This is a genomic window from Pseudidiomarina insulisalsae, assembly GCF_003987065.1.
GTDB classification, from domain to species: domain Bacteria; phylum Pseudomonadota; class Gammaproteobacteria; order Enterobacterales; family Alteromonadaceae; genus Pseudidiomarina; species Pseudidiomarina insulisalsae.
This window is the reverse complement of sequence record NZ_PIPY01000008.1, coordinates 114,456-169,376: the sequence shown is the minus strand read 5'-3', so window position 1 is coordinate 169,376 and position 54,921 is coordinate 114,456. Positions and strand designations below refer to the sequence as shown.

62 protein-coding genes and 1 other RNA gene (1 of these 63 cut by a window edge) are annotated in these 54,921 nt (G+C 53.0%); 20 read left to right on the top strand and 43 right to left on the bottom strand.

From position 1 onward, the window contains the following. Positions 1–93 precede the first annotated feature (93 nt). Genes CWI71_RS09020 through CWI71_RS09010 form a run of 3 tightly spaced genes read left to right on the top strand, consistent with a single transcriptional unit; the run spans position 94 to position 3,095 of the window. Complete coding sequence (locus tag CWI71_RS09020) at positions 94–1,074, top strand: HlyD family secretion protein (protein WP_157981088.1); 981 nt, start codon at positions 94–96, stop codon at positions 1,072–1,074. Next, positions 1,067–2,026, top strand: a complete 960-nt coding sequence (locus CWI71_RS09015; RefSeq protein ID WP_198678769.1) for an ABC transporter ATP-binding protein — start codon at positions 1,067–1,069, stop codon at positions 2,024–2,026. The genes CWI71_RS09020 and CWI71_RS09015 overlap by 8 nt, the downstream gene beginning before the upstream one ends. Beyond that, positions 2,016–3,095: an ABC transporter permease gene (locus CWI71_RS09010; RefSeq protein ID WP_126754933.1), complete on the top strand. Its 1,080-nt coding sequence runs from the start codon at positions 2,016–2,018 to the stop codon at positions 3,093–3,095. Before CWI71_RS09015 ends, CWI71_RS09010 begins: the two co-directional genes overlap by 11 nt. 15 nt (positions 3,096–3,110) lie before the next feature. Here CWI71_RS09010 and CWI71_RS09005 read toward each other — a convergent pair whose 3' ends face one another. Next, the gene (locus CWI71_RS09005) at positions 3,111–4,070 is read right to left on the bottom strand and encodes a calcium/sodium antiporter (RefSeq protein ID WP_126754932.1); all 960 of its coding nucleotides are present in this window, start codon (positions 4,068–4,070) and stop codon (positions 3,111–3,113) included. Positions 4,071–4,265: 195 nt separating this feature from the next. On the opposite strand from CWI71_RS09005, the gene CWI71_RS09000 reads away from it, so the two are divergent. Then, entirely contained in the window at positions 4,266–4,619 is a 354-nt protein-coding gene (locus tag CWI71_RS09000) for a VOC family protein (RefSeq protein WP_126754931.1), read from the top strand. Between the two features lie 20 nt (positions 4,620–4,639). Here CWI71_RS09000 and CWI71_RS08995 read toward each other — a convergent pair whose 3' ends face one another. Then, positions 4,640–5,101, bottom strand: coding sequence for an energy transducer TonB (locus CWI71_RS08995; RefSeq protein WP_126754930.1), 462 nt, complete (start codon positions 5,099–5,101; stop codon positions 4,640–4,642). Positions 5,102–5,288: 187 nt separating this feature from the next. Here CWI71_RS08995 and dbpA point away from each other — a divergent pair, with 187 nt between their 5' ends. After that, positions 5,289–6,704, top strand: coding sequence for an ATP-dependent RNA helicase DbpA (gene dbpA, locus CWI71_RS08990; protein WP_126754929.1), 1,416 nt, complete (start codon positions 5,289–5,291; stop codon positions 6,702–6,704). Between the two features lie 19 nt (positions 6,705–6,723). Here dbpA and rluF read toward each other — a convergent pair whose 3' ends face one another. Beyond that, the gene (gene rluF, locus CWI71_RS08985; RefSeq protein ID WP_126754928.1) at positions 6,724–7,635 is read right to left on the bottom strand and encodes a 23S rRNA pseudouridine(2604) synthase RluF; all 912 of its coding nucleotides are present in this window, start codon (positions 7,633–7,635) and stop codon (positions 6,724–6,726) included. 71 nt (positions 7,636–7,706) lie between these two features. After that, positions 7,707–8,222 (bottom strand): GNAT family N-acetyltransferase, encoded by a 516-nt coding sequence (locus CWI71_RS08980; RefSeq protein WP_157981087.1) that lies wholly within the window; start codon positions 8,220–8,222, stop codon positions 7,707–7,709. A 99-nt stretch (positions 8,223–8,321) separates the two neighbouring features. Here CWI71_RS08980 and CWI71_RS08975 point away from each other — a divergent pair, with 99 nt between their 5' ends. After that, on the top strand, positions 8,322–9,011 hold the full coding sequence (locus CWI71_RS08975; RefSeq protein WP_126754926.1) for an aspartate/glutamate racemase family protein: 690 nt from the start codon (positions 8,322–8,324) through the stop codon (positions 9,009–9,011). Positions 9,012–9,097: 86 nt separating this feature from the next. On the opposite strand, the gene CWI71_RS08970 is transcribed toward CWI71_RS08975, so the two are convergent. Further along, positions 9,098–9,703, bottom strand: coding sequence for a peroxiredoxin (locus CWI71_RS08970; protein WP_126754925.1), 606 nt, complete (start codon positions 9,701–9,703; stop codon positions 9,098–9,100). A 51-nt stretch (positions 9,704–9,754) separates the two neighbouring features. Continuing rightward, complete coding sequence (locus tag CWI71_RS08965) at positions 9,755–10,093, bottom strand: Grx4 family monothiol glutaredoxin (RefSeq protein WP_126754924.1); 339 nt, start codon at positions 10,091–10,093, stop codon at positions 9,755–9,757. Positions 10,094–10,331: 238 nt separating this feature from the next. On the opposite strand from CWI71_RS08965, the gene CWI71_RS08960 reads away from it, so the two are divergent. Beyond that, positions 10,332–10,913 carry a superoxide dismutase gene (locus CWI71_RS08960; RefSeq protein ID WP_126754923.1) on the top strand — a complete coding sequence of 194 codons (582 nt, stop codon included), beginning with the start codon at positions 10,332–10,334 and terminating at the stop codon, positions 10,911–10,913. Positions 10,914–10,988: 75 nt separating this feature from the next. Here CWI71_RS08960 and fadR read toward each other — a convergent pair whose 3' ends face one another. Continuing rightward, the gene (gene fadR / locus CWI71_RS08955; protein WP_126754922.1) at positions 10,989–11,699 is read right to left on the bottom strand and encodes a fatty acid metabolism transcriptional regulator FadR; all 711 of its coding nucleotides are present in this window, start codon (positions 11,697–11,699) and stop codon (positions 10,989–10,991) included. A gap of 213 nt (positions 11,700–11,912) precedes the next feature. On the opposite strand from fadR, the gene dsbB reads away from it, so the two are divergent. Next, positions 11,913–12,431: a disulfide bond formation protein DsbB gene (gene dsbB, locus CWI71_RS08950; RefSeq protein WP_126754921.1), complete on the top strand. Its 519-nt coding sequence runs from the start codon at positions 11,913–11,915 to the stop codon at positions 12,429–12,431. Here the strand turns inward: dsbB and CWI71_RS08945 are convergent, their stop codons facing one another. The 10 genes from CWI71_RS08945 to CWI71_RS08900 all read right to left on the bottom strand — a co-directional run bounded on the left by CWI71_RS08945 (position 12,432) and on the right by CWI71_RS08900 (position 21,840). Further along, positions 12,432–12,893, bottom strand: coding sequence for a YcgN family cysteine cluster protein (locus CWI71_RS08945; RefSeq protein WP_126754920.1), 462 nt, complete (start codon positions 12,891–12,893; stop codon positions 12,432–12,434). It lies immediately after the preceding gene. After that, entirely contained in the window at positions 12,886–13,524 is a 639-nt protein-coding gene (locus CWI71_RS08940) for a fumarylacetoacetate hydrolase family protein (RefSeq protein ID WP_126754919.1), read from the bottom strand. The genes CWI71_RS08945 and CWI71_RS08940 overlap by 8 nt, the downstream gene beginning before the upstream one ends. 14 nt (positions 13,525–13,538) lie before the next feature. Next, positions 13,539–14,489: a lytic murein transglycosylase gene (locus CWI71_RS08935; RefSeq protein ID WP_241967677.1), complete on the bottom strand. Its 951-nt coding sequence runs from the start codon at positions 14,487–14,489 to the stop codon at positions 13,539–13,541. Between the two features lie 26 nt (positions 14,490–14,515). Continuing rightward, a complete protein-coding gene (locus CWI71_RS08930) occupies positions 14,516–14,779 on the bottom strand; it encodes a YcgL domain-containing protein (RefSeq protein ID WP_126754917.1) in 264 nt (87 codons plus the stop codon). 3 nt (positions 14,780–14,782) lie between these two features. Beyond that, complete coding sequence (gene rnd, locus CWI71_RS08925; RefSeq protein ID WP_157981086.1) at positions 14,783–15,940, bottom strand: ribonuclease D; 1,158 nt, start codon at positions 15,938–15,940, stop codon at positions 14,783–14,785. Beyond that, complete coding sequence (fadD, locus tag CWI71_RS08920) at positions 15,937–17,637, bottom strand: long-chain-fatty-acid--CoA ligase FadD (RefSeq protein WP_126754915.1); 1,701 nt, start codon at positions 17,635–17,637, stop codon at positions 15,937–15,939. Before fadD ends, rnd begins: the two co-directional genes overlap by 4 nt. Before the next feature lie 61 nt (positions 17,638–17,698). After that, a complete protein-coding gene (locus CWI71_RS08915) occupies positions 17,699–18,610 on the bottom strand; it encodes an alpha/beta fold hydrolase (RefSeq protein WP_126754914.1) in 912 nt (303 codons plus the stop codon). 2 nt (positions 18,611–18,612) lie between these two features. Then, positions 18,613–19,182: a Slp family lipoprotein gene (locus CWI71_RS08910; protein WP_241967673.1), complete on the bottom strand. Its 570-nt coding sequence runs from the start codon at positions 19,180–19,182 to the stop codon at positions 18,613–18,615. A gap of 28 nt (positions 19,183–19,210) precedes the next feature. Beyond that, entirely contained in the window at positions 19,211–19,912 is a 702-nt protein-coding gene (gene tsaB / locus CWI71_RS08905) for a tRNA (adenosine(37)-N6)-threonylcarbamoyltransferase complex dimerization subunit type 1 TsaB (protein ID WP_126754913.1), read from the bottom strand. Further along, positions 19,909–21,840: a DNA repair helicase YoaA gene (locus tag CWI71_RS08900; RefSeq protein WP_126754912.1), complete on the bottom strand. Its 1,932-nt coding sequence runs from the start codon at positions 21,838–21,840 to the stop codon at positions 19,909–19,911. Before CWI71_RS08900 ends, tsaB begins: the two co-directional genes overlap by 4 nt. Positions 21,841–22,233: 393 nt before the next feature. Between CWI71_RS08900 and hisG the strand changes: the two genes are divergently transcribed. From hisG to hisIE, 8 genes are read left to right on the top strand one after another with little or no spacing between them, the layout of a single operon-like run. Beyond that, entirely contained in the window at positions 22,234–23,142 is a 909-nt protein-coding gene (gene hisG / locus CWI71_RS08895) for an ATP phosphoribosyltransferase (protein WP_126754911.1), read from the top strand. 5 nt (positions 23,143–23,147) lie between these two features. After that, the gene (gene hisD / locus CWI71_RS08890; protein ID WP_126754910.1) at positions 23,148–24,476 is read left to right on the top strand and encodes a histidinol dehydrogenase; all 1,329 of its coding nucleotides are present in this window, start codon (positions 23,148–23,150) and stop codon (positions 24,474–24,476) included. Then, a complete protein-coding gene (hisC, locus tag CWI71_RS08885; RefSeq protein WP_126754909.1) occupies positions 24,473–25,576 on the top strand; it encodes a histidinol-phosphate transaminase in 1,104 nt (367 codons plus the stop codon). The genes hisD and hisC overlap by 4 nt, the downstream gene beginning before the upstream one ends. Continuing rightward, positions 25,573–26,649 (top strand): bifunctional histidinol-phosphatase/imidazoleglycerol-phosphate dehydratase HisB, encoded by a 1,077-nt coding sequence (hisB, locus tag CWI71_RS08880; protein ID WP_126754908.1) that lies wholly within the window; start codon positions 25,573–25,575, stop codon positions 26,647–26,649. The genes hisC and hisB overlap by 4 nt, the downstream gene beginning before the upstream one ends. After that, positions 26,646–27,254, top strand: a complete 609-nt coding sequence (gene hisH / locus CWI71_RS08875; protein WP_126754907.1) for an imidazole glycerol phosphate synthase subunit HisH — start codon at positions 26,646–26,648, stop codon at positions 27,252–27,254. Before hisB ends, hisH begins: the two co-directional genes overlap by 4 nt. Then, positions 27,235–27,972 carry a 1-(5-phosphoribosyl)-5-[(5-phosphoribosylamino)methylideneamino]imidazole-4-carboxamide isomerase gene (gene hisA / locus CWI71_RS08870; protein ID WP_126754906.1) on the top strand — a complete coding sequence of 246 codons (738 nt, stop codon included), beginning with the start codon at positions 27,235–27,237 and terminating at the stop codon, positions 27,970–27,972. The genes hisH and hisA overlap by 20 nt, the downstream gene beginning before the upstream one ends. Then, the gene (hisF, locus tag CWI71_RS08865) at positions 27,954–28,754 is read left to right on the top strand and encodes an imidazole glycerol phosphate synthase subunit HisF (RefSeq protein ID WP_126754905.1); all 801 of its coding nucleotides are present in this window, start codon (positions 27,954–27,956) and stop codon (positions 28,752–28,754) included. Before hisA ends, hisF begins: the two co-directional genes overlap by 19 nt. A 16-nt stretch (positions 28,755–28,770) precedes the next feature. Continuing rightward, complete coding sequence (gene hisIE / locus CWI71_RS08860) at positions 28,771–29,388, top strand: bifunctional phosphoribosyl-AMP cyclohydrolase/phosphoribosyl-ATP diphosphatase HisIE (protein WP_126754904.1); 618 nt, start codon at positions 28,771–28,773, stop codon at positions 29,386–29,388. On the opposite strand, the gene CWI71_RS08855 is transcribed toward hisIE, so the two are convergent. The 21 genes from CWI71_RS08855 to CWI71_RS08760 form a co-directional block, all read right to left on the bottom strand. After that, the gene (locus CWI71_RS08855) at positions 29,385–30,791 is read right to left on the bottom strand and encodes an MATE family efflux transporter (protein WP_126754903.1); all 1,407 of its coding nucleotides are present in this window, start codon (positions 30,789–30,791) and stop codon (positions 29,385–29,387) included. The two genes, hisIE and CWI71_RS08855, sit on opposite strands and share 4 nt — an antisense overlap. 11 nt (positions 30,792–30,802) lie before the next feature. Then, entirely contained in the window at positions 30,803–32,014 is a 1,212-nt protein-coding gene (locus tag CWI71_RS08850; RefSeq protein WP_126754902.1) for an aminotransferase class V-fold PLP-dependent enzyme, read from the bottom strand. After that, on the bottom strand, positions 32,007–32,819 hold the full coding sequence (locus CWI71_RS08845; RefSeq protein WP_126754901.1) for an alpha/beta fold hydrolase: 813 nt from the start codon (positions 32,817–32,819) through the stop codon (positions 32,007–32,009). Before CWI71_RS08845 ends, CWI71_RS08850 begins: the two co-directional genes overlap by 8 nt. Next, a complete protein-coding gene (locus CWI71_RS08840) occupies positions 32,816–33,220 on the bottom strand; it encodes an MAPEG family protein (RefSeq protein ID WP_126754900.1) in 405 nt (134 codons plus the stop codon). Before CWI71_RS08840 ends, CWI71_RS08845 begins: the two co-directional genes overlap by 4 nt. A gap of 80 nt (positions 33,221–33,300) precedes the next feature. Then, entirely contained in the window at positions 33,301–33,945 is a 645-nt protein-coding gene (gene adk, locus CWI71_RS08835; protein ID WP_126754899.1) for an adenylate kinase, read from the bottom strand. Positions 33,946–34,087: 142 nt separating this feature from the next. Then, positions 34,088–35,989 carry a molecular chaperone HtpG gene (gene htpG, locus CWI71_RS08830; protein ID WP_126754898.1) on the bottom strand — a complete coding sequence of 634 codons (1,902 nt, stop codon included), beginning with the start codon at positions 35,987–35,989 and terminating at the stop codon, positions 34,088–34,090. A gap of 76 nt (positions 35,990–36,065) precedes the next feature. Next, positions 36,066–36,674, bottom strand: coding sequence for a recombination mediator RecR (recR, locus tag CWI71_RS08825; RefSeq protein ID WP_126754897.1), 609 nt, complete (start codon positions 36,672–36,674; stop codon positions 36,066–36,068). 11 nt (positions 36,675–36,685) lie between these two features. Next, positions 36,686–37,015, bottom strand: a complete 330-nt coding sequence (locus CWI71_RS08820; RefSeq protein ID WP_126754896.1) for a YbaB/EbfC family nucleoid-associated protein — start codon at positions 37,013–37,015, stop codon at positions 36,686–36,688. A 24-nt stretch (positions 37,016–37,039) separates the two neighbouring features. Further along, the gene (gene dnaX / locus CWI71_RS08815; protein ID WP_126754895.1) at positions 37,040–38,935 is read right to left on the bottom strand and encodes a DNA polymerase III subunit gamma/tau; all 1,896 of its coding nucleotides are present in this window, start codon (positions 38,933–38,935) and stop codon (positions 37,040–37,042) included. Positions 38,936–38,993: 58 nt separating this feature from the next. After that, positions 38,994–39,518: an adenine phosphoribosyltransferase gene (locus tag CWI71_RS08810; protein WP_126754894.1), complete on the bottom strand. Its 525-nt coding sequence runs from the start codon at positions 39,516–39,518 to the stop codon at positions 38,994–38,996. After that, the gene (locus tag CWI71_RS08805; RefSeq protein ID WP_126754893.1) at positions 39,515–39,925 is read right to left on the bottom strand and encodes a response regulator; all 411 of its coding nucleotides are present in this window, start codon (positions 39,923–39,925) and stop codon (positions 39,515–39,517) included. The genes CWI71_RS08810 and CWI71_RS08805 overlap by 4 nt, the downstream gene beginning before the upstream one ends. 23 nt (positions 39,926–39,948) lie before the next feature. Next, a complete protein-coding gene (locus CWI71_RS12150; RefSeq protein WP_275069845.1) occupies positions 39,949–40,077 on the bottom strand; it encodes a hypothetical protein in 129 nt (42 codons plus the stop codon). Positions 40,078–40,129: 52 nt separating this feature from the next. Further along, entirely contained in the window at positions 40,130–40,879 is a 750-nt protein-coding gene (locus tag CWI71_RS08800; protein WP_126754892.1) for an HvfC family RiPP maturation protein, read from the bottom strand. Beyond that, positions 40,848–41,690, bottom strand: coding sequence for an HvfB family MNIO-type RiPP peptide maturase (locus CWI71_RS08795; protein WP_126754891.1), 843 nt, complete (start codon positions 41,688–41,690; stop codon positions 40,848–40,850). The genes CWI71_RS08800 and CWI71_RS08795 overlap by 32 nt, the downstream gene beginning before the upstream one ends. Next, complete coding sequence (locus CWI71_RS08790; RefSeq protein ID WP_126754890.1) at positions 41,675–42,037, bottom strand: HvfA family oxazolone/thioamide-modified RiPP metallophore; 363 nt, start codon at positions 42,035–42,037, stop codon at positions 41,675–41,677. Before CWI71_RS08790 ends, CWI71_RS08795 begins: the two co-directional genes overlap by 16 nt. A 122-nt stretch (positions 42,038–42,159) precedes the next feature. Continuing rightward, positions 42,160–43,458: a tetratricopeptide repeat protein gene (locus CWI71_RS08785; RefSeq protein WP_241967671.1), complete on the bottom strand. Its 1,299-nt coding sequence runs from the start codon at positions 43,456–43,458 to the stop codon at positions 42,160–42,162. 5 nt (positions 43,459–43,463) lie between these two features. Beyond that, entirely contained in the window at positions 43,464–44,075 is a 612-nt protein-coding gene (locus tag CWI71_RS08780; RefSeq protein WP_126754889.1) for an energy transducer TonB, read from the bottom strand. 1 nt (position 44,076) lies between these two features. Beyond that, complete coding sequence (locus CWI71_RS08775) at positions 44,077–44,478, bottom strand: ExbD/TolR family protein (protein ID WP_126754888.1); 402 nt, start codon at positions 44,476–44,478, stop codon at positions 44,077–44,079. A 12-nt stretch (positions 44,479–44,490) separates the two neighbouring features. Then, entirely contained in the window at positions 44,491–45,015 is a 525-nt protein-coding gene (locus tag CWI71_RS08770) for a MotA/TolQ/ExbB proton channel family protein (protein ID WP_126754887.1), read from the bottom strand. Between the two features lie 4 nt (positions 45,016–45,019). Then, the gene (locus tag CWI71_RS08765; RefSeq protein WP_126754886.1) at positions 45,020–46,390 is read right to left on the bottom strand and encodes a MotA/TolQ/ExbB proton channel family protein; all 1,371 of its coding nucleotides are present in this window, start codon (positions 46,388–46,390) and stop codon (positions 45,020–45,022) included. Then, on the bottom strand, positions 46,387–47,169 hold the full coding sequence (locus CWI71_RS08760) for a DUF3450 domain-containing protein (RefSeq protein ID WP_126754885.1): 783 nt from the start codon (positions 47,167–47,169) through the stop codon (positions 46,387–46,389). Before CWI71_RS08760 ends, CWI71_RS08765 begins: the two co-directional genes overlap by 4 nt. A gap of 384 nt (positions 47,170–47,553) precedes the next feature. Between CWI71_RS08760 and priC the strand changes: the two genes are divergently transcribed. After that, positions 47,554–47,841: a primosomal replication protein PriC gene (gene priC, locus CWI71_RS08755; RefSeq protein WP_157981085.1), complete on the top strand. Its 288-nt coding sequence runs from the start codon at positions 47,554–47,556 to the stop codon at positions 47,839–47,841. Here the strand turns inward: priC and CWI71_RS08750 are convergent. From CWI71_RS08750 to CWI71_RS08735, 4 genes are all read right to left on the bottom strand, one after another. Continuing rightward, entirely contained in the window at positions 47,803–48,906 is a 1,104-nt protein-coding gene (locus CWI71_RS08750; RefSeq protein WP_126754883.1) for a tryptophan 2,3-dioxygenase family protein, read from the bottom strand. The genes priC and CWI71_RS08750 overlap by 39 nt on opposite strands. Before the next feature lie 135 nt (positions 48,907–49,041). After that, an RNA gene (gene ffs / locus CWI71_RS08745) (signal recognition particle sRNA small type) lies at positions 49,042–49,138 on the bottom strand. Between the two features lie 85 nt (positions 49,139–49,223). After that, the gene (locus CWI71_RS08740) at positions 49,224–49,979 is read right to left on the bottom strand and encodes an enoyl-CoA hydratase/isomerase family protein (protein ID WP_126754882.1); all 756 of its coding nucleotides are present in this window, start codon (positions 49,977–49,979) and stop codon (positions 49,224–49,226) included. Next, positions 49,972–51,063 (bottom strand): ketoacyl-ACP synthase III, encoded by a 1,092-nt coding sequence (locus CWI71_RS08735; RefSeq protein ID WP_126754881.1) that lies wholly within the window; start codon positions 51,061–51,063, stop codon positions 49,972–49,974. Before CWI71_RS08735 ends, CWI71_RS08740 begins: the two co-directional genes overlap by 8 nt. Before the next feature lie 145 nt (positions 51,064–51,208). Between CWI71_RS08735 and CWI71_RS08730 the strand changes: the two genes are divergently transcribed. Genes CWI71_RS08730 through CWI71_RS08720 form a run of 3 tightly spaced genes read left to right on the top strand, consistent with a single transcriptional unit; the run spans position 51,209 to position 54,035 of the window. Then, positions 51,209–51,802: a peptidylprolyl isomerase gene (locus CWI71_RS08730; protein WP_126754880.1), complete on the top strand. Its 594-nt coding sequence runs from the start codon at positions 51,209–51,211 to the stop codon at positions 51,800–51,802. 12 nt (positions 51,803–51,814) lie between these two features. Further along, positions 51,815–53,164: an AmpG family muropeptide MFS transporter gene (locus tag CWI71_RS08725; RefSeq protein ID WP_126754879.1), complete on the top strand. Its 1,350-nt coding sequence runs from the start codon at positions 51,815–51,817 to the stop codon at positions 53,162–53,164. Then, positions 53,157–54,035: a ketopantoate reductase family protein gene (locus CWI71_RS08720; RefSeq protein ID WP_126754878.1), complete on the top strand. Its 879-nt coding sequence runs from the start codon at positions 53,157–53,159 to the stop codon at positions 54,033–54,035. Before CWI71_RS08725 ends, CWI71_RS08720 begins: the two co-directional genes overlap by 8 nt. On the opposite strand, the gene ribBA is transcribed toward CWI71_RS08720, so the two are convergent. After that, a protein-coding gene (gene ribBA, locus CWI71_RS08715) for a bifunctional 3,4-dihydroxy-2-butanone-4-phosphate synthase/GTP cyclohydrolase II (protein WP_126754877.1) crosses the window boundary here: on the bottom strand, positions 54,016–54,921 show its 3' portion. The gene runs 213 nt beyond the window's last position; the window shows 906 of its 1,119 coding nt (coding positions 214–1,119); the start codon falls outside the window, past its right edge; it ends in the stop codon at positions 54,016–54,018. The two genes, CWI71_RS08720 and ribBA, sit on opposite strands and share 20 nt — an antisense overlap.

Here is a 54,921-nt window from a genome sequence, read left to right as displayed (position 1 = left end):
GTTTGGATTTAGCCCGCGCCTTGCTATCGGCACCTATTTCGTTTATTCGTTAAGGGTATGAACCTACAGAATCAGAAACAAAACAATCACTTCATGGCGGCACGCGGCATCCGCTTCGCCTTTCTTTTGCTCCTGTTAGCGGCCCTTACCGGCTGTGACGACGCGCCGCAGTACCCCGTGGTCGGTACGCTGGAGCGCGATCGCATTGCGCTGAGTGCGGAGCTGACTGAGCCCATCAGCGCCATTCATGTCACCGAAGGGCAGCAGGTCAGCGAAGGTGATTTGTTAATAGAGCAGGATCAGCGCCGCTCGCAAAGCCGTCTGGCACAGCTTGAAGCGGCGCTTGAGCGCAATCAGCGGCGCCTCGATGAACTGGTGCGCGGCCCGCGTCAGGAGCGTATTTACGAGGCCCGGGCACGTCTCGATGCGGCCTACGCCGCATTAGAAACTGCTGAAGAAGAATTCCAGCGGGTCGCCCGCCTGCACGAGCAGAATCTGGCCAGTCAGAGCCAACTTGACGCGCTTCGTAACACTCGCGAGCAGGCAGCCGGTGAGGTTGAGGTGAGTCGCGCCGCACTGGCAGCATTGCTTAACGGCACGACCGTCGAGGAGCTCGAACAGGCGCGCGCCGCGGTGCGTGAGGCCGAGGCGGCAGTGCGCCAGCAGCAACTTACCATTGAACGTTTATCGCACCATGCGCCGCGCGATGCGCAAGTTGAGGCCCTGCCCTTTGAACTTCGCGAGACGCCGCAGCCCGGCGCACCGCTGGTAGTGCTACGCGCGACCGATCAGCGGCCTTATGCGCGGGTCTATATTCCGGCGCCGCTGCACCGTCAGTTGCAGACCGGTGATCGGGTGACCGTGGTGGTCGATGGGCGTGGTGAACGCCAGGGCACAATTCGTTTTCTGGCCAGCGATGCCGCGTTTACCCCCTACTACGCGCTGACCGAGCATGACGCCGACCGGCTCAGTTTCCTGACGGAAATTGATCTGGAGAACGCTGACGAACTGCCCAGTGGCATTCCGGTGCGCATGGCCATTCCGCAAGCGACGGGAAAGCAAAGCAATGAGTGAGGAAGACATTGCGATTAAAGCCTCGGGGCTAACCAAACAGTTCGGCGACCTGACCGCAGTTGACGACGTTGACCTGGAAATACCCGAGGCCAAAATTTATGGCTTTCTGGGGCCCAATGGCTCGGGTAAATCAACCCTAATTCGCATGCTCTGCGGCCTGTTAACACCCAGCGCCGGTGAGGTTGAAGTGCTTGGTTTGCGAGTGCCCGGTCAGGCTGAGGAGCTCAAGCGCTCAATTGGCTATATGACGCAGAAGTTCTCGCTGTATGAAGATCTGACCGTTACCGAGAACCTGCGCTTTTTAGGCACGGTGTACAATATTCCGCGAAGTGAAATCAAACAACGCGTCAACGACGCTCTTGAAGAATACTGGCTTACCGAGCAGCGCTCACAGTTCGCCGGCACCTTAAGTGGCGGTCAGAAGCAACGCCTGGCGCTGGCCGGCGCCACCCTACATCGTCCACGCCTGCTCATTCTTGATGAGCCAACTTCCGCTGTTGACCCGCAAAGTCGTCGCGATTTCTGGGACATTCTGTTCAGTCTCGCCGAGCAGGACACCACGGTTTTAGTCTCGTCACACTACATGGATGAGGCCGAGCGCTGTCACAACCTTGCCATTTTGGACCGGGGTCGCCTGGTGGCGCAAGGTCGTCCGCGCGATCTGGTGCGCGATATTAACGCCGGGGTGATCGAAATCATGACTTCATCGCCGCGGGCGGCGCGCGATTGCCTGGAGGGCACCGATGGCATCCACAGCGTCGCGCAACTGGGTACACGTCTGCATGCTATTGTCGCAAAAGACATTGAGGACCCTGCGAAACTGGTTCGTGAGCAACTTGAAGAAGCCGACGTAGAGGGGGAAGTAGAAAAGGTCACGGCAAACCTTGAGGATGTCTTTGTGGTTGCCACGCGACTCAATTCCGAACAAAGCGAAGAAGACCATGCTGCGTAGATTGCTTGCTATTGCCTTTAAGGAAATTCGCCAGCTAAAACGTGACCGCCTGACTTTCGGCATGATAGTTGGCGTGCCACTGTTACAAATTCTGCTGTTTGGCTATGCCATCGATCTTGACGTCCGTAACGTCAATGCCGCGGTGGCAGACCACGCTAACACCAGCTTATCGCGTCAGGTGGTTGCCGCCGCTGAAGCCAGTCAGGTGGTGAATGTCACCCGCGCCGCTTCGGGCCCAGAAGAGCTTGAACAGTTGCTCAATGAGGGCCGCATTGAGGTGGGTATCTATATTCCCGCAGATTTCGAGCGCCGAGTGATTGACGGGAATCGTCCGGTTGGACAGTTACTGATTAACGGCTCCGACCCCACCGTTGAGGGGATTGCCCGGCGCCTGGCAGAAATGCCCCTGCCCGGCCAAAGCCAGCCGATGCCGTTATTTGCCGCACGTACTTACTACAACCCGGAGAACCGCTCGCCGGTGAATATTGTGCCGGCACTGATTGGCGTCATTTTGCATATGACCATGGTGCTTTTCACCGCTATTGCTATTGTCCGCGAACGCGAGCGTGGCAATCTAGAGCTGCTGATTACCACACCGGTCAGCCCCGCTGAGCTCATGCTGGGTAAAATTATTCCCTACATCATTATCGGGCTGATTCAGGTGACGTTAATTGTCTGGGTCAGCCAATGGCTATTTGATGTGCCGGTGCGTGGTCAGTTGCTCGATCTTTATCTGGTCTCGTGGTTCTTTATCATGGCATCACTGGCGCTGGGGCTGACCGTGTCAACCTTTGCCCAGACGCAGTTTCAGGCCATTCAGCTGACGGTTTTTACCTTTTTGCCGTCCATTTTATTATCCGGGTTTATGTTTCCGTTCGAGGGTATGCCGCGGTTGGCGCAGTGGTTGGGCGAGCTGATACCACTAACGCATTTTGTCAGAATGTCGCGTGGCGTGTTACTGCGTGGCGCAGATATCGTCGAGTTGCATCGCGATATCTGGCCACTTCTGATTTTCTTTTTCGTATTTCTGGTCATTGCCACCCTGCGCTTTAAAAAGCGCCTCGATTAAGCGATCTGCTCCTGTCTAACTAACCGCAGTAAAGCTTAGCGCCACATAGGCAATGTAGCCGAGTAATAATAAACCGCCTTCAATTCTGCTCAGGCGCTTGCCGGTGTACAGGAAGACCATCAGCAGCAGCGCTACGCCCAGCATGACCCACTGGTCAAACTGCAGTATTCGCTCAGACACCGGCAACGGCTGTAATAACGCAGAAATACCCAAAATGCCCAGTACGTTGAAAATATTACTGCCTAAAATATTACCAATGGCGACATCAGCATGACGGCGGAACGCCGCCATAATCGAAACCGACAGTTCCGGTAACGAAGTTCCGACTGCTACCAGTGTCAAACCGATTACAGCTTCTGAGACATTTAATGTTTCGGCAATACCGACCGCGCCCTTTAACAACACCTGAGATCCGGCAATCAGCAAAGCTAAGCCCAACAGAATCGCGCCAGCCATGGTCATCGGCCGCTTCGGCAAGTTTGTCAGCTCCTCTGCTTCAGCTTCATGCAGCTCTGCCGAGCTGGCATGACCATAACGTTCGGTACGGTAGGCCCAGGTCAGATAAGCAGCCAGCGCCAGCAGAAACAGCGCCGCATCAATACGTGACAAGACGCCGCCAATAACGAGCGCTACGAACAGCAAGGTAGCAGCGACCACCACCATGCCGTCACGGCGCAGCACCAAAGGCTTCACGGCCAATGGCGATATAACCGCACACAATCCTAGAATCAGCATAATATTGCCGATGTTACTGCCGACCACGTTACCAACAGCAATGTCCGGCCGCTGATTCATCGCAGCATCAATTGAAACCGCCAGTTCAGGCGATGAAGTACCAAAACCTACAATTAGCAAACCGCACAATAAAGGTGATACGCGCATGCGTTTCGCAGTAGCTAACGAGCCACGGATCAACGCATCACCACCGAACGTTAACAAGACAATGCCAATAATCACAAACAGGAAATTCAACATGACTTTTAGTTCCTTCTCTCAGTTCGCTGAGTCACGATTTATTGCCGCATAAGTTAGGACCTTCCGGGCAAACTTGCAATCGCCCCGATAAGAAATAATTTGCGTAGTTTTTCAGTAGTTAACCGCACCTGACTTTAAAGATAGCGGAATTGACTATACTGACAAACAAACAGACGCAAAACAAAGGCTGCCAGCATGAGTAAAGAGATTATTAACTACGTTGAATTCCCGGTGCGCGATATGGAAGGCACCAAGCGTTTCTTTAATGAGGCTTTTGGCTGGGAATATTATGATCACGGCGACGACTATGCCGCGATTGAAAAGGCCGGTCTGCACGGTGGCTTCTTCCGCTCCGATCTGGTTGCCCACACCGAGAACGGTAGCGCGAAGGTGGTGCTTTACAGTGAAAACCTGGAAGACAGCCTTGAGCGGGTGAAAAAAGCCGGTGGCAAAATCAGTAAAGCTATTTTCGAGTTCCCTGGCGGCCGCCGTTTTCAGTTTACCTGCCCAAGCGGTAATGAGTACGCAGTCTGGGGCGACGCCAAGTAGTACCTGACGTTACCCTCTGCCTACCTGCGCATACCTCTGGAGTAAATAACGTCTTCACCAGGGCATGAATAATCGGCAGCAACGAATGTACACGACTGATTTCCTTTATTAAAACAGAAATCAAATTTCGTTTGGGTTCTCACGGGCTCTGAAATAATGTTCGTAGGTAGGTCTGCCCACTTCCACTTCTGAACCACTTTTGCTGCGGCAATTGCAAATTCCCGGTTCGTCGCGAGTGTTACTCTTATATCTTCAATTTCATTTTCTGGTGTGATGACATATTCAACGGTCGCGCAGCCCTCCGTCCCATTGAGGACCGCCGATTGGGGATACCTGGCCGGGAACCTTACCAGCTCACTCCATTTATCTGCCTGCAACTCGTTTTCCGTGACAGGTAAATCTGAATAGCCATTTTCGACTTCTGCCGCCGCGCGCCCACTGACTAAAAATGTGATCAACAGAACGCCAATTAAGCTTTTCATATAGAAACTTATCCTTGTTTGATTTTTTGTTACAGGGCAAACCTTAAACGAGTTATTTTGCGATGACAACCCTGAGCAACCATCGTGCAGTTACAGCATTGCTCCAGTTAACGTTCTTCGCGGGAGTCTGTTATACTGAGCCCTCACAAAAGCCACCATGCACTCCCCCAATAAGTGAACCCAAATCATGTCTGAATCAACGGTCCCAAATGCGCCAGAAGCGACGCCAGCTGTACGCCATTTTTCTGAGCTTAAGCTAAATGATGCGCTGCTCAGTAGCTTGCATGAGGCAGGCTTTACCCAAATGACGCAGGTACAGGCATTTAGCCTGCCGAAAATTTTGCGCGGCGAAGATGTGGTCGTGCAGGCAGAGACCGGCTCCGGTAAAACAGTGGCTTTTGCGTTGGGCGTACTGTCGAAACTGGACACCAGTTCATTTGCGCCGCAGGCGCTAGTGTTGTGTCCTACCCGTGAGCTCGCTGAGCAGGTCGCAGAGGCCATTCGACAGTTGGCGAAGGTTATGGGCAATGTCAAAGTTCTGACGCTTTGTGGAGGTGTTCCAGCTCGTGTACAAACGGCATCACTCGAGCATGGTGCCCATGTGCTGGTCGGCACGCCCGGACGCGTGTTGGATCACCTGCACGCTGAACGGTTGAATCTGGCACAGTTACAAACACTGGTGCTCGATGAAGCTGACCGGATGCTCGAGATGGGCTTTCAGGACGCGCTGGATGGTATCATCGCGAAGACTCCGTCGGCACGCCAAACCTTGCTGTTTAGTGCGACCTATCCGCAGGGCATCCGCCAACTCACCAAGCAGGTATGCCAGAACCCCGAAATCATTAAAGTTGCAGCAACGCAAACCCAAACCGCGATTGAGCAGCGCTTTTATACTCTCGGTGATACCGCCCCAGCCCTTGCTGTGCGCGCATTATTACTGGAACTGCAACCTGATAACTGCATGGTGTTTTGCAATACCAAAGCGGAAACGCAAAGCATTGCTGACGCATTGACCAATAAAGGCTTCAGTACCCTCGCCTTACACGGCGATATGGAGCAAAAGGACCGAGACCAGGCCATGGTGCAATTTACCAACGGCAGCGCCCGGGTGCTGGTCGCAACCGACGTTGCAGCGCGGGGTCTGGATATTGCCGAGCTCGATCTGGTCATTAGCGTAACTATGGCCCATGATATTGCCACCCACACCCACCGTATAGGCCGTACCGGTCGTGCAGGTGCTGCAGGGCTTGCGGTCACGCTCATCGGCCCGAAAGACGATTACAAAATGCGTTTGCTCGAAGACACCCTCGATGCACCGATTAAACTGCGCGACTTACCTGAGCTGAGCACGGACAAACCGCCCCTCACCGCCGATTACGTCACCTTGCAACTCAATGGTGGTAAGAAGGACAAATTGCGGCCGGGCGATATCGTTGGTGCGCTGACGCGTGATAAGAAGCTTGCAGTAGACGACATTGGAAAAATTAAAGTGCAGGCACAATGGGCATACGTGGCAGTGAAGATCGCAAAAGCGCAGCAGGCACTGGGCTTAATCAACAATGACAAGATGAAAGGTAAACGCTTCCGTGCCTGGGCGTTATAACCCGCCCAGGCGTGAGCGTTTATTTATTAAGTTTTAGCTTGCTGCGCCCCGTCGTCGGGGCCTTACCTGATTTGCCGGAATGACGTGAACGATCCCATATCGACTCAGCGTTTTCACCACGCCGCTTGGATCCTGTGTTAGGTTTCGGACGTGCTGCCGAGCCAGGCTTTTGCGGCGGCTTGCGCCGGCGATGTCCGGCGGGCGCTTCCGAGGACGAATGCTCGATTGATTTCATCAACTCAGCCATCTCTTTATCAGTCAGGTTGCGCCACTGGCCTACCTGCAGCCTGCCTAAGGTAACATTCATGATCCGCACCCGCTCAAGTTTGCGCACCTCGTAACCAAAATGCTCACACATACGTCGGATCTGGCGGTTCATACCCTCAATCAAGGTCATGCGGAAGGTAAATTGCGATTCCTGGCGCACCTTGCACTTTTTCGTCATGGTGCCCAGAATCGGAACGCCATTTGCCATGCCGCGAATAAAGTCTGGAGTGATGGGACGGTCGACGGTGACCACATACTCTTTTTCGTGCCTATTACCGGCGCGTAAGATTTTATTGACCAGATCGCCGTTGCTGGTCAGGAAAATCAGCCCCTGCGAGTCTTTATCAAGTCGTCCGATGGGGAAAATACGCGTCTTATGGCCGACAAAGTCGACCATGTTTTTCGGTTCAGCTGAGTCTGTGGTGCTGACAATTCCCACCGGCTTGTTCAGTGCAATAAAGACAAAGTCTTCTTTGTCGGTAGGTTCAATTCTGCGTCCATTAACAATGACTTCGTCACCCGGAGCCACCTGATCGCCCAGCCCGGCGCGCTTGCCGTTAATTTTAACTAAACCTTGCTCAATGAAACGATCAGCTTCACGCCGTGAGCAAATACCGCTCTCGCTAATGTACTTATTTAATCGTTTCGAGGCCGACTCAGGCATAAACCCTCTTTTGCGTTACAGGTAATAGCTGCAAGTGTACCAACGAATGCCCTCAACCCGCCAGCGCCAAACTAGGATGGCTGCCATTCGTCGGCCAATAAACTCAGGGTGTACCAGCCCAAGTATGCACCATCTTTTTTAATGGTGTCGCGGGCCAGGCCCTCTACCTTGAAGCCCAACGTGCGCCGATAAAACGCCAGTGCCCGCGCGTTCGACTCAAATACATTCAAATCAATGCGATGAAACTTAAGCTCGTTGAAGCCCAGCTCCAGTAAAGCGCTGAACATGGCTCTGCCATGCCCTGTCGAGCGCGCATCGGGAGCGACCATCGCCACACCAATATGGCCAAAGTCATTTTTTCGGTCAATACGGGTAAAATGCGCCATACCCACCGGGCGATCGTCAACACAATATTTGTAGCAAAGGCGCAAGTTCGGGTCGCCTGCCATGTCGACAAAAAAGGCATCGTAAATCTCGCGCTGCAGCGGATAGGCAAAGGCGTTACCGCAGACCTTAAAATGGTCTTCCGGGTCCGCCAGCCAGCCGGCCACCAGCTCAAAATCTTCTTTTTGCAAGGGAACTAACAATCTGCTGCTCTCCTGTAGTGACCTAAATTCATTGAAATGCGATGAAACGCAACCTAATCTGAGGCAATGTAACCGCAACCGGAAGCGAGAGCAAAACAAATGAAAACAATAGGCCTGATTGGCGGTATGAGTTGGGAGTCGACGCAGAGCTACTACCGACAGTTAAATGAACAGATACGTGACCAGTTAGGCGGTCTGCATTCGGCCAAACTAGTGCTGTACAGCGTTGATTTTGCCGAGATTGAGCCGTTACAGCAACAAGGCGACTGGGCCGCAGCCGCTAAGATTCTTAGCCAGGCCGCAACAGCTGTGGAAGCCGCCGGCGCTGATTTTGTGCTGCTTTGCACCAACACCATGCACAAGGTGGCGCCGGAGATTGAGCAAGCCATTAGCATACCCTTGCTGCATATTGTTGACGCAACCGCCGCAGCGCTAAAAGCCGACGGCATTCGCACGGTGGGTTTACTTGGCACCCGCTTTACCATGGAGCAAGCTTTTTACCGGGAACGCCTTGAAGCTTTAGGCATTGACGTCATCGTTCCCAACCAGGAACAGCGCCAGACCATTCACGATAGCATCTTCCAGGAACTTTGCCTGGGCGTCACCAAAACAGAATCCAAAGCCGCATTTCTTGAAACCATTCACGACCTCAGCGAAAAAGGCGCCGAAGCCATCATTCTCGGCTGCACCGAAATCGGCCTACTGGTAACAAGTGACGACACCGCCATCCCGCTCTACGACACCACAAAAATCCACGTCAGCGCCGCCACCACCCTAGCCCTAACATAAAAAAAGGTCGCCCAAGGCGACCTTTCTCACTGTTGTTGTTTTTTCGAATAACGAATAACGAACAACGAATAACGCTCTTGCTTTTTTTACAGCTTGCCTGCGTTTTTCGACAGATAATCAGCTACACCTTTCGGGTCAGCCTTCATACCCTCATCACCTTCTTTCCAGCCAGCTGGACATACATCGCCGTGCTCCTGGTGGAAGTTCAGTGCGTCAACCAGACGAATCATTTCGTCGATGTTACGACCCAGTGGCAGGTCGTTCACGATCTGGTGACGTACTACGCCGTCTTCGTCGATCAGGAATGATGCACGGAAAGCAACGCCCGCTTCTGGGTGCTCAACGTCATAGGCTTTACAGATAGAGTGCTTCACATCTGCAACCAGTGGGTATTTCACTTCACCGATGCCGCCGTCTGCTTCAGCAGTGTTACGCCATGCGTTGTGAGTGAACTGAGAGTCGATAGAAACACCGATGACCTCAACGCCACGCTTTTTAAACTCTTCCAAACGGTGATCAAACGCGATCAGCTCAGATGGGCACACGAAAGTGAAGTCCAGTGGGTAGAAGAAAACGACCGCTTTCTTACCTTTGATCTGCTCGTGCAGGTTAAACTCATCAACAATTTCGCCTGATCCCAAAACTGCTGCTGCAGTGAAATTAGGAGCTTTACGGCCTACTAATACACCCATGTTAACTCTCCATTTTTGTTGCTTTAACGAATAAATTTAACGTACGAGAAATTACTCTTCAGAAGGAGCAGGATGGCGCTCTGCAACTTCTTTAATCAGTTCTTGCAGTTCGCCTTTCTGGAACATTTCCAGAATAATATCACAACCGCCGACTAACTCGCCCTCAACCCACAGCTGCGGGAAGGTTGGCCAGTCAGCATAGTTCGGCAGTTCTGCGCGAATATCCGGGTTCTGTAGAATATCAACATAAGCAAAAGCCTCACCACAGCTCATCAGCGCCTGTGATGCTTGTGCCGAGAAACCACAGCTTGGTAGTTTCGGTGAGCCTTTCATGTACAACAGGATCGGGTTTTCACTAATCTGCTGTTTGATCTTTTCTACAGTTTCCATGCTTTTTCCCTTACTTCATTGAGCGTAACAGACAGCAAGTTTAACATAGCCCACGCTGCGAATGCATTTCGTTAAGCCCGTTATCAGGGCAACTAATGACAATTAAAAAATTGTCTACTACCCTTGAATTAAACTTTTCTGCCTCAACCTAGGTATATTGAGACTGCACGAAGCATTTTCAATGGTAAAATGATGATGCTTCAAATAAATTCACAAGAAAAACGATTGGAGAGTCGACATGGCATTTGAATTACCTGATCTGCCGTATGAAAAAAATGCACTTGAGCCGCACATTTCTGCGGAGACCCTCGAGTATCATTATGGTAAGCACCATGCTGCTTACGTTAGCAAGCTCAATGATGCCGTGAAAGGCACCGACATGGAAAGCAAGTCACTGGAAGATATCATTAAGTCTTCTTCTGGCGGTGTATTTAACAATGCTGCCCAGGTCTGGAACCACACCTTTTACTGGCACTGCTTAAGCCCGAACGGCGGCGGCGAGCCATCTGGCGCATTAGCTGACGCTATCAAGTCAGCGTTTGGCTCGTTTGACAAATTTAAAGAAGAGTTCAACTCACAAGCCGCTGGCAACTTCGGTTCAGGCTGGACCTGGCTGGTGAAAAAAGCTGACGGTTCTGTTGCTATCGTAAATACCAGCAATGCTGAAACCCCATTAACTGACGGTTCAGTCACACCGCTTCTGACCATCGACGTGTGGGAGCATGCCTACTATATCGATTACCGTAACGCGCGCCCGAACTACTTAAGCGCCGTTTGGAATGTGATCAACTGGGACTTCGTTGCGAAAAACTACGCGTAAGTCACGCCCAGCACACTAATAAAAAGCCCCGCAACCGCGGGGCTTTTTTTATGCGCTGCTTGTTACTCTACCTTGTTATTCTACAAGATTAGCCGGGATATCGCCGCGCATGCTGTGCCAAATGCGGCCTGATGCATAACCATAATCACGCACGAGCATGGCTGCTTCGTCCCGTTTCTCTTCGGTTGCTACTGCTTTCAAGTCAGCGTAATACTTGCGGGCAAGCTTGCGGGCTTCTGGGTTTGAGAAGTAGAAGTTACCAATACGCGAATACAAACCTTTAAAGCCGTTGAGTACCAATACGTAAATTGGGTTGCCAGACGCCATCGCCAGGTCGTGGTTCAGGCGGTAGTCATACTCTGCAAAAGCGTCAGCGGAATCTTCCAACTGCTCAGCCTCTTCGAGTAACTCGGCAACACGCTCAGGCGCATTACGCACCGCGCCACGAATATAGATCGCGCTGATATTAGTACGCGCTGAAAGTAACTGGTCGACAAGTTGTGGCATGCCGTCTTCGTCCAGGCGTGCCAGCGTTTCCAGAATATTCAGGCCGGAGGTTTCCCAGAAATTATTCACCCGGGTGGGCTTACCATGCTGAATGGTCAGCCAGCCATCGCGCGCCAGGCGTTGCAAGACTTCACGCAAGGTCGTGCGGGTGACACCAATGAGCTCAGATAATTCGCGTTCCGCAGGCAAAATAGTACCTGGTGCGAAATGCCCATTCCAGATGGACTTCACGATATATTCTTCTGCAAACCCCGCAGGGCTTTGTGCCTTGATGATCATTAACTGGCCTATTCACTTGATAACGACACCGAAATGGCGCGTTCTGAGTCGTGCGATTCGTTAGTACTATTTAGCTATTGATTTTATCAGGGTTTCCAATGGTCGGACAAGTTTTGTGGTCAGAGCTTTACAGAAATCTGTCGACTTATCTCTTCAGCTTAGCTATTTTGTCGCTACCTGTATGTGAACCTAATAAAAATAACGAGTCAACTCATGCGCTTCTTTCAGCAACTTCCCGAACAGCGCGCCGCCTGGGCGCTGTTAGCCGCAACAGCCTTCGGTCTATTCGCCACCGCTCTCTATATGCAGTATGGCATGGGTCTGGAACCTTGCGTGAAATGTATTTATCAGCGCGTGGCGATATTGGCCATTGGCGTCGCCGCGCTGGTGCCACTTATCGCCCCCAAATTGGCTATCGCGCGTTTGCTTGGCTTTGCCGGCTGGCTGGTTGCAGCCATCTGGGGCTTTATTATTGCCAATGAGCACGTGGCAACCCAACAGGCGGCGAACTCATTTTTTGCCGTGTGCGATACCTTCCCGAATTTTCCAAAATGGCTGCCACTGCATCAGTGGTTCCCGGGATTGTTCAGTTCGACGGGTTTATGTGGCGACATTAACTGGCAGTTCGCCGGACTGAGCATGCCACAATGGATGCGGATTATTTTTGCCAGCTACGCTGTAGTAGGTATTCTGGTGTTAGTGTTGCGTCTGCTTGGTGCCCGACGCATTTGATTAATCCTGGTCGTTGAGCGGCCAGGTTACGATACGCAGCTCGAGGTCCTCATGGACCTCGTCTTCGTTCAGCACTCGCCCAGCAGCACTCATGCCGGCCGCGATCATGGCCGCTTTCGAACCACCATGAAGCAGTGGATGCCAGCTTGCCAGCCCCCGACCTTCGGCCAGACGGCGGTAGGCGCAGGACGTCGGCATAAAATCGAGTTCGTAGACATTTTCCGGGGTAATGACCACACAGTCAAGAACATGCTGCGTACGCTCGGCATAATTGCTGCACTGTGCGGTTTCCGTGTTGAGTAACACACAACTGACATCGGTGTAATGCACGGTTTCATCCATATCGTCACTATCAATCAGTTTGTGCAGACAGCATTTACCGCAGCCATCACACAGCGATTCCCACTCTTCGTGAGTCATCTGCGCGAAGCTTTTACGCTGCCAGAACGGTGCGTCAGTCATGGGTTTTCACCTGGCCTTGCCAATGGTGTTCAGTGTTGCCCAACTGCCAGCTAAGCTCCAGCTTATCACCTTCGAGCAAAGGCCCCACACCGGCCGGTGTGCCAGTAAGTACGACGTCACCGGCCTCGAGCGTAAACGTATGACTGATATGCGCGAGCAATTCAGCGATTGGCATTAACATCTGTGTGCCATCGCCCTGCTGCTGCAACTGACCGTTGCGTCGCAGCGTGAAGGTACTGCGTTGCACCGCATCCAGATCAGCTACCGCCACCCATGGCGCCAGCACACAGGCACCATCAAACGCCTTTGCCCGCTCCCACGGATGGCCTTGTTGCTTGAGCTTGTCCTGCAAATCACGCAAGGTCAGATCAAGTGCCAGCGTGGCCGCGTCAACGGCATGAGCAGCTGCGGTAGGACTGACTGCACGTAAGGTTTCCCCCACGCGCACCGCAATTTCGAGTTCATGATGACAACTACCTGACGCGGTCGGAATAGTGACATCAGGCAGTTGCGCCAGACTACTCGGCGGCTTGATAAATAATAAAGGTTCGCTGGGAAGGGGGTTATTCAGTTCGGCAGCATGGGCCGCATAATTGCGGCCCACACAAACAATCTTAGAGGGGCGTTGCATAACTAACGCGTCGCTTAGCGCGGAAAGCGGATACGATCCGACAAATAGCCGACCGCTGCAACAAAGTAATGCGAGCGGTTCCAGCGCATCAGCGCGTCATAATTGGCGTACGCCAGATACACACGGCCTTCTTTGTCATCCGGAATGACCACTGCCGCTTCAATATCGGCGCGCTGTGGTAAATCGCTGCCGTCCATGCGACGCACACCCAATGCCTGCCATTCAGCCAGTGACTTTTTCGTCTTCAGACTTGCTAATGACTCGTCAAAGTCAGCGGGCAATTGTACCTGACGGCCCCAGGTGACGTCGTCACGCCAGCCGGCATTTTTCAGATAATTTGCAGCAGATGCGAAGACATCGCCCATCGAGTTCCAGATGTCCTTGCGGCCGTCACCGTCATAATCGACTGCGTAAGCCATGAACGAACTTGGCATAAACTGCGTTTGTCCCATGGCACCGGCCCACGAGCCTTTCATCTGCTCGACATCAATGTGGCCTTCCTCGATAATGGTCAGGGCCTGCCATAGCTGCTTCTTGAAGAACTCTTCGCGGCGTCCTTCGTACGCCATGGTGGTCAGCGCTGACACCACGTCAAAGCCGCCAGTGTAGCCACCGAAGTTGGTCTCGATACCCCAAAGCGCAACAATAAAGCGCGGCTGCACGCCGTACTTAGCGCCTACTTCTTCCAGCAGCTCTTTATGCTCATTGTATTTTTCCAGCGCCTGCTTGGCTTTCCACTCAGGAACGGCACGCGGCAAATAAGTGTCCAGCGTCAGCTTGAACTCTGGCTGGTTTTTATCGGCGCTGACCGCGCGCTGATAAAACTTGGCGCCGGCAAAGGCCTTATCAAGGGTGGCCTGGCTATAGCCATCAGCGAGGGCCTCAGCCTTAATTTTTTCAACGTAATCGGCAAACCCCGCCTCGTCGGCGGCGCGCACGCTTTGTGGTGCTACTACCAGGAACATCAACGCGAACATCGCGACCAGCTTTTTCATGGCGCCAACTCCTTCTTTAATAAATTTTCTGGCGGTGGAGGTATTTGCAAATAGAAACCCGGATCTTCAAGGTGTTGCTTTAACTCATCCACGGGCAGTCGCGCCAGCTTACGCTCTGGCGTCAGTGCGATGGTCATTACGTGCTGTGGCGCACCAAAACTTTTCATCAGACTTTCCGGTACTCTTGAAAAATCAGCTGGATGCGCCAGATAGAGGTAGGTATCCACTCGTCTCGGACTACGATAGACCGCACACAACATGAGTTATTGACTCTCTTTTAGCAGGGCTTCAACAGGAGCCTTAAGCTTAGCGCCACGCCAGCTGGCAAACAAGTCCGGCAGCGGTAGCTCGCTTCTGGCGTGCGATGGAATTTGTCGACACCAGTGAATCACATCGTTAATTTGGCGCCGTGAGGCGACCAGCGCAGTCGGAATGTCCAGCTCTTTCGCCACTTGCTGGGCCATTTGTTTGATTTTCGCGAAGTCTGCCTTATAACCAGGAATATCATTGATACGCCGCAACTTCAGCTGCAACGGGCCGGCTTCAATACCGGCAGCAATGGCCGCTAACAGTTCATCGCCGGCATAGCGTACCGTGACCGATGACAGTTCTTTCACCCGGTGTAACTGGCCCTTGCTGGTTGGCTGGTGGCGAGCGATATCAAGCAGGACATGATCTTTTGCCACAAAGCCCAGCGGCAGATCTGCCTGGCGCGCCCGTTGCTGACGCCAGGCGACCAGTTCGCGCAAAACGCTTCGCTGCTCAGGCGTGCACTGCCAGGCATTGCCAAAATAAAGAAACAGCCATTTATCAGGAATTTGCTGCGCGCGCTTTTCTGCCTGCCAGGCACTCTCGGCAAGAATAAGGTCAAGCTTGCCTTGTTCCTGCGCCTTTGCCAGTAACTGCGGATACACCTGTTGCAGGTAGAGCACATCAGCCGCGGCATAATCCAGCTGCGCGGGTGCCAGCGGGCGCTGCATCCAGTCAGTGCGTGACTGCGACTTATCGAGCATGACCCCAAGCCGCTGCTCAATCATTGCAGCGTAGCCCATGGCCTCGCCCTCGCCTAACATCGCACAGGCAATTTGGGTGTCAAAAATAGCATTAGGCAGACAGCCCATATGTTGCTGAAGGATCTCGTAATCTTCACCGCCAGCATGAATCACCAGGGTTTTGTCCGGGTCGGCAAAAAGTTGCCAGAGTGGCGCAAGGGCAGCGTCTGACTGCTCTGCCTGTAAGCTCACCGGGTCAATCAGGGCGGTGGCATCACCGGCCTGCACCTGCACCAGACCCAGGCGTGCATAATAAGTGCGGGTACGAACGAATTCGGTGTCAACGGCAAGAAAATCAGCGTGCTGCGCTTGCTGACAAAAAGTCAGCAAGGCAGGCTGTGTGGTAATTAACTGGTACTGCTCTGTCACGCGTCTTTGCTCGCTCCGGCTTTGGCTTTCAATTCCTCTTCGTCGCGTAATTCACGACGCAGGATCTTACCAACATTGGTTTTGGGTAGCTCGTCACGAAACTCGACAAACTTCGGTACTTTGTAGCCGGTCATATTTTCCCGGGCAAAGTCAATCAGCTCACGCTCGGTCAGTGACTTATCTTTGCGCACTACGAACACCTTCACGGCCTCGCCTGACGAGTCGTGTGGCACGCCCACTGCGGCGGCTTCAAGTACTTTCGGATGGTCGACCATGACGTCTTCGATTTCATTCGGGTAAACGTTAAAGCCCGAGACCAGAATCATATCTTTTTTACGGTCAACAATCTTAAAGAAGCCGTTCTCGTCCATCAGGCCGATATCGCCGGTACAGAACCAGCCATCATCCATCACTTTATCGGTTTCATCAGGGCGGTTCAGATAACCCACCATCACCTGCGGACCTTTCACCTGTAGCTCGCCCGTCTCGCCCTGAGCAACTTCCTTACTAGTTTCAGTGTCCACCACTCGTACCAGCGTTGACGGCAACGGCACGCCAATGGTGCCATTGTAATGCTCAATATCGGTTGGGTTCACGGTCACTACCGGGGAGCACTCAGTCAAACCGTACCCTTCCAGCAGACGCGACTTGGTTACGCGCTCCCAGTGCTCAGCCACTGAGCGCTGCACCGCCATACCACCACCCAGGGCTATTTTCAGATTGGAAAAGTCCAGATCTTTGAAGCCTTCGGTATTCAGCAGACCATTAAACAGAGTGTTCACGCCAGAAATAATCGAGAACGGATGTTTCGCCAGCTCTTTAACAAACCCCGGCATGTCGCGCGGGTTGGTAATCAGCACATTTTTACCGCCGTGTTTCATAAAGGTCAAACAGTTCGCGGTTAACGCAAAGATATGATACAGCGGCAACGCGGTAATAATCGTTTCTTCACCGTCATTGACCAGTGGCGCGATGAATGCTGATACCTGTTCAAGGTTCGCCACCATATTACGGTGCGACAACATCGCCCCTTTCGCTAAACCAGTGGTTCCACCGGTGTACTGCAAGAATGCCAGATCATCGCCGCTTAACTCAGGGCGGCTGTAACTGGCTTTTGCGCCTTTGCTGATGGCGTCACGGAACTGTACCGCTTGCGGCAAGTTGTAATTCGGAACCATGCGCTTAATGCGGCGCACGACAAAGTTAACCAGCCAGCGCTTGGCCGTAGGTAACAGATCGCCAATACCGGTCAGAAAAATATGTTCCAGTTCCGGCAGGTCGCTGACAACCTTCTCGAGGGTATGGGCAAAATTTTCCAGAATAACGATGCCCTTTGCTTTGGCATCGCTTAACTGATGTTTCAGCTCACGCGGGGTATAGAGCGGATTAACGTTCACCACCACCAGCCCGGCGCGCAAAATGCCGAATAAAGCGACCGGATACTGCAACAGGTTGGGCATCATGACGGCAATTGCGTCGCCCTTCTGCAGACCTTTGCTTTGCAGGTAGGCCGCGAACTTTTTGCTTTCTGCGTCTAACTCGTTAAAAGACATCTCGCGGTCCATATTGACGTACGAGAGCCGTTCGCCGTAGGACGCAACGCTTTTCTCAAAAATGTCCACTAACGAGTTGAAATGATTCGGGTCGATCTCTTCTGGGACCCCTGCCGGATAGCGTTTTAACCAGATTTTTTCCACGCGCTCATGCTCCTGAGTCATTATCTTTTTTGCCAATCATCGCATATCCGACCAGTTTAAACTAGCCGTCAGCGCCTGCCAATAACGCAGTAAACTGGCGCCACACCGCAGCAGGATGTTCCATATGCAAATGGTGGCCACCCCCGACTTCCACTACCTGCAGGTGCGGGACGGCATGCTGCCATTCGTCCAGTGCCAGTTGCAGACGGTCACGATGGCCTTGCTTTCCTAATACAAGACAAAACGGACAACGGATTGCCTGTAAAATACTGCGCACCTGCAATGGTGTCATGCGCATCACCGACTTGGTGCGCAACTGGCCATCGGCGCGAAAGCGAAAATCGTCAGCGCCAAGCTGTTCAATACCACGTTCCACTAACACCGCCGCCAGCTCTTCACTGAAGTCACCGGACTGCGCCCGTGCCGCTACCGCACTGGCGTAATCACCGTAATGGGGGCGCCGCTTACCCTGCTGCTGCAGCCGGCTGCGAAAGCCCTTACGGATATCGTCAAGAATAGCAGTTTCGGGACTGCTCAAAAGACCGAAGGCCTCAATGCTCAGCAAATGTGTCACCCGCTCCGGTTCAATACCGGCCCAGAGATTGGCCACGAACGCACCCATGGAATGCGCAAGCAGACTGACCTGCTGCCAGTTCTGTTGCTCACAGATTTGAATGGCATCAAAGACATAGTCAAGAAACGGGTAATAGTTGCCTGCCGGGCGATGCGCCGAATGACCATGACCGGGCCAGTCCAGTGCGACCAGCTGATAGTCCTGCGACATATCGGAGGTTAAGAACTGCTCGGCAAGGGGCAGGAAACTATGGGCGTTATCCAGCCAGCCATGCAGCGCCAGAATGACCTTGCCCTGCGGGTTGCCCCAGCGCAAGCCGCTGATCTGGCCCCAGTTCAACTGAAACGAAACAGGCTCAGCAATTTGCCGAGCCTGTGAATAGGAAAGCGCAAGCGTCATGATTAGTTGTTATTGTCCTGCTTTGGCTCATTGTTGTTGCGCACCGGTACCGGATAATAGACCCGGTAAGGTGGTGAGTACCAGTAGTGGCGGTACCACAGCGAACTATAGTCCACTTCAGCACGATTCTCATCAACTTCTTTCCACAAGTATTTACCGGTGACATTAAGAGTCGGGAATAAATACGGGAATTCATCAATTTTGTCTTCAACCGGCTCGCCTATCACACCGGTAAAGGTGACAAAACGGCCTTTCTCATAGACCATAGGATCAATAAAACCGTCTATCATGGCCCGAAAACGGCCGTCACTGCTATCGGTCGCCACTGGGCGGCCATAGGAGTTGAGCGGATAGTTGACCACCTCAACAATAGTGCCGTCATTATTATTGCGTACCTGCGCAATGACACCACCCCAACGCGCCATTTTACCGGTCGCTTGCTGCGGGTTTTCCAGCGCGGTCGCGTACTCAACTAAATTTGTATTTTCGACAACTGCAAGTTCGTCGGGAACCATCGAACATGCACCTAAGCTAAGTGCCGCTATTGCCGTTAGCCAATATTTCAACATCATTTGTACTCCTGGTTTAGCTGGTGGGCAGTTAACTGCGTCCCGGCAACTTCTGCCATGCCACTTCATTACGCACGTATAAAGGTTCAAGCTGCTCCGCTGCCACGGCTGTCACCTGACTAGCCAGCGTCAGCATGTCTTCAGCAAGTGGCAAGGTAACATCATTTAAGACCGCAACTTCGCCCTCTGGGTTCAGCTGCTCCGCATAAGCCTGCCAGCCGGTACCTGCCCCGAACACGCTCGACGCCTGATTCAACAGTTGCGGCCACCAGTGGTGCGCACTGACCGCAGTCAACGGCGCCATTTGTGGTTCCAACTCCTGAACTGCCTGGCCCTGTCGGGCAGTAAAGACAGCAAGGTAAACCTCGTTCATACGTGCATCAATTGCACTGACAACAGTTTTCGCGTCATGTTTGCGAATGGCCTGTTGCGCAAGTGCTGCTAAGGTAGAGACGGGATAAACCGGTAAAGTGTGACTGAAAGCTAGTCCCTGACAAATCGCAACGCCAATTCGCACGCCGGTAAAGCTGCCCGGACCATAACCGCAGACAATGCCATCAACATCCGCCAGCGTCAGCTGCGCCTCGTCCAGCACTTGTTCGACAAATTCCAGTACCCGCTGTGAGTGTTCACGCGGGGTAATGGCCGCGCGCTGAAACACTTCATCGCCTTTTTTCAGCGCCACGGAGCATTGTTCAGTGGCGGTGTCGATAGCTAAAAGAACAGCGGTCATGCGGGAATATCTCCATTAATTTCGGTCAAAAACTCCAGCGCCTGCTCAAGGTCGCGGGTACGGCGCAGTGGCGGCAAGCTGGCGACAAACAATTGCCCGTACGGCTTGGTGACCAGTCGCTGATCACAGACAATCAGTACGCCGCGGTCATTGCGGTCACGAATAAGTCGTCCCGCGCCCTGCTTCAGGGCAATAATAGCGGGCGGCAATTGTACCTGAGTGAAAGGCTCGACTCCACGCATACGACAGTCTTCAATACGTGCTTGCAATAGCGGATCATCGGGCGCGCCAAAAGGCAGTTTATCAATAATGACACAGATGAGCGCCTGCCCCCGCACATCGACGCCTTCCCAAAACGAGGAAGTACCTAACAGTACGCCGTTACCGGCGGCAATAAAGTCGGCCAGTAACTCGCGTTTATTGGTGCTGCCCTGTACGAACAACGGGCGGTCGGTCAGGTTTTCCAGTTGCCGTGCCACCAACTGTAACATCCGGTGGCTGGTAAAAAGAACGAAGGTACCGCCACGCGGATTCGCGTCCAGCACCTGGGTGGTGATCTGGATCAGACGGTCGAGCATTTCGCGCTGATGAGGCTGCGGTAAAAACCTTGGAACGCATAAAATGCCCTGTTCGGCAAAAGCAAAAGGGCTTGGCAAACACAAGGTCTGCGCCGACGCCAGCCCCAGCAGACGAGTGAAATGCCCAAAGTCATTACCAATGGCAAGCGTGGCCGAGGTAAATACCCAGCTGGCCTCTGATTCACGCACATAGCTGCCGAATTTATCGGCCACCTGCAGCGGCGTCTGATGCAGTACGACGTGCCGCGGTGTGGTCTCGAACCAAAAGCTGTATCCGGTGCGCTGGGTGTCCTGCAACAGTTGCCAGATGTGCATAAACTGCACGCAGCGTTCATACAGGTTGTCGAGATCCTGGCTGCGGCCCAGAGCCGCCTTCACCACTTCACGAAATAGCTCGAGACTGTCGGTTAACTGCGCGGCGGCCGTTTGAATACGCTCATCGTGCGCCAACTGGCGCCAGTTGCCGCGCTGCGGATCGATCGGAAATGCCAGGCGCCAGTCACGCAGACTGCCAATGAGCTTATCTGCGACCTTGTCCAGCTGACGCAGATCTTTCAGCTCAGTCAGGTAAATCGCTTTTGCGTCCTGCGCCATTTCATGTAGTTGCCGACTGCCAAGCGCCTCACCAAAATATTGACTGGCAATATCAGGTAATTGATGCGCTTCGTCAAATACCAGCGCGTCAGCATGAGGAATCAGTTCACCAAAGCCGACATCTTTTAACGCCATGTCAGCAAAGAACAGATGATGATTAACCACCACAATGTCTGCTTCCAGCGCGCGCTTACGCGCCTTGACCAGGTAACAGTCGTCATAATCAGGACAATCACGACCCAAGCAGTTGTCGACCGTGCTGGTCACATGTGGTAACACTTCAGCATCTTCAGGCAAGCTGCTTAATCCGCCCATGTCACCGTCTTCGGTGCGCAGTGCCCAGCGTTTGACTTCAATTACCTGTTTTTGCACGGCCAACGACAACTCGTTTCCCTGTGCCTGTGCCTGCGCCAGACGGTGGGTGCACAAATAGTTGCTACGCCCTTTGAGCAGACTCACCTGCTTTTCGGGTGCAATGGCGTCGCGCAACGCCGGCAAGTCGCGGTGAAATAACTGTTCCTGCAAGGCTTTGGTGCCGGTTGATATCATCGCTCTGCCAGAGCTTTTTAAGATGGGTACCAGATAAGCATAGGTCTTACCGGTGCCGGTCTCTGCCTCGACCACCAACTGCCCCTTGCTCTTAAGCACTTTGCCAATGGCACTTGCCATTTCTGTTTGTGCCGCACGCGGCGCGAAGCCTGGCAACGCTTTCGCCAATGCACTGTCAGGTTCAAAATAGGTTTGTATTGCGGTCATGTCGGCGTGTTTTTTACGGCGTTGAACTTTACCGGCTAGAGTAGCGTATTCACCGCTGAATGGCTATGCGCGAATGTCGGCGCCTGGTGAAGGTTAAATGTGGCAATCAAGGCGTAAAACAAAGTTATACAAGTTGCCATACAACAAATCAGCCGATTCAATAAAATCAGGGTTGCAAGAGCAAATTTAGAGCTATACAATCTTGCCATCAAATGAACAAAAGCAACGTTCTGGAATTTATTCATGCGTTATACAACCTGGCACCACCATCATATCGGAACTCGAAGTTAGCCTCGTTGCAGACGCTGAGGGCTAACACTATGGTGGTTGCCTTCATCATTCAAGAACCCCGAAAGGCAACCTTTCGGGGTTTTTTTATAGGAGATTTAAAACATGGTCGTCGATACCAACTCAAAACGCTTAACCATTGCGATTCAAAAATCAGGCCGGCTCAGTAAAGAGTCCCTCAAACTTCTCGAAGCCTGCGGCGTTAAGTTTAATCTGCACGAAGCGCGTTTACTTGCTCACAGCAGCAACCAACCGATTGACCTGTTGCGCGTGCGTGACGATGACATTCCGGGCCTGGTCATGGATGGCGTGGTTGACTTGGGTCTGGTGGGCGAGAATGTACTTGAAGAAGTGCGACTAGAGCGTGAAGCTACCTCGTTAAAAGCTGAGTTTAAGAAGCTACGGGCACTGGAGTTCGGTCAATGCCGCTTGTCACTGGCCGTTCCCAAAGAAGAGAACTACCAAGGCGTGCAGGATCTGCAAGGCAAACGTATCGCTACCACCTACCCGTACTTACTGCAGGACTATCTGAAAAAGCAAAATGTCGCGGCATCAACTGCTATTTTAACCGGCAGTGTTGAAGTGGCTCCGCGCGCCGGGCTGGCCGATGCCGTCTGTGACCTGGTATCCACCGGTGCCACCCTGGAAGCCAATGGGCTGGTAGAAAAAGAGGTCATCTTCACTAGTCAGGCGCAACTGATTCAGCGCCCACAACAGCTAAACTCCGCCAAACAAGCCATGATTGACCAGCTGTTGCCACGTCTGGACGGCGTGCAGATGGCACGCGAGAGCAAATATATTATGTTGCACGCCCCGCGCAAGGCACTGGAGCAAGTATCCGCTCTGCTTCCCGGTGCCGAGGACCCGACTATTTTGCCGCTTAGCCACACCGACGAGTTAGTTGCTGTGCACGTGGTCAGCACCGAAACCTTGTTCTGGGAAACCATGGAAGAATTGAAGGCCATCGGTTGCAGTTCTATTCTGGTGTTGCCAATCGAGAAAATGATGGGGTAATCGCAATGCAAGAGTCCACGCTTGATTTGCAACAACGTACCTTTACCTGGACGGACTTAGCTTCGCAGCAACGCGAAGAACTGCTTCAGCGGCCGACGCAACGTGCTTCAGCTGAGCTTGAGGCCACGGTATCGGCCATCATTGCCGCGGTGCGCGAGCAAGGTGATGCTGCCGTGTTGCGCTATACCCGCCAGTTCGATTGCCCTGACCTAACCGAGCTGCGTTACCCACAGGAGCGCATTGACGCGCAGGTTGCCATACTTGATAACAAAACCCGCGACGCTATTGATACCGCTTACGCCACTATTCGTCGCTTTCACGCTGCGCAACAGCCGCAGAACCTGACCGTGGAAACCGCGCCAGGAATTGAGTGCCGGTTAAATTATGCACCGCTGAATGCCGTCGGGCTCTATATTCCTGGCGGCACCGCAGTGCTGCCCTCAACAGCATTAATGCTGGGTGTTCCGGCGCAACTCGCCGGGTGTCCGCGGGCAGTATTGGTCAGCCCGCCCGATAGTAACGGCGATCTGGCACCAGCATTGATGTACGCCGCGCAAAAATGCGGCATTACGGAAATTTATCGTTGCGGTGGCGCGCAGGCGGTTGCAGCCCTGGCTTACGGTACCGAAAGTATCGGCAAGGTGAACAAAATTTTTGGTCCGGGCAATAGTTTCGTCACTGCTGCCAAACAGGCTGTTTCTCAAGACCCTGCAGGTGCTGCCATTGATATGCCCGCCGGACCCTCTGAGCTTCTGGTCATAGCGGATGCCAATGCCAACCCGGCCTATGTCGCCGCAGACCTGCTTTCACAGGCGGAGCACGGTAGTGACTCACAGGTCATTCTGCTCTCACCCTGCGCCACACAAATTACTGCGGTGCAGCAGCAGTTGTACCAGCAGTTGGAGCAACTTTCGCGCCAGCAGATCGCACGACAGGCGCTGGCCAACAGTGCTCTGATTCAGGTTGCGGATTTGGATGAAGCCGTGACCATCAGTCAAAACTACGCCCCTGAACACTTGTCGATTCAAACCGACAACGCCGACGATCTGGCCAAGCGCCTCACCAATGCCGGTTCACTGTTCATCGGTGCCTATACGCCCGAGTCAGGCGGTGACTATGCGACCGGCACCAATCACGTGTTACCGACCTACGGTTTCGCCGATACCGTGAGCAGTTTGGGGTTACTTGATTTTTATCGCCGCTATACCAGTCAGAAAGCCACCCGTGAAGGTCTGGCCGGGCTGGCTGATGCGATCGTCGCGCTGGCCGAGGCTGAAGGGCTGGACGCGCACGCGCGCGCAGTTACCGTACGGTTACAGGAGCAGGAAGTATGAGTAAGTCAGTGGACTTTATCGCCGCATTACAGCGCCCGCACCTGGCGAATATTATTCCCTATCAGTCGGCGCGTCGCAGTATGAGCGGCGGTTCGACCTGGTTAAACGCTAATGAAGCGCCACAAAGCCCGGCCTTTCCTGAGCAAGGCAACTGGCACCGCTACCCCAGCTTTCAGAGCGATGCGTTGAATCAAGCCTACGCGGATTATGCCGGCGTTGACCTGGCGCAAGTGCTGAGCTGTCGCGGCAGTGACGAGGCCATTGAGCTTCTGATCCGCAGCTTCTGTGAGCCCCAGCGCGACGCGGTCATGATTACCACGCCGACCTATGGCATGTATGCTATCAGCGCTGTGACGCATGGCGCCGATGTCGTCGACTGCCCGCTGCAGCCCGACAGCGACGGTACTCTGCAGCTTGATGTTGCCACTATGGTTGAGCGGGTTAACACCGACACGGCCAGTCGGGTGAAACTGATCTTCATCTGCAGTCCATCCAATCCGCTGGGCAATGAAGTGAACACTGCCAGGCTGCAGAGTTTGCTGGAGCAGGTGGGCGAGCGTGCGCTGGTCGTGCTCGATCAGGCCTATATCGAATTCATCGCTGGTGATTCTGCGCAACGCGATATTACTTCATGGTTGGCGCAATACCCGCAGCTAGTAGTACTGCGCACCCTGTCGAAAGCCTTTGGCCTGGCGGCTCTGCGCTGTGGTTTTGCGCTGGCGCAAGCCGAGGTAATTGAGATTTTGCGCAAGGTGATTGCGCCTTACCCGCTGCCCGAGCCGACCGTTCGCGGCGCAACCCGGGCGCTGAGTGCAGAGGGTATTACCCTGATGCAACAACAACTGGCAATGGTGCTTGATCAGCGTGATCGGTTACTGGCTGAACTGTCGCGCCGTGACTGGGCGCAAAAGGTTTGGCCCACGGTCACCAACTTTGTGCTGATCAGCGTCGAAGATGCGGACGCGCTGGTCCGCCAGTGCCAGCAAGCCGGTGTTCTTATTCGAAATCAATCAAGTCAGCGTGGCCTTGGCCAATGTGTCCGTATTAGTATTGGCAGCGCTGAAGAAATCGACCGTTTATTGGAGGTACTCCCCGCATGAGTGCGCAACGTATTCTTTTTATTGACCGCGACGGCACCCTGGTTGAGGAGCCACCGGTCGATAAGCAGCTCGACAGTATCAGTAAGCTGGTGTTTGAGCCGCGTGTCATTCCGGCGCTGTTGGCCCTGCAGCAGGCGGGTTACCGGCTGGTCATGGTATCCAATCAGGACGGTCTGGGTACGGACAGCTTCCCGCAGGCGAACTTTGATGCGCCGCACGAGTTAATGATGGCCATTTTTAATTCGCAGGGCGTCAGCTTTGATGACATTCTCATCTGCCCACACTTTAGTGAAGATCAGTGCAGCTGCCGCAAACCGCATCTGGGACTGGTGAAAGATTACCTGCAACAGGGTCGCATTGATTTTACTGACTCGTACGTGATTGGTGACCGCGAAACGGACCTGCAGCTGGCCGAAAATATGGGCATTCGTGGCCTGCGTTACGACCGCGAAAGCTTCAACTGGCAGGCTATTCAGCACCAGTTGCTCGATCGCCCTCGCACCGCGAGCATTAATCGCACCACCAAAGAAACGGCTATTGATATCAGTGTCGACCTCGACGCGCAGCGGCCAATTGCTATCAGCACCGGCATTGGCTTTTTTGATCACATGCTGGAGCAGATCGCGACCCATGCCGGTATTGCGATGACCATTCAGGTCACGGGCGATTTGCATATTGACGAACACCACACGGTCGAAGACACTGCGCTGGCACTTGGCCAGGCGCTGCGTCAGGCGCTGGGCGAAAAGCGCGGCATTGGACGTTTTGGTTTCGCGCTGCCCATGGATGAGTGTCGTGCCGAGTGCCTGATTGATCTGTCCGGACGCCCTTACCTGGTGTTCTCGGCGGATTTCACCCGCCCGCAAGTGGGTGAGCTGTCAACCGAAATGGTCGAGCATTTCTTCCGTTCAATCAGTGACGCCATGGCGGTTTCGTTGCACGTCAGTACCACTGAGGGCAACAGTCACCACCAGGTCGAAAGTTTATTTAAAGTCTTTGGCCGCGCGTTACGCCAAGCCGTTGCCCGTAGCGGTGACAGCGCGCTGCCCTCAAGTAAGGGGATGCTGGCATGAGTCTGGTCATTGTCGATACCTCATGCGCTAACCTGTCGTCGGTAAAGTTCGCGTTTGAGCGGCTGGGCGTGCAACCGGTGATCAGCGCCGATGCGACGGTGATCCGTAATGCCGGGAAGGTAGTCTTGCCGGGCGTTGGCACCGCAAAAGCAGCGATGCGCAACCTGCGTCAGCTGGAGCTGGTGGACACCCTCTCGTCACTGGAGCAGCCTGTACTGGGCATCTGCCTGGGCATGCAATTGTTGACTGAATGGTCCGCTGAAGGTGATGTCGACTGTCTGGGTCTTATTCCCGCGCGCACCGTAGCACTGGAAAGTCAGGGCCGGCCGCTGCCGCATATGGGCTGGAATACCGTCAATGAAGCCGGCCATAATCCGCTACTGCGCGGTATTCAGGCACCGGCATACTGCTATTTTGTCCACAGCTATGCGGTCGCACCTGATATCACCACCATTGCGACCACCGACTACGGCCAGCGCTTCGCCTCGATGATCCGCTCGAAGAACTACTTTGGCGCGCAATTTCACCCCGAGCGCTCGGGCGCCGTGGGCGCACAAATTCTGAAAAATTTTATGGAGTTAAGCGATGCTGATACCCGCGCTTGATTTAATTAACGGCGAAGTGGTTCGCTTACAGCAAGGCGACTTTGCCCGCCAGACCACCTTTGCCAGCGATCCGCTGCCTATTGCCGAAGCTTACGCGGCGGCGGGCGCGACCTGGCTGCATGTGGTTGACTTAGACGGCGCGCGCGACCCGCAGCAACGGCAAATCGCCACCTTGCAACGTCTGGCTGCCAAGCTGCCAATGAAACTGCAGGTGGGCGGCGGTATTCGTCAGCGTAGCGATTTAGAGCAGTTGTTCGACAGCGGTATTCAACGCGTTGTCATTGGCTCACTCGCGGTTAAAGAGCCTGATCTGGTCGCCGCGTGGCTCGAAGACTTCGGTAGCGAAGCTATTGTGCTATCGCTGGATGTCAGTATCGCCGCCGATGGCAACGCCTATGTTGCCACCCACGGCTGGCAGGAAACCTCAGAGCTGACGTTGCAACAAGCCATTGAGCGCTTTTTACCGCACGGACTGCGCCATGTGCTGTGCACCGACATTGCTAAAGACGGTATGTTAGGCGGTTACAATCTTGAGTTATATCAGCGTTTGAAACGCGATTACCCGCAACTGGTGATTCAGGCGTCAGGTGGCGCGGCGAAACTCGATGATCTGCGCCAGTTGCGCGCCTTTGGTTGCGACAGCGCTATTCTGGGCAAAGCCCTGTTGACCGGTAAGTTCACTCTGGAGGAGGCTTTTGCATGTTGGCAAGACGCATAATTCCTTGTCTGGACGTTCGTGACGGTCAGGTGGTCAAGGGCGTACAGTTTCGTAACCATGAAATTATCGGTGACATTGAGCCGCTGGCTGAGCGCTACGCTTTAGCCGGTGCTGACGAGCTGGTGTTTTATGACATTACCGCCTCGTCGGACAGCCGCGTGGTCGACAAGTCGTGGGTCGAGCGTATCGCCCGGCGAATTGATATTCCCTTTACCGTTGCCGGCGGCATCAGCTCGATTGAGCAGGCGCGGGAACTGCTGGCCATGGGTGCCGATAAAATCTCGGTCAACTCGCCGGCGTTACGTGATCCTGATCTGATCAACCGGCTGGTCGATGAATTCGGCCAACAATGTATCGTGATTGGCATCGACAGCTTTTTCGACGCCGAGAGCGGCCGTTACCTGGTGTATCAGTTCACCGGTGATGAGAGTAAGAGCCAGCGCACCCGCTATGAAACCGCCGAGTGGCTGCAACAGGTGATTGAACGCGGTGCCGGTGAGATTGTGCTGAACTGCATGAACCAGGACGGTGTGCGTCAGGGCTATGATATTGAACAGCTAAAAGCCATGCGGGCGATCTGTCCGGTGCCCCTTATTGCCTCAGGTGGTGCCGGGAACGCCGATCATTTTGAGCAGGTATTTCGACAGGCCAATGTCGATGGCGCCCTCGCCGCTTCGGTGTTTCACAAAAACACCGTGGTCATTGCCGAGTTAAAAGCGCAATTACATGCGGCCGGTATTGCGATCCGTCAGGACCAGAACGCGCCAGCGCAGGTGAAATAACAAGGAATCACGTGTTATGCAAGTAACCTTAGAAAACTATCAACAACTGGACTTTGCCAAACAGGACAATCTGTTGCCGGCCATAGTACAGCATGCCTATACCGGTACCGTACTAATGCAAGGCTATATGAACACTGATGCGCTGCACCAAACCCTGGGGCAACAGCTGGTCACCTTCTACAGCCGCAGCAAACAACGCTTGTGGTGTAAAGGCGAGTCATCCGGCAATACGTTGCGCCTAGTGAGCATGCATAGCGACTGTGACGCCGACAGCTTGTTGGTGCTTGCAGTTCCGGCCGGACCGACCTGCCATCTGGGCAGCGAAAGCTGCTTCAGTAGCGCTGGTTTCAGCGAGCAGCCAACACTCAGCCAACTGATGCGCGTAGTACAACAGCGTGTCGCCAACGCTGACAGCAAAAGCTACACCGAGCAATTGCTGGCGGCGGGAACCAAGCGCGCCGCGCAGAAAGTGGGTGAAGAAGGTGTTGAAGTGGCGCTCGCGGCCGCCACCGGCGACCATGACGAGCTACTGAACGAAAGTGCCGATCTGCTGTACCACTTACTGGTGGTGCTGCACAGTGAAGGCCACGAACTGGCAGATGTGTTACAGGTACTCGCGCAACGCCGCCGTTAATCGGCATCCTCCGCCACCGCGGTCGGCAGGTTGCGGGCATAGCGCTCGCTGACGTGCTTTAAGCGCCAGGTTAATAAGACCGCGGCAATAGTGAGACCAATAATAAAACCGATCCACATACCGGCCGCGCCCATGGCCGGACCGAGTATATCTGTCCGCGACAGTAAAATACCTATGGTCAGGCCAAAGGGCCAGTACGAGACAAAGGTGATCAGCATCACCGCTTTGGTGTCTTTATAACCCCTCAGGGTTCCCATCGCGACCGCCTGGAAAGTATCGGACAGCGTAAATATTGCCGCTAACCCCATCAGAGTGGCGGCCAGTTGGATCACCGCCTGATTCGGGGTATACAAACTCGCCAGCCAGGCCCCTCCGAGCCACATAATGAGACCGTTCACGGCCGCAAAGGTCATGCCATAGACGGTCGCCAGCTTATGGCTGAGCATGGCATTGGCCGGGTTGCCCGCGCCCAACGCGAAACCAACTCGCAAGGTTACAGCCATCGACAAACTTAAGGGCACCATGTACACCAGCGAGGAAATATTCAGCGCAATCTGATGACTGGCAACCACGGTAGCGCCTAAGGGTGCAATCACCAATGCGGCAGCGGCAAACAGACTGACCTCAAAGAACATCGCCGTGGCAATAGGAAAACCCAGCCGCACAATGTACCAGACATCGTCCCAGTCAGGTTTATACCAACGCTGGAATACGCCAATCGCCTGAAAACGTTTGGCCCACAGCACATAAAGCAACAGCCCTAAGGCCATGACCCACAGCACAATGGCCGTTGCCAGGCCACAGCCGGCACCGCCCATGGCGGGCAGACCAAACTTTCCATAAATTAAAATATAGTTGGCGGGAATATTCACCAACAGGCCGATCACCCCGATGACCAGCGAGGGTACGGTATGCGATAAGCCTTCACAGAAATTGCGCAAGACCATGTAAATGACCAGCGCCGGCACGGCCCAGATCAAATAAGACAGGTAATCAAGGGTAATGGTGCGGAAGGTATCTTCGACGTCCATGGCATTGAGGATCAGAGGCGCGCAGAAAATAACTGCAACACACAACAGGCTACCGATTAGCGCCGCGTAAAAGCCCTGCTGCACCATATTTGCCACTTTGTGGCGCTTATTAGCGCCGTCAAAATGGGAAATAATCGGCGCCAGCGCCAGCCCCATGCCAAAGACCAGGAGTATCGACGGAAACCAGATACTGCTGCCGACAGATACCGCCGCCAGGTCCGTCGCACTGACACGCCCGGCCATGACCGTATCGACCACGCCCATCAGCATTTGGGTCAGTTGCGCGATGAGGATCGGGCCGGTTAAACGGGCAAGCTTTTTCGACTCCTGCCACCAGTGATCGGGGCGAGGCAGTGGCGCGGTAAGGCTCATGCAGTTGTCTCTTAGTCGGATTCAGCGAACAGCTGACAGGCTTCATCTAGTGCGGCGCACAGGCGCTCGCAGTCGGCGGCGGTATTATAGGCCGCAAGTGATACTCTGACCACCGCCTCGTGCTGCCAATAACGTAAAAGTGGTTGCGCGCAATGACTGCCAGCGCGCACCGCAATAGCGTGTTCGGCTAAAAAACTGGCCAGGTCAAAGGCATGAATATTGGGCGCGTAAAAGCTAATCAGTGGCAAGGCATCGCCCTGGTAAGGTAGTAACTGCAGCCAATTGCGCTGTTGCAGTTGCTCACGCAATTGCTGCGTTAGCTGCTGCAAGTAGCCGGTCAGGCCACGTTCACGTTGCGCGCGAAGCCATTGCGCTGCTGTCGCACCGGCAATAATGGCGGCAGTATTCGGCGTGCCTGCCTCCAGCGCGTGCACACCACTCACCCACTCGGCACTGTGCTCCTCAACGCGGGTCACCATTCCGCCGCCCACCACCAGTGGCTGCAAGCGCGCTTGCAGCGCATCGCTTACATACAATACGCCACAGCCAGTGACACTGTACATTTTGTGCGCAGAAAAGGTTAAGGCGTCGCACTGCAGTGCTACCACATCCAGTGGCACACTGCCCACCGCCTGCGCCGCATCCACCACAGTTACGGCACCAAATGGCCGGGCATGCCGGGCGATTTCAGCCACCGGCAGTATCTGACCGGTAACGTTACTTGCCAGCGTTATCGCGACCAGCTTACAGGACGGGGTAATGACCTCGCGCCAGTTTTCCGTCAGCACGCCACTACGCGGGTCCAGATCGAGCCAGCGCAGGCGCAGACCGTAGCGCTGTGCCAGGCGCTGCCAGGGTAAAAAGTTGGCATGATGTTCCGCGCGCGAGACGACAATTTCATCACCCGCCTGCCAGTCCAGCTCCAGTCCGTTCGCCAGAAGGTTAATGCTATAGGTTGCGCCCGGGGTAAAAGCAATCTGTGAGCTAGTAGCACCGATAAAGGTCGCCAGCGAGGCGCGCGCGTTTTCCAACGCCGCGGTTGCCTGCTGTGCCAGAGGGTAACTGCCGCGATGCGCGTTAGCGTGGCCATGCTGATAGTAATTCAGATAAGCAGACAACACCTCGTCAGGCACCTGACAACTGGCCGCGCTATCAAGGTAGACCAGCTCGGGCTCGTGGCGAAACAGAGCAAATTCCTGTCGCGGCGACGGATAATCAGGCATCCATCTGCTCCGTTTGCCGCGCAAGAAAGCTAACCAGATGGGGATTTACCAGCTGAGGATGCGTCAGTGGTCCCATATGGCCACAATCAAGTTCTTTCACACCCACCTTGGGCAATACCTGGTGCAACTGCTCAGCGACTCGTCTGGCGCTTTGCTGGGTATGCCGTCCGGTGAGTAACAACACCGGCACGTCAATCCGGCGATAATCCACCAGCTTGTGCGGCTCGCCCATCAGTGCGGCAAAATCCATCGCCACCTTGCCCGCTTGCTTCGCCATCAGTTGCTGCAGCTTGTCCGGCAACGCCGCAAAAAAGCCCGGATGGTTCCAGTAATCAACAAAGGTCGCGGTGCTTTTCAGCGGCGCATTCTCATCCATCTGCATAGCGATGGATTCGATTTCCTGCCGCGCCGGCTCGTTGTCATTCAGTACATGAAAGGCGACCGGCTCAAACACTGCCAGTGCCTGCACCGGCAGCAAGCGCTCTAGCGTGAGCTTAAGTGCCAGTGCCCCGCCGTACGAGTGGCCAACCAGAATCATCGGCTGCTCACCAACGAGTTGCTGCACGCCTGCGACCACGCGCGGTACTTCATCGCTAAAGCGAAAGCCTTCAACGGGCGCATCCGGCGCGGGTGGAGCTTTGCCGTAGCCCAGCAAGTCGACACCAATAATATCGTAACCGTCCTGTAGGCGACCAATCAGCTCGCGCCACTGGCCGGTATTACTTTGCGAGCTATGCAGTAACACCACGGGGGGTGCGCCCTCCTGACCAAAGCGATGAAAGCCTTGAGGTAAATCTGTGGTCATAGTCCCAACCCAACGGCGTAACCGAGCATATAGCCTGCTTCAACTAATAACACGATAAAGGTGCCCAGCACGCCAACGGTGCGCGCCCACGACGGACCAATACTCATGCGCAGCCCCAGCGCGTGACAGATCCGCGCAATAAATAGCAGCCCGCCGAGGCCATGTAGCAGCGTCGCACTGGCCCCGCTTAATTCCATTAGTACAAGTAACAGCAATAACAGCGGAACATATTCGGCGAAATTGGCGTGAATGCGGGTCGCAACCTCAAGATCTTTCGACTGGCCGGTGCCAATACCGACCCGATCGCGCCAGCGCAAGCGGATGACAGCTACAGATAACGCAAAATAAAGTAAGGCAAGCAGCCCGGCGTAGATCATGCTGATTTGTAATTCGACAGCCATTGTTATTCTCCTTTTGGTCGACTACAAAAAAGCCCACTCAAGGTGGGCTTTTCAAAAATACGTTTCATGTACAGCGCTGGTTAGCCGAGGAGTTCGCCTAACTCTTTGCTGATGGTTTCAACGTCGCGTGTTCCGTCTACTTTATGGAACACCGTATTGCCCTGTTCAGCTAGTTTACGATAATACTCAACTAATGGCTCGGTTTGTTCATGATAAATTGCCAGGCGCTTGCGCACGGTCTCTTCTTTATCATCGTCGCGAATGATCAGATCTTCGCCCGTGACATCGTCTTTACCCGGCTGTTTCGGCGGGTTGTGCTCAACATGGTAAACACGACCTGAGTCGGGATGCACGCGACGGCCTCCCATACGCTTCACGATAACGTCGTCCGGCACTGCGAATTCGAGTACTACGTCGACATAAATTTCAGCATCCTGCATGGCATCTGCTTGTGGGATCGTACGCGGGAATCCATCCAGCAGGAAACCATTCTGGCAATCAGGTTGCGCGATTCGCTCTTTAACAAGACCGATCATAATATCATCAGAAACCAGCTTGCCAGCATCCATGACGGCTTTCGCTTGCTGTCCTAATTCAGTACCGGCCTTGATCGCAGCTCGTAACATGTCACCTGTTGAGATTTGTGGAATCCCAAAGGTTTTCATCAAGAACTGCGCCTGAGTACCTTTCCCGGCGCCTGGTGCGCCCAACAGGATAATGCGCATTTACAACCCTCTTTCCTAATTGTATTGGTTTGCGTTGAATTAAGCTCGAACTTTACCGCCTAGCGGCGTGCTTTACAAGTCCGAGCATTGCCGACTTTCGTCGACAATGCCCAACTTGCTTATTACCACGTTGACGGCTCGCTTAACTCAACTTACCCGCGCTAAGCTCCATCATCAGGCGGTTCAGACGTGTGACGAATTGTGCCGGATCTTTCAGGTTGCCGCGTTCCGCAAGGGTGGCCTGATCCAGTAGCAACTGCGCCCACTCGGCAAACTTGTCGTCATTGTCCAGCTCGACCACTTGTTTCACCAACGCATGCTCAGGGTTAATTTCGAAAATGTACTTGGTTTCCGGCACTTTTTGTCCCGCAGCTTCCATCAGCTTCGCCATTTGCGTGCTCATGTCATGCTCATCGGTCACAATACAAGCCGGTGAATGCGTCAGACGGTGTGTAACACGTACTGACTTCACTTTTTCACCCAGTGCTTTCTCAAACCGCTCGACTTCACTGGCAAAGGCCTTTTCCAGCTCTTCGTGCTGTTTTTTGTCTTCAGCGTCGTCAAGCTCACCCAGGTCGAGATCACCACGGGTCACGCTTTTGAACGACTTGTCCTTGTACTCGCTCAGATGGCTCATTAGCCACTCATCAATGCGCTCAGACAATAACAGTACTTCGATGCCCTTCTTGCGGAAGATTTCCAATGCCGGGTTATCCCGCGCTGCTTCATAGCTGTCCGCGACAATATAATAGATGGTCTCCTGTTTCTCAGCCATACGCTCAATGTAGGCATCCAGGCTTACCGTCGCTTCAGCTTTATCTTCATGGGTTGACGCAAAGCGCAGCAGGCCGGCAATTTTCTCCTGATTCGCCTGATCTTCCGCCGGACCTTCTTTGAGCACGGTACCGAAAGTATTCCAGAATTCCTGATACTGCTCAGGATCATCTTTCGCCAATTTACTCAACATACTGAGCACTTTCTTGGTGCTGCCACTACGCATGGCGCGGGTAATTTTGTTGTCCTGTAAAATTTCCCGTGACACGTTCAGTGGTAAATCGTTGGAATCCATCAAACCACGGACAAAGCGCAGATAGGTCGGCATCAGCTGTTGCGCGTCATCCATAATAAAGACGCGTTTTACGTATAACTTAATACCGTGCTGTTGATCACGGTTCCATAAATCCCATGGCGCGCGCTTCGGAATGTACAACAGGCTGGTGTATTCCTGTGTACCTTCCACCTTGTTGTGGCTCCACAACAGCGGATCTTCAAAATCGTGCGCGATAGTTTTATAGAACTCTTTGTATTCGTCGTCGCTGATCTCGCTCTTCTCACGCGTCCACAACGCCTGACCTGAATTCACTGCCTGCCATTCTTTGAGCTTACCGTCGTCGTCGCGCTCTGGCATTTCGACCGGAATATTCAGATGATCAGAGTACTTGGTAATAATGCCGCGCAGACGGTGCTCATCAAGGAATTCACTGGCATCTTCACGCACATGCAAGATGATGTCGGTGCCCCGCTGCGCTTTTTCGATAGCGCGGATGTCAAACTCGCCTTCACCTTTCGACTGCCATTCGATAGCGTCTGCCTTGTCGGCACCAGCGGCGCGAGTACGTACGGTGACGCTGTCGGCAACGATAAAGGCGGAATAGAAACCCACCCCGAACTGGCCGATCAGGCGGCTGTCTTTGGCTTGATCACCGGAGAGCTGACTGAAAAATTCTGCTGTTCCCGACTTGGCGATGGTACCGAGATTGCTCATGACTTCGTCACGGGTCATACCGATACCGTTATCGCTGATGGTAATGGTGCCCGCGTCTTTGTCCGCGCTGACACGTACCCGCAACTCGGCATCGTCGGCGAGCAGGTCACTATTGCTCAACGCCTTAAAACGCAGCTTATCCGCCGCATCAGAGGCGTTTGAGACGAGCTCACGTAAGAAGATTTCCTTGTTTGAGTAAAGCGAATGGATCATCAGATGAAGCAGTTGCTTCACTTCGGTCTGAAATCCATGCGTTTCTGCTTGACGGGTCTCCGCCATAGTGGTTTCTCCTGCACTAATGTTATGAACACTAGTGCAGAGATGGGGACGTCTGGTAGCTTTTCAAGGGAGGAATTTAATCGAATTGTACCCGTTTGCGACCGCTAAAGGCATGGCCCAGCGTCGCCTGGTCAACATATTCCAGCTCGCCACCAACTGGCACGCCGTGCGCGATGCGCGACGTGGCAATGTCATGCTGTCGGGCCAGCTCGGCAATATAGTGCGCCGTGGCTTCACCCTCAATCGTCGGGTTGGTGGCCAGAATAATCTCGCTGATGGCCTCGGTGCTAATGCGCTCAGCCAGTTTATCCAGCCCGATATCCTCAGGACCAATGCCATCGAGTGGTGACAAATGTCCCATCAGCACAAAGTAGCAGCCCTGATACTGTCCGGTCTGCTCAATCGCTAATACGTCGGCAGGAGTCTCAACAATGCACAGCAAGCCGCTGCCACGGCGAGCCTCGTCCTGGCATAACTCGCAGACAGCCTGCTCGGTCAGGGTACGACAAACATCGCAATGCCCGACGCGCGCAATCGCATCCGCCAGTGCCTGTGAGAGCTGCAAGCCACCCTCACGCTGACGCTCCAGGATCTGAAACGCCATACGTTGGGCAGACTTCGGACCCACCCCAGGCAAGGTACGTAACGCTCGGATAAGCTCGCTGATCGCCGGACTTAAACGCATTGCTCAGCGCCTTAGAAAGGTAGTTTCATACCTGGTGGTAAGTTCATACCACCTGTCACTTCTGCCATACGCTCTTTGGTCGTCTGTTCAACCCGGCGCACGGCATCGTTAATCGCGGCGGCAATCAGATCTTCGAGCATTTCCTGATCGTCGTCTTCCATCAGGCTTGGATCGATATGCACGCGACGCACATTGTGATTACCCAGCATGGTCACTTTGACCATACCTGCACCCGCTTCACCAGTCACTTCCAGTTTCGCGATTTCGTCCTGGGCCTGTTGCATGCGCTCCTGCATTTGCTGCGCCTGCTTCATCATATTACCCAATCCACCTTTAAACATAATTACCTCGTTATCTTTCGTTTCTTAAAGCGGTTGTACCGAGTCTTCTATTAACCGGGCACCAAAATGTTCAGTTAATTGCTGCGCCAAAGCATCGTCAGCGAGATTTTGCTTTGCCTGTGCCAGGCGTTTTGCGTCAATGGTCTGCTGTATCTCAAAAGGTGTGGGCTGTGACGTATTTTCCAAGGTAATCGCCACTAAGCTCATGTCCAGACTGTCGGTTAAAGCCTGACGAATCGCCTCGGTTGCACCGTCACTCATCAGGTGTTGCCAGTCTTCCCGCACATACAACTGGTAGCCCTGCTCATCTTTTTGCAACACGCTGTTACGAGCTAACTGCCGCGCCAGTCCGTCCAACTCAAGGTTATCGATAATGGCGGCCCAGCGATCGACTTCAGCGGCGCTGCGAGTTGATTCAGAAATTTCCAGAGCTTCGTTATCGCTCACCATTTTCGCCTGTGGTAGCGACTCTGGTTGCGATTCTGGCTGCGATTCTGGCTGCGCCGCTAACGGACGCTCCTGCACGGCAACATCATCAGCCGTTGCCGAAGTAGTTTCACTACTGCTTAACTTTTCAGGATTTTTTTTTTGCTGCAGCATGGCCCGGGTTTCTAACAGCGCTGACAAGCTGTCTTCACCGGTGTCCGGCTCTGGTTCAGGCTCTGGTTCCGGGGCAGCTTGTGGCGCTGGCTCGGGCGCCGTCATCATTGCTGACTCCGGCGTTGGTGCCGGCTCAGGCACTTCTTCTGGCGCCGGCTTTGACTCCGTAGCAGAGACGGTTTTTGCTACTTTGGCGATCTGCGTGGTATCGGCAGGACTGCGCTCCATTAATTCCAGCTTCTGCGGGCGGAACGCCATCATGCGCAATAAAGTCATTTCCACGCCACTGCGGACATCGGCAGCATAGTTTAAATCACGTCGCCCCTGCACCAGAATGTCGTAATACACCTGAATGAGTTCTGCCGGTAATTGTTGCGCCAGATGCTGATCTTCCACCGCCAGACCTAAGGTTTCGGCAACTTCAGGTACGGCCTGGTAAAGGGCCAGCTGGTGTACGTAATTTTGCATTTCGCTCAGCAGATTACTTAAATCCGGCACCTGACCGGCAATCCGCCCCAGCGTATTCAGTAATTCTGCGCCCTGGCCGCTCAGCACCTGCTCCAGCAAGATTGCGAGCTCAAAGCTGGGTACTGCGCCCAACATCTGCTGTACACCGGCCATTGTGACCTGCTGCTCGCCCTGAGCGATGGCCTGGTCAGTCAGGCTTAAGGCATCACGCATACTGCCGCGTGCCGCGCGGGCGAGCGCAACTAAGGCGGGCTCTTCAAAGGTGATGCCTTCTTGCTGTAACACGTAGGCAAGATGATCAGCGATTTCCTGCCGATCGAGCGCCTTTAAATTAAATTGTAAGCAGCGCGATAAGACCGTGATCGGAAGTTTCTGCGGATCGGTCGTTGCCAGTAAAAATTTCACATGTTCCGGTGGCTCTTCCAGCGTTTTCAACAAGGCGTTGAAACTGTGGCGCGACAACATATGAACTTCATCAATCAGATAGACTTTATAGCGTCCCTGAGTTGGCTTGTACTGCACGTTATCAAGCAGTTCGCGGGTGTCTTCGACCTTGGTGCGCGAGGCAGCATCAATTTCCAGCAAATCAACAAAACGCCCTTGCTCAATAGCCTGACAGGCGCTGCACTGGCCACATGGCTGTGGCGTTATACCTTGTTCACAGTTGAGGCTTTTGGCCAGAATTCGCGCAATGGTCGTTTTACCTACGCCGCGGGTTCCGGTCAGCAACCAGGCATGATGCAGCCGGCCGGACGCCAGCGCGTTCATTAGTGGCTTGAGTACGTGCTGCTGTCCGACAACGTCGGTAAAGGTATGCGGGCGCCATTTCCGGGCGAGCACCTGATAACTCATACTAGCTTTCCTTGTCGAACTCGGTAATCGATGACATGTCAGATGCCATTACGTTACCTCAAAATCGGCACAGGGTATAGTATGGAATAGCGGCTTGTTGCAGGCGATCAACGCCCGGCAACTGGTCCAGGCTGATGACAAAGGCGCATTCCTGAAGACTGGCGCCGGTTTGCTTAACCAAATCAACCGCGGCCAATACGGTACCACCGGTGGCCAGCAGATCATCGATAATTAATACGTGGTCGTGCGCGCCAAGCGCGTCGGTGTGAATTTCCAGCGCATCTTCACCGTATTCCAGTGAGTAACGCTGTTGCAGAGTCTTCGCTGGCAGTTTGCCCGGCTTGCGCAGCGGCACAAACCCAATCCCCAGTGCATAGGCTAAAGCAGTACCAAAAATGAAGCCACGCGCCTCAATGCCGACAATTTTAGTCAGGCCGGCGTTGCGATAGCGCTCGACAAAGCTGTTAATAGCTTCGGCAAAGGCATCGCCATCGGCCAGTAACGGCGTGATATCACGAAATACAATACCCGGCTTGGGATAATCGGGAACGGCGCGGATCACGCTACGGATACGTTCTCTCATGAAGCTTCCGAGCTTTGGTTGCGCTGCGTCTGCGGGTGCATGGTTTGCCAGAGGTCAGCAAGGAGCCCAAGCAAACGTTGCTTCTCAATTGGCTTGGCCAGGCATAAGTCGGCGCCGGAGCGTCGTGCGCTGTCTTCTATGTGCTTGATGTCCTGGGTGGACATCAGCAGTAGAGGCGTTTGCTTATAGCTTGCTAAACTCCGCAGGTTCCGTAACAGGTTCATACCGTCGAGCAAAGGCATTTTGTGATCCGCAAGGATCACATCAAAGACTTCTGCCTTTGCTTTATTAAGTCCTTCCAGACCATCCTGCGCATAGCTGACCACAAATGGGGTCTCGGCAAGAATAGCAAGAAGTTGGTCACGGGTTGCCGGCTTATCTTCCACCAGCAAAAGTTTGCGAGACATAAGGTGCCTTTTAGGTAAAAGGTTTACGCAGACAGGTGTTTATACCACTGTAATATTGCTGGCAGGCAAGGAATGCCAACCACGACCAGTACTGCGAGCCAACCCACCCATGGTTTGCATGATGGGTCACGAAAGTTTTCATTGGTAGCCATATCGGGATTCCTCACAACAGCAGCTAAATTTTTCGGGGCGGATCATACTTGATTAAGGCTTCATGAACAACACAAAGCGCTCGCAAAAGTCGTCAACCAGCCTGAACAGCCCTGCCGCAAGTTGCTGCGGATCCTGCTCCGGGAACTGCATTAGCAGCGCTTCACACAACGCAGTGAAGTTTCGTGGCTGTGCTTGCAGCAAGCTAAGCGTATGAGCTGTCAGTGGATTTAATTGCAAAAATTTAACCGTACCGGTGTCCGGTAGTTGGTAGACCAGAACAATGTAAGGTTCATCGAGAGCTGCGTCGGGTTGATGATCCTTGTCAATTTTCGCAACCGGGTACTGATACACGCCTATCATCGCCGTGGAATTGAGATAAAGAACCGTGTCGTCGTTAAGCGTTTCGACTGCGGCAAGCGTTTCATCAAAGTGAGCAAATTTGACCTCAACTTCAATACGCTCGTAATGCGCAAGCTCAAACAACCATGCTGGCAAATCACGTTGCGCCAGGTCGACACCAGCCAGAAAGTCAACAAACTCACTACCGATATCAGAAAACAACGGCGATTTTGAAGCATGGGTGGCTATAAACCCGGCAACCAACGCCTGCCAGCGTTCGGCACCTAAGGTCGCTTGTACCACCGGGAAGCCGTTACTTAGAAACTGCGAAATATTATTACGTATCAGCCGGCGGTAAATGGCCAGTCGGCGCGACTCCACCTGCGGAAAATCAGCAGTGGCGTTATCGTCACGCAACCACTGTGCCAGCTTAAACTGTATCTGTTTGAAGTTGTCGCTCACTGCCTGCTACAACACCTTGTTGAATGGTCTCAATGCGCCCCATCTCCTGCACCAGTTGCGGCAACGGGGGAATATTAAAATCACGCTCTAGTACGGTTGCAAAAACGCCGTGCTGTTCATAAGCAAATTTGAGTAGTTGCCAGACTTCCGGCTTAACATCAGCACCGTGCGTATCGACAAATAAGTCATCGTATTCTTCGCTATGCCCGGCGATATGGCCATAGACAATGCGTTCACTGGGCAAGCCGGCGATAAACTGATAAGGGTCATAGCCATGATTCACGCTGTTAACAAAGACGTTATTAACGTCAAGCAATAGCTTGCAATCGGCTTGACGAAGAACCGTATTGATAAACTCGAGCTCACTGAGCTCATTGGCGAAGCTGGCGTAATAGGAAACGTTCTCGAGTACCAGCGGGCGCTCGATGATGTCCTGCACCTGCCGCACGCGCTCGACGACATGGTCAACTGCTTCTGACGTGAACGGAATCGGCAGCAAATCGTATAACTGCCCCGCTGCCGAACAATAACTTAAGTGCTCGCTGTAGACGTCGATTTCAAAGCGGTCAAGAAATGCTTTGACCTTGCGAACGAAGGCTACATCAAGGGGATCGGGACTGCCGATGGATAACGACAGACCATGACTGGTCAACGGCGCCTGTTCTCGCACCTGATCAAGGGTGCGGTAGGCATCACTGCCACGGGGAAACCAGTTCTCCGGCGCAAGCTCCCAGAAACCTACACTAGGAGCTTGTTCCAGAACGTCAGCGAGAAATTCGCGGCGTAAACCTAATCCTACTGTCCGCCGCACTTCCCTTCACCACATTTGCCTTCGCCACATTTACCTTCTTTGGCTTTTTCCTTGGCTTTATCGTGAGCGTGCTCTTTCTTGTCGGCTTTCTTGTCTTCGCCGCACTTACCTTCACCGCATTTACCTTCGCCACACTTGCCTTCTTTGGCTTTCTCTTTCATTTCTTCTTTGCGTTTTTCACCGCATTTTCCTTCACCACACTTGGCTTCTTGCTCTTTGCTTTGTTCCTGCTGATAGCCAGAACCCAGGTCAGAGTAACTAAAAGGATTCGCGGCAGCTTGAACGGAAAGGCCGCCCGCCAATAATGCACCGACGGTTACCGCTACTGACTTTTTCATGTTGCTCATTCTGTCATCCTCTTTTTGCTAAATGTCGTTATGACATCTGTTAACTATAGCTGTTTTCCAAAAAAAAACCCCGCTTTTGAGGCGGGGCTTTACAACTTTTTTTCGCTATCGAATTTAAATGCTTACAGAGAAACACCTAAATTACTTGCTTTGCTACGGATGTACGATTCCCAGCTACGCGCATTGCGGCGTTGGTCGTCATATTCCTGGGCTTCCTGAACATACTCCAGTGCATCACTGAATTTGTTCTGATAGAAGTAAGCCTCTGCCAACGACATGTAGATCGGACCCGGTTGGTCATGACCTGCGTTGAGAGCTTGCAAATAAGCGTCTGCCGCATCATCGTATTCTTCGGCGCGCAGGTGTGCGGTGCCTTTCTTACGATAGTAGTTCGCGCGATCCTGACGCTCTTCAGCTAACTCAGCTGCCAAGCCGTACACTTCTGCTGCCCGTGAATATTCACGCGCCATCTCGAAGTTGTTTGCCGCACTGTAATAGTTACGGGCAGTCTTCTCAATGTCACCGGCATTCAGGTGCTTCATCATCAGACGTGCTGAATCATAAGGAATGCCGTTGTTGCCATACAGTTGTACTAATGCTTTGTATTGGCTTTCCTTGTCAAAATAACCGGCCAGGTAAGCAATTTCTAATGTTTGCAGAGCTTTATCAATACGCTCTTCTAACATGTAGATCATACCTAACTGATTCCACCAGGTTTTTTCGCCAGGAATCACCGCAAGGCCAGCTTCTAACACGTCAATCGCGTCAGAATACATCTTACGTTCATAGTAAGAAGCAACCTTCAATACATAAGCGTTTTTGTTTGGCTCTTCGTAATACTGAATCGCTAAATCAGCCGGACGGATAATTTTGTCGAATTCTTTCAGCTCATAATAAGCGTTCGCAATTCGCAAAAAGACTTCCGGATTTGCTTCACCAGTAAACTGCAACCATTTACCGTAGTACTCGACAGCATCACGATACTTCTCTAACTGCAGACTCAAATCGGCTGCTAGTTTAAGAGAAGACGCCTGATCAGACCAACCCAGAATATCTGCGTCGGTTGCACGCGTAATACGCTGATAAGCTTCCTCAAGACGGTTGTCGCCGGCGTAAAGGTTACCCAGGAACCGATCCACGTAAGCCCGGTCAAAAGCTTCGCTTGGTTCGATATCTTCAAGTACCTCAATAGCGCCTTTGATGTCGTCTTCTTCGCTGTAGAGCTCATACGCATTCATGATGCGACGACCCACCCGCTCAGAAACCGTAACGTTCTGACGGTTTTCTTTGCGCTGTGCGATGGTTTCCGCTGAAGGCAAGTTGTAATTGATGTCTTGTGCGCTTGCGACAGGCGAACCTGCCGCTAACACGCCACACAATACACTCGCGCTAATCAGCATAGTGAGTTTTTTGTGCATCATCGTTATTACTCCTGATCCAGACTGAAGTCGAGTTGGACCGTCTGACCTGGTTGTGCAACCGGCTTACCGTCAACCATCTTCGGATTGTACTTCCAACGCAACAGCGCACGACGTGCTTCCTGGTCAAAGACCCGGCGAGGGTTGGAGTCAAGTACTTCGACGTCAGTTACACCACCCGTTTTATCGATAGTGAAACGTAACAGTACCCAACCTTCAACACCATCCCGCGCTGCAGCTGGCGGATAGCGAGGGTTAATACGTACCACAGGTACGGCTTCACCATCACGCATCATCGCACCACTGGCGTCGAACCCAGTGTCCGTTCCACCTACATCAACGTCAAAACCAAGGTCAAGATTCATACCTTCAGCGTCAGACGTATCTGGCTCATTCGGTGGCGTTTCCGGCGGCTGAGCCGGCGGAGGCGGCGGTGGTGGCGGCGTACGACGACGCTGATCCACTTCCGACTCTGGCGGCTGCGTCACAATCTCAATGACTGACGACGGTGGAGGCGGTGCATTTCGCCCTTCGCCCCCACTGATCAAGAACGCCATGAACGCGAACAGAAGGAACGTAGCTGCAGCACCTAATAGTATTGATACTATAAAGCGCACCATATTAATCGTCCTCTGCGGCTATGGATATCTTGTCAATACCCGCTTCCTTAATTTGATCCATGACTTCTACGACAACACCATGTTTGGCTTCTTTGTCCGCCTGAATCACTACGATATCAGTTGGCTGTTCTGCCAATAGACGTTCGATGTTCGCGCCTACACGCTCAACATCAACCATACGCTTGTCCATCCATACTTCGCCATTCGCGCGAATCGCGATGAAGATGTTGGCAGAAGGTTTCTTCTGCGCCTGACTAGCTTCTGGCTTGTTCACGTCAATACCAGCTTCTTTAACGAAAGAGGTGGTTACGATGAAGAAGATCAACATGATGAATACGATGTCAAGCATCGGCGTCATATCGATCGCTGCATCTTCCTCTTCACGAAAACGTTTACGTGCCATAATTCTTCTCTCTTAATGATGTGGCAAACTGTCGATCAACTTGTCGCGTGCACGTTTTACTTTTGACTCTAAACGAGTCGCAAAAAACATGCCTGACAGTGCTGCAACCATTCCAGCCATTGTCGGGATCGTCGCCATCGAGATACCGTCGGCCATCAAACGCGGGTTACCAGTACCCTGCGTAGCCATGGTTTCGAATACGGCAATCATACCGGTTACCGTACCCAAAAGTCCGATAAGAGGACACATGGCGATGGTTGTTTTGATCAACAACATACGTGCATTCAGTTTATCAGCTGCCTCGGAAATCCATGCTTCACGGATCCTGTGAGCGTACCAAGAGGTGGTGTCCTTCCGCGCGTCCCAATTAGCGATGATTTGTTTCTTCATCTTTGGGAACACTGCGGTAAGGAACCAGAAGCGCTCAATCATGAGTACCCACATGAGAAAGAGCGCTCCCATGACGAAATATAAAACGTCGCCACCAGTGCTCAAAAAATCCCTGATAGTTTCCCAAAGCCCCATCAGGTAAAGCATAGGATTACTCCTTCTCCGCGTGCGCGGCTACAATACCGGCAGCTTGCTCGTCCAACGTGTGAACGATTTTCTTAGCACGACCCGCAACAACTGCGTGGATCAGAATTAATGGCAATGCTGCAATCAGACCCATAGCGGTGGTTACCAACGCCATTGAGATGTCGCCTGCCATGATTTTCGGGTCACCCGTACCGTACAAGGTAATTGATTGGAAGGTACCGATCATACCGATTACCGTACCCAATAGACCAAGTAGTGGTGCGATAGCTGCGAAAATCTTGATGATGTTAACGCCAGAATCGATACGTGGAGTCTCACGCATGATTGCTTCGTCAAGTTTCAGTTCAAGGTTCTCAACATCGTCGTTCTTGTTGTCGTGATAGACTTTCAGGATACGACCCAGAGAGTTCTTCTCCGAAGGCTTACCAGTGTTTTTCAGCTGAGCACGGATTTTCGCGCTTTCTGAACCAAGGGTAATGATTTTCCAGATAGCAATCAGGATACCGACAATCAGAACCACAGTGATCACGTAACCAACAGTGCCACCTTGATGGTACTGCTCTTCAAGCGTCGCTTTTTGCGTCGCAAGGTTCAGGATCTGGCCACGAGCAGGGTCAATGTAAACGCCTTCGTAACCTGATTCAGTGTTCAGGAAGTCTTGCGCAGCAGACAGAATGTAACCTTCTGGCTGACGACCTAGCGGCTGAATTTCTTCTGCCTGGTCGTTGTAAACGAAGTATTCACCGCCTGACAGCAGGTTAAATACGCCGATACGCGTTACATCACGCTGTTCAGAAGTACCGTCTAACAAAGTAACTTCCGATGGGAAAGTCACAACTTTGCCTGACTCTTTCATTTCGGTTAACCAAGCCAACCAAAGTTCTTCAAGTTCTTTGATGGTTGGAACCTCACGTGCTTCAGCGATGCTTTCCAGTACGTCTTCACGACCTGGGTACTGTGCGCTTACCAGTGAAGTTGCGATACGGCCAATGGTTTCGCTTGCTGCACCACGTGCAACACCGACGATTTCACCCAAAGTACCTAATTGGTTTTGCAATTCGGTTTCTTTGTTCGCTAACGCAATTTCGTTTTCAGAAAATTCAGTCTGTAAACGCTCACCGCGGGCACGCTCGTCAGCGAGTTGCTGCTTAGCACGGTTCAACAGTGCTTGCTTGTCAGCACGCTCTGAAGTGAACTCCGCTTCACGCTCAGCGTTAATACGCTGAGATTCAGCACGGTTTTCTTTAACCAACTCAAGCAGCTGCTCAAGTGATTTTGCTTCGGAGACAGTCTGCTCTTGCGCATATGCAGAGCTCGCGCCTACCGTTAGAGAGAATGCTGTAGCTACCAGCAAAGATTTCACTAGTTTGTTCATTCTGCACGCTCCGCTGCATAGATTGGCAATTGAAGAAGATCTGGTGCGGTTTGCTTACGCGCCATACGAATGGCTTTCGTCAAATGACTCAGATAAGCGTCTTCAAGGACTTCCCACTCACCCGCATCTTTGTTGTAAATCCAACCGTTTTTCAGATCCAGCGATTGCGCCATCAGCGCAGCACGACCTAAGTGGAAGAAATCGACAGAGATATCTTCACCCTGGAAGTTCAGCTTGCCTTCATACGCGATCAAACCAGAACCGTAGTCCATCTCAGCTTGATAAGCTTCAGTGATCTGACGGAACTGCTCAGACGTTGTTACGTTTGAGTTTGCCATCACGTCACGCAGACGCTCAACACGGTCAAGACGACGCTCGCGATGGATAGGAATATCCAACTTAACAAACTGCTCCAAAGCGTCGATCATTTTGTACATCAACGGAACAACACCTTGTTTGGTGTCTTCAACGCTATCGATCTGACGCTGTAGAGAAGCCAGTTGCGCGTTCTGGTCATCAACCAAACGTTGTACGTGGTCGTTGTAGACTTTCAGCTGTTCATACTGGTCTACAATACCGCGATATTCGTAAAGCAGTTCTTGTGACTGCTCGAACAACGAGTTGATTTTTTCTTGTGAACGTACATCAGCTTGATGAATTTTCGCTTCTTCGCTTTGCAGCGAAGGTACTGATTGTGCAGCAGCTGTAGCGCTGCCTGCAATTGCCAGCGCGCCAACTAAGGCCGCTGCAACTTTGCTTTTATTGATTACTTTGGTCATAGTTCCCAACCAATTTGATTTAACTTTCTGCTGACAACAACTAACGCCGCCAACTTCCCAGTTATTTGAGTGACGAAAAGAGTTTAATCAACACTTGCAGCTATTACTTACAAAATCGCAAGCAATAATCCGCTCAATACTCCCATGATCGGGCAAAGCCTGTCAACCAGTGAAATGAGATAATTCCTAGCGTAAAGCTGCATAAACATGCAATTACAGCTTCTTAACAAGACTCACCTTTAGTTCATCAGAAAGTATAGCTTTTTGAACACAACTGCGCACAAAAGTTCACCAGCTTTCCCGTCAATCGGCAAAATTCGACATTGTGTCGCATGGTCGACCTAGGCTACTCTAGCGCCAGTTAATGAAGATTGGGTAACAATTGTGGCAAATGAACAGATTTATCAGCGCTTACGCCAGCAAATAGCTGCGTTGCGGCGTGAAATTATTGCGTTGAATGTCTCAGAAGAACAGTTTGTAGACTGGTTTGATGCGCAATTGTTCAGAACAACGCATAGCGCACCGGAACATTATTGTGATGAGCTTGCCCAGAATGTCAGTCAACTTGAACGCAGCAGCCGCAGTGACCAGCAGCAATGGCTGGCCCTGCGGATTGAGCAACAGATGTTGGCGTTAACCCGTGCTCTTGCCTATTTCCAGCGAAAAACCTAAAGCCTTGCGCACGCGCCCAGGCAGTTCAGGCAGTGCGCTTTTCGGCAGCAGATAAGTCGACATCGCGAAAAAGTCTTTGAACACCCGGTTTTGTTCCGTGGTACGGCGCAAATAATCATGGCCGGAACTGCCGCCGGTACCGATTTTCGTACCCAGCATGCGCTGCACCATCATAGCGTGCTTGTAGCGCCAGATGGTAAGCTTCTCATCTACTTCTGCTAAGGAAGTGATAACCTGCCAGGCCAGATGGAATGCCGGCTCTTCCCGATACTGGGTAATAAACAATGCACTGAGCATAGCGCGCTGCGATAGCCGCACCACACCTTTTTCCTGCAATTGCTGGTAACGCTGCTGATCGAATAACGCAGAAAAGTTATCACGGTTGGCCTGAATACCCTCAAGCTCGGTTTGCAACTGTTGGTCGTCTGCCGCATTTGCACGGATAATCGCTTCATCATGATCCAGCGCTGCATTCACCGCGCGCTGATACATATCCCAAAACTTAAAGTCTTCGAACTCCAAAAATGGCATACGCGCCAGCCAGGCGTCGACGCGATCAAACAACGTCGGTTGCTCTTCAAGGTTTTCAAGATAACTCCGGTCAGCGTCATTCAACCGGTTGTAGAAAGACTGCTGATCAAAAGCAATGCGGGTATGGCGGGTCAGCCCCAGGCGAATCTCCAGTTCCTTAAACTGAATACTCTGAAAACCCGATGCCGGTACCAGATAGTCGCGGAACTCCAGAAATTCCTGCGGCGTCATGGTCTCAATGACCGCCACCTGATCATTCATTAAATCCTGAATGGTCAGTACCCGCCGCAATCGATGTGCCACCAGGTACAAGGCTTTATCGTCAAGCAAAGGCTTGCTGAAGTCCTGATGAATGGCACGGAGCTCATGTAACACCTGTTTGAACCAGAGTTCATACACCTGGTGCACAATAATAAACAGCATTTCATCGTGAGCCTCGGCGCCATAGCGTTTGCTGTGCGGCTCCTGGGCATCAAGGAGTTGGTCGAGTTTAAGGTAATCGCTGTAATACACAGCTTCAGGATTCTTCGGCATGGGAAAGTCAACTTCGTTATCAGATAATAGATACTAGATATTAGTTAAGATACACCGCCACTAACCAATATCCAATAACCAATATCCAATAACCAATAACCAATAACGCTTTTGATCTTTAGGGGGGGGTGGCGGCCTTGCCAGCCTCACCTCGGCACCCACATCCCTGACTACGGCTGCTCCCTTCCGGGCCTGACCGGGTTCGCCAGTTAGTGTTGCGAGGGGACCAACAAGGCCACCATAACGGCGCGCATTATCCACGATTCACAAGCACCCCGCAAGCGAAGTGCGTGCGCTTGCTCAGAAATCAACCGTTTTTACGATGACTGTTTCTTTTTATGAAGGGTTTGGGCAATGGCTTCGCGGGCTTCATCCGAGCCTAACGCACGAATAAACAGCTTTGCTTCGCGCGAAATACGATCGGCCACGGCTTCGCTCGGCTGCTTCAGCAGACGTTTGGTGGTGCGTAAACCGGCGACTGGCTTGCTTGCCAGTGCAGTGGCAATATCACGGGTGGCACCGGTTAGTTGTTCTTGCGCGACAACCTTGGTCAGCAGACCATAGTTTAGCGCCGTAGTTGCGTCGATGGTGTCACCGAGCAATAACAATTCGGCGGCACGCAAATGCCCGCAGAGCAGTGGCAATAACTGGCTTGAGCCGGCTTCAGGCACCAGACCTAAATGAATAAAAGGTAATGCGAATTTCGCCTGCTCAGTGGCAACAACAAAATCGCAATGTAGCAATATCGTGGTGCCGATACCGATGGCTACGCCATCTACGCTGGCAATGACAGGTACACTTAAGCGGCTCAAAGTGAACAGAAACTCGAACGGTGGCGCGCTCTCATCGAGTTCTTCCATCGCCAGGAAGTCATACAGGTCGTTCCCTGCCGAGAAGTTATCGCCTGCGCCTTGCAAGACAATGGCAGCGACGCTACTGTCGCGCTCAGCTTGCTCCAGCGTATGTGCCAGATCAAGATACATCTGCTGAGTAATCGCGTTTTTCTTCTCCGGGCGGTTCAGGGTCACCCAAACCACGCCATCACGCTGTTCAACTTTGATCAATTCACTCATTGTTACGGCGATCCCATGCGGCTTTGGTTTTTTCATGCAATGGCAGAATCAAATCCAATGCGGTTTCACCTGAGCTGGGCAGCTGTTCATCATTCGGTTGCAATGGCGTTACCCGTTGTCCCCAGCGAATAATGCCGGCACCACAAGTCAGGCCACCACCGAACACCGCAGAAACAATCGTATCGCCTGGTTTGACAATGCCCTGCTCGATCGCTTCACAGAACGCAATGGGCAGGGTTGCGGATGAGGTGTTGCCATATTTCTGAATATTGATGACGGTTTTTTCTTCCGGCACCTTACACATTTTGGCCAGGTAATCGATCAGACGCTTGTTGGCCTGATGCGGGATCAGCGAGTCAATATCGTCGGTGGTCAGGCCGGTTTCGGCGAAAACTTTCTCAACCGCAGTGTTCATGCCTTTGACCGCGCGCTTGAAGATTTCCTGACCGACAAAGTTAAACGGCATGATACCGTCGAAGCCAAAGCGATCGAAACTCATACCAAATTCCAGTGCCAGCACGTCACGGGCGTCAGCGTCACAGGTAACATGAGAAGCTAATAAGCCACATTCTTCATCAGAAGCTTCCAGCACCATAGCGCCGGCGCCATCGCCAAATAGTACCGCGCTTTCTCGCTTGGTCCAGTCTAAGATTCGTGTCAGACGCTCAGCACCAATGATCAGTACTTTCTTGTGTACCCCGGTGCGAATCGCCTGCGTCGCGTAGTGCATGCCATAAAGGAAGCTGCTACAGGCGGCATTGAGGTCAAACGCCGCAGCGTATTTTGCGCCCAGGTCGCGTTGTACTGCCGAGGCAACATTCGGAATAATCTCGTCAGGCGTACAGGTGCCGACCAGAATCAAATCAAGCTCATTGGCGTCGAGCCCTGCTGCGGCCAATGCGTTGCGGCCGGCCACGGTAGCTAACTTAGAAGTGCCAACAGCACTGACCCGGCGCTCTTCGATACCGGTTCGGGTGCGAATCCACTCGTCCGAGGTATCCAAAAAGGTCGCCAAATCTTCATTGCTCATAATCGCGGGCGGCAGGCATTTGCCCCAACCAGTAATCTCTGCGTATTTTTTCACTGTCTAAAACCTATAGTCACTGCGCGTTTTTCGCTATCATAGCACGAATGTTTATAAGAGAAATGTCCGACCATTGCCAAGTCATGCCAAATTCGTGCTATACAGTGGCATCGGCAACGCTTAAAAACGACGCAAAAGGTGAATTATGAAAGCAGTCATGACGTCCGTGGTGCTCACACTGGCACTTACTTTTTTAGCTGCGCCCGCGACCGCGCAGGTACAGCCAGACAACCCTTTCCCCAAAGTGAAGCTGGTGACTACTGAAGGCGAAATCATCGTTGAGCTAAATCGTCATCGCGCCCCGCTGACCGTGGAGAACTTTCTCAAGTACGTCGATATTGGCAGCTACAACGGCACTATTTTCCATCGCATTGTACCGGGCTTTGTAGTGCAAGGCGGCGGTTATGACCATGAGCTGGTCGCCAAAAAAACCGGTTCGCCCATTCCGAATGAGTCGGGCAACGGCCTGAAAAACAAATACGGCACTATTGCAATGGCACGTGAGAACGATCCACATACCGCCACCCGCCAGTTTTTCTTTAATGTACAGGACAACCCGTCGTTGGATCCGGACGACGGCTGGGGCTACGCCGTCTTTGGTGTTATCACCAGCGGTTATGAGACTCTCGATAAATTAGCTGAAGTCGAGTCATTACCCTTTCATGCCGAAACTGGCTGGCGTGACTTTCCCAGCGAACCACCGGTGCTTATTCGCGCTGAAGTTTTACCTCAACAATAACAAGGTACCGGCATGACAGCTACGGACACGGCGACGCCGTGGTACAAGGATTTTCGCGTCTATCTGGAGCCGCGCATCTGGGTCATTTTCCTGTTTGGCATTATGAGCGGGTTCCCCTGGGTGCTCATTGGCTCCATGCTGTCAGCCTGGCTGCAGGAAGCTGGCGTATCCCGCAGTGAGATTGGCCTTTTTGGCATGGTCTTTGTTGCTTATTCAGTCAACGCGCTGTGGTCACCCCTGGTCGATCGGGTGCGACTACCGGGTCTGCATTCCTGGCTCGGTCAGCGCCGCAGTTGGCTGGCCTTGTGCTTGGCGGTACTCATCGCCGCAACCCTGACGCTAAGTGGACTCAACCTTGCTGAACATGCCTTTTGGGTTGCCCTCGGCGCCCTGCTGATCGCTATCGCCTCAGCGACCCAGGACATCGCGATTGACGCCTTCCGTATTGAGACCTTTGCGCAAAGTGAAAGTAACCTGCAATCTGCCGGCGCCGCCATGGCAACCGCCGGTTGGTGGACTGGCTACAGTGGTCTTGGCGCACTGCCGTTCTTTTTGGTTGACGGTGCGACCTGGGACTGGCAAGCCGCCTATAAAGTCATGGCCGGGGTGCTTGCCCTGCAACTGCTCATCGTACTGGTGGTACGCGAGTCGACACGCTATCGCGCACAGCTAAAACCCTTTGACCGCTGGCAGGACTGGTTCCGCACCACTTTGGTGGACCCCATTGCCGAATTTTTTAAGCGCGCCGGCTGGCGTCTCGCGCTGGCAATTTTAAGTTTCATTTTCCTGTTCAAAATTGGTGAAGCCTTCCTGGGACGCATGAGCATTGTGTTCTACAAAGAAGTCGGCTTTACCAATGATGACATTGCTGTGTACTCAAAAATGGTAACCTGGTGGGTCACCATTATATTTGCCATTATCGGCAGTATGGTGAATGTCCGCTTGGGCACCATGCGTGGCCTGCTTATTGGCGGCATTGCCATGGCCGCCAGTAACCTGATGTTTGCCTGGATTGCGGCGGTTGGCCCTGATACCAACCTACTTCTGGCAGCAGTCATTATTGATGGCTTCACCGGTGCCTGGTCAACGGTCGCTTTTGTCGCGTTTATCAGCTTGCTCTGTAACCGGGCTTTTACCGCAACGCAGTACGCATTATTGGCCTCGTTAGGCAATCTCGGCCGCACCTTGCTCTCTTCGTACAGCGGCTTCGTGGTTGACTGGCTCGACGGTGACTGGTCATTATTCTTTATTATTACTGCGCTGATGGTAACACCGGGCTTGCTATTACTGGTGTTATTACGCAAAGCGCTGCACCGGATTCAGGCGCCAGCCGCCGACACCACGGAGTTAAGACGTGACTAAGCAGTTGCCGTGGCTGGTGGTGGGTCAGGGCGCGCTGGGCAGCCTGATGGCGGTCCAGTTGGCCCGGCAAAACCAATCGGTGCAGTTGAAACTGCGCCAGTCGCAGCGCGTCACGATCGCTTACGAGCAAAGCTCCCACAGTTTTACCGGCACCATCGGAATTAACTGTCCGAGTCTTATTTTTGCGGCGGTAAAAGCCTATCAGGTGGCGCCACTGTTAGATGAATTCCGGCAGCAGCCGCTATTTGACCAGTCGCAGCTGATTTTGAGTTATAACGGCATGTTAAGCAATGAGGCCGAACAGCTGCGTCCGCAAGACTGGCACTGGGTCACTACCCACGGCGCTTATCGCGACGGCAATCAGGTGGTACACGGCGGGCACGGCGAAAGCTGGCTCGGTGGTATGGCCGGACAAACCACGCCACCGGCATTCTTTAGCCAACTGGAGCAAGCATTACCACCTTTACACTTCAGCAGCGATATTAACCTGCGGCGGTGGTACAAGTTGGCGGTCAATTGTCTGATCAATCCGTATACGGTCATTCATCAGTGTCGTAATGGCGAGCTGCCGGAACGCGTCGCGCCAGCTGAATGGCGCCAGGTTGCTGATGAAATTGTACAGTTGGCGGCTGCACGTGGCCGGCAGCTGGATGCTGAAGATTTACTGGCGCAGGCCCGGCGGGTTATTGCGCAAACCGCCGCGAATCGTTCTTCGATGCTGCAGGACTACCGCTTACAGCGACCGCTGGAGCTGGACTACCTGAACGGTTTTGTGGTCACTGCCAGCGCTGCTGAGGGAATGGTGGCGCCCGCAAACCAACTACTTTGCGAGCGCATTAAAGCGATGCAGGCTACTCGGGATCCTCAATAAAGTCGATAACTTCCAGACCAAAACCGGATAGCGCTGAATAACGTTTCGGCGAACTCATCAGATGCATTTGATGGACACCCAGGTCGGCCAGAATCTGCGAACCAATACCAACATTGCGTGAGGCATTCGATGCCGCCGCGCTGGGCTTTCTTTCACCGCGGTCTTCGGCAGCGAAACTACGTACTTGTGCGAGAATATCGTCAGTATTCTGCGAACGGCCGATGACCACCAGCACGCCGCCGTTGCTCGCGATAAACTCCATCGCGTGCCCCAAAGGCCAACTGCGCTGACTGGCGCGATCCGTCGAAAACAGGTCATTGAAGGTGTCTTGCAAATGCACCCGTACGTTCACCGGCTGATCTTCTTTAATCTCGCCATGTACCAGCGCAAAATGGACCTGCTTGTCGATGGTGTCCTGATAGGTAATGAGTTCAAACTCACCGTAACGGGTCGGCAGAAGACATTGTTCCATGCGCTCAACGGTCTTTTCGGTCAACGAGCGATATTCAATCAGATCAGCAATGGTACCTATTTTCAGATCATGCTCGGCGGCGAATTTTTCGAGGTCAGGACGGCGCGCCATGGTGCCGTCTTCGTTGAGAATCTCGACAATCACTGCCGCCGGCTCGTAGCCCGCCAGGCGCGCCAGATCGCAACCTGCTTCAGTGTGTCCGGCGCGGTTAAGTACCCCTCCCTGCTTGGCTTTCAGCGGGAAAATATGACCTGGCATCACCAAATCGTCTGGCTTCGCTTGCTTTGCCACTGCGGCTTGCACCGTGCGGGCGCGGTCGGCGGCAGAAATACCGGTAGTGACACCTTCGGCGGCTTCTATTGAAACGGTAAAGTTGGTCGCATAGGGTGCGTTATTCTGATTCACCATCAGCGG

Bases quoted from the DNA above. Each gene is read 5' to 3' on its own strand.
- CWI71_RS09020 (WP_157981088.1), top strand. From the start codon at position 94: ATGGCGGCACGCGGCATCCGCTTCGCCTTTCTTTTGCTCCTGTTAGCG.
- CWI71_RS09015 (WP_198678769.1), top strand. From the start codon at position 1,067: ATGAGTGAGGAAGACATTGCGATTAAAGCCTCGGGGCTAACCAAACAG.
- CWI71_RS09010 (WP_126754933.1), top strand. From the start codon at position 2,016: ATGCTGCGTAGATTGCTTGCTATTGCCTTTAAGGAAATTCGCCAGCTA.
- CWI71_RS09005 (WP_126754932.1), bottom strand. From the start codon at position 4,070: ATGTTGAATTTCCTGTTTGTGATTATTGGCATTGTCTTGTTAACGTTC.
- CWI71_RS09000 (WP_126754931.1), top strand. From the start codon at position 4,266: ATGAGTAAAGAGATTATTAACTACGTTGAATTCCCGGTGCGCGATATG.
- CWI71_RS08995 (WP_126754930.1), bottom strand. From the start codon at position 5,101: ATGAAAAGCTTAATTGGCGTTCTGTTGATCACATTTTTAGTCAGTGGG.
- dbpA (WP_126754929.1), top strand. From the start codon at position 5,289: ATGTCTGAATCAACGGTCCCAAATGCGCCAGAAGCGACGCCAGCTGTA.
- rluF (WP_126754928.1), bottom strand. From the start codon at position 7,635: ATGCCTGAGTCGGCCTCGAAACGATTAAATAAGTACATTAGCGAGAGC.
- CWI71_RS08975 (WP_126754926.1), top strand. From the start codon at position 8,322: ATGAAAACAATAGGCCTGATTGGCGGTATGAGTTGGGAGTCGACGCAG.
- CWI71_RS08970 (WP_126754925.1), bottom strand. From the start codon at position 9,703: ATGGGTGTATTAGTAGGCCGTAAAGCTCCTAATTTCACTGCAGCAGCA.
- CWI71_RS08965 (WP_126754924.1), bottom strand. From the start codon at position 10,093: ATGGAAACTGTAGAAAAGATCAAACAGCAGATTAGTGAAAACCCGATC.
- CWI71_RS08960 (WP_126754923.1), top strand. From the start codon at position 10,332: ATGGCATTTGAATTACCTGATCTGCCGTATGAAAAAAATGCACTTGAG.
- fadR (WP_126754922.1), bottom strand. From the start codon at position 11,699: ATGATCATCAAGGCACAAAGCCCTGCGGGGTTTGCAGAAGAATATATC.
- dsbB (WP_126754921.1), top strand. From the start codon at position 11,913: ATGCGCTTCTTTCAGCAACTTCCCGAACAGCGCGCCGCCTGGGCGCTG.
- CWI71_RS08945 (WP_126754920.1), bottom strand. From the start codon at position 12,893: ATGACTGACGCACCGTTCTGGCAGCGTAAAAGCTTCGCGCAGATGACT.
- CWI71_RS08940 (WP_126754919.1), bottom strand. From the start codon at position 13,524: ATGCAACGCCCCTCTAAGATTGTTTGTGTGGGCCGCAATTATGCGGCC.
- CWI71_RS08935 (WP_241967677.1), bottom strand. From the start codon at position 14,489: ATGTTCCTGGTAGTAGCACCACAAAGCGTGCGCGCCGCCGACGAGGCG.
- CWI71_RS08930 (WP_126754917.1), bottom strand. From the start codon at position 14,779: ATGTTGTGTGCGGTCTATCGTAGTCCGAGACGAGTGGATACCTACCTC.
- CWI71_RS08915 (WP_126754914.1), bottom strand. From the start codon at position 18,610: ATGACGCTTGCGCTTTCCTATTCACAGGCTCGGCAAATTGCTGAGCCT.
- CWI71_RS08910 (WP_241967673.1), bottom strand. From the start codon at position 19,182: ATGATGTTGAAATATTGGCTAACGGCAATAGCGGCACTTAGCTTAGGT.
- tsaB (WP_126754913.1), bottom strand. From the start codon at position 19,912: ATGACCGCTGTTCTTTTAGCTATCGACACCGCCACTGAACAATGCTCC.
- CWI71_RS08900 (WP_126754912.1), bottom strand. From the start codon at position 21,840: ATGACCGCAATACAAACCTATTTTGAACCTGACAGTGCATTGGCGAAA.
- hisG (WP_126754911.1), top strand. From the start codon at position 22,234: ATGGTCGTCGATACCAACTCAAAACGCTTAACCATTGCGATTCAAAAA.
- hisD (WP_126754910.1), top strand. From the start codon at position 23,148: ATGCAAGAGTCCACGCTTGATTTGCAACAACGTACCTTTACCTGGACG.
- hisC (WP_126754909.1), top strand. From the start codon at position 24,473: ATGAGTAAGTCAGTGGACTTTATCGCCGCATTACAGCGCCCGCACCTG.
- hisB (WP_126754908.1), top strand. From the start codon at position 25,573: ATGAGTGCGCAACGTATTCTTTTTATTGACCGCGACGGCACCCTGGTT.
- hisH (WP_126754907.1), top strand. From the start codon at position 26,646: ATGAGTCTGGTCATTGTCGATACCTCATGCGCTAACCTGTCGTCGGTA.
- hisA (WP_126754906.1), top strand. From the start codon at position 27,235: ATGCTGATACCCGCGCTTGATTTAATTAACGGCGAAGTGGTTCGCTTA.
- hisF (WP_126754905.1), top strand. From the start codon at position 27,954: ATGTTGGCAAGACGCATAATTCCTTGTCTGGACGTTCGTGACGGTCAG.
- hisIE (WP_126754904.1), top strand. From the start codon at position 28,771: ATGCAAGTAACCTTAGAAAACTATCAACAACTGGACTTTGCCAAACAG.
- CWI71_RS08855 (WP_126754903.1), bottom strand. From the start codon at position 30,791: ATGAGCCTTACCGCGCCACTGCCTCGCCCCGATCACTGGTGGCAGGAG.
- CWI71_RS08850 (WP_126754902.1), bottom strand. From the start codon at position 32,014: ATGCCTGATTATCCGTCGCCGCGACAGGAATTTGCTCTGTTTCGCCAC.
- CWI71_RS08845 (WP_126754901.1), bottom strand. From the start codon at position 32,819: ATGACCACAGATTTACCTCAAGGCTTTCATCGCTTTGGTCAGGAGGGC.
- CWI71_RS08840 (WP_126754900.1), bottom strand. From the start codon at position 33,220: ATGGCTGTCGAATTACAAATCAGCATGATCTACGCCGGGCTGCTTGCC.
- adk (WP_126754899.1), bottom strand. From the start codon at position 33,945: ATGCGCATTATCCTGTTGGGCGCACCAGGCGCCGGGAAAGGTACTCAG.
- htpG (WP_126754898.1), bottom strand. From the start codon at position 35,989: ATGGCGGAGACCCGTCAAGCAGAAACGCATGGATTTCAGACCGAAGTG.
- recR (WP_126754897.1), bottom strand. From the start codon at position 36,674: ATGCGTTTAAGTCCGGCGATCAGCGAGCTTATCCGAGCGTTACGTACC.
- CWI71_RS08820 (WP_126754896.1), bottom strand. From the start codon at position 37,015: ATGTTTAAAGGTGGATTGGGTAATATGATGAAGCAGGCGCAGCAAATG.
- dnaX (WP_126754895.1), bottom strand. From the start codon at position 38,935: ATGAGTTATCAGGTGCTCGCCCGGAAATGGCGCCCGCATACCTTTACC.
- CWI71_RS08810 (WP_126754894.1), bottom strand. From the start codon at position 39,518: ATGAGAGAACGTATCCGTAGCGTGATCCGCGCCGTTCCCGATTATCCC.
- CWI71_RS08805 (WP_126754893.1), bottom strand. From the start codon at position 39,925: ATGTCTCGCAAACTTTTGCTGGTGGAAGATAAGCCGGCAACCCGTGAC.
- CWI71_RS12150 (WP_275069845.1), bottom strand. From the start codon at position 40,077: ATGGCTACCAATGAAAACTTTCGTGACCCATCATGCAAACCATGGGTG.
- CWI71_RS08790 (WP_126754890.1), bottom strand. From the start codon at position 42,037: ATGAGCAACATGAAAAAGTCAGTAGCGGTAACCGTCGGTGCATTATTG.
- CWI71_RS08785 (WP_241967671.1), bottom strand. From the start codon at position 43,458: ATGATGCACAAAAAACTCACTATGCTGATTAGCGCGAGTGTATTGTGT.
- CWI71_RS08780 (WP_126754889.1), bottom strand. From the start codon at position 44,075: ATGGTGCGCTTTATAGTATCAATACTATTAGGTGCTGCAGCTACGTTC.
- CWI71_RS08775 (WP_126754888.1), bottom strand. From the start codon at position 44,478: ATGGCACGTAAACGTTTTCGTGAAGAGGAAGATGCAGCGATCGATATG.
- CWI71_RS08770 (WP_126754887.1), bottom strand. From the start codon at position 45,015: ATGCTTTACCTGATGGGGCTTTGGGAAACTATCAGGGATTTTTTGAGC.
- CWI71_RS08765 (WP_126754886.1), bottom strand. From the start codon at position 46,390: ATGAACAAACTAGTGAAATCTTTGCTGGTAGCTACAGCATTCTCTCTA.
- CWI71_RS08760 (WP_126754885.1), bottom strand. From the start codon at position 47,169: ATGACCAAAGTAATCAATAAAAGCAAAGTTGCAGCGGCCTTAGTTGGC.
- CWI71_RS08750 (WP_126754883.1), bottom strand. From the start codon at position 48,906: ATGCCGAAGAATCCTGAAGCTGTGTATTACAGCGATTACCTTAAACTC.
- CWI71_RS08740 (WP_126754882.1), bottom strand. From the start codon at position 49,979: ATGAGTGAATTGATCAAAGTTGAACAGCGTGATGGCGTGGTTTGGGTG.
- CWI71_RS08730 (WP_126754880.1), top strand. From the start codon at position 51,209: ATGAAAGCAGTCATGACGTCCGTGGTGCTCACACTGGCACTTACTTTT.
- CWI71_RS08725 (WP_126754879.1), top strand. From the start codon at position 51,815: ATGACAGCTACGGACACGGCGACGCCGTGGTACAAGGATTTTCGCGTC.